The organism is Mycobacterium sp. IS-1742 (assembly GCF_001500125.1).
GTDB lineage: Bacteria > Actinomycetota > Actinomycetes > Mycobacteriales > Mycobacteriaceae > Mycobacterium.
Genome location: NZ_LQIV01000041.1, coordinates 171720 through 227957 on the forward strand (window position 1 = coordinate 171720; position 56238 = coordinate 227957).

Consider the following 56238-nt stretch of genomic DNA (forward strand, 5'->3'; position numbering starts at 1 on the left):
TGGTGTTGCACGCCGAGGCCCACGTGAACTGGATCGCCGACTGCATCGACTATCTGGACCGCCACGGGTACGCCGCCATCGAAGCCACCCCGCAGGCGGTCGACGACTGGGGCGCCGAACTCTCGCGGCGGGCCGAGGCGACGCTGTTCACACAGGCGAACTCGTGGTACATGGGCGCCAACGTGCCCGGCAAACCGCGGGTGTTCATGCTCTTCATCGGAGGTTTCGGCGTCTACCTGGACATCTGCGCCGAGGTGGCCGCCGCCGGCTACAAGGGCTTCGAGCTGCTCAAGGCCGAGTAGCCCGCGCGCACTACCCCCGCGTCAGGAACGACAGCACCGTCGCCTCGAATGCGGCCTTGGCCTCGATCATCGCCCAGTGCCCGCAGTTCGGGAACACGTGCAATTCGGCGTTCGGAATCGTCCGCATCGGAATGAGCGCCATGTCCAGCGGGCTGACCCGGTCGTCGCGGCCCCAGGTGAGCAACGTGGGCGCGGCCACCTTGTGCATCTGCGCCCACGGCTGCGGAATGTCCGCCGTGCGCATGAACGCCATCATCTGTGCGAACGCCTTCTTGCCGTACATGCGGCGCGCGGCCGCGAGCGTCTCCGGATCTGTTGCCAGCTGCCAGCGTTCGGCGATCAGCTCCTCGGTCACCAGTGCCTCGTCGTAGACCATGGACCGCAGCCAGTCGACCAGCCGCGCCCGCGTCGGATCCTCGGTGAACTCCTGCAGCAGCCGAATCCCCTCGCTGGGTCCGGGGCTGAAGACGTTGGTGCCGATACCGCCGATGGTCACCAGCCGCCGGATGCGGTCCGGATGGTGGATGGCGAAGTTGATGCCGACGCCGCCGCCCATCGAGTTGCCGACGATGTCCACCTGCTCGATACCGAGGCCGTCGAGAAACGGCGCGACCGCGCCCTGGGCGTCGATCATCGGATGACCGCCGGCGTCGTCGCTCACCCCGAACCCGGGGAATTCGAGGACGAGGCAGCGAAAGTGAGCGCTGAACGCGGGCAGGATGCCGCGGAAGTTACGCCATCCGGTGACGCCGGGCCCCGAGCCGTGCAGGAACAGCACCGTCGGACCCTCACCGGTGTCGTAATACCGCAGGGTTCCCGACGGCGTGGTCAGGTCCTGGAGCGGCAACTGGTCGGATGGGGCGGTCATGTACGGCTCCTCGTCATCGGTGGCACACGCTGCCGGCGGACAGTCCCCCGCTGCAGGCTAGGGCCGCTGGGCGCGCGGCGACAGCCATTCTCTCGGTAGGTGGGAGCAACCCCTGTCCGGGGGACTGTCGGACGCGAGGATGGGATCTTCCGGCAACTGAGCGAGGGGCCACGCATGGACGACACGTCGAGGCCGGATCCGGCGCTGCTGCGCCGGGTCGCCATCTCGAGCCTGCTCGGCACGGCCATCGAGTACTACGACTTCCTGGTCTACGGAACGATGAGCGCGCTCGTCTTCGGGGTTGTCTTCTTTCCCGAGTCCGACCCCGCCGTCGCCACCATCGCCGCCTTCGGGACGCTCGCCGCGGGATATGTCGCGCGCCCCGTTGGCGGAATCCTGTTCGGCCACTTCGGGGACCGCATCGGCCGCAAGTCGATGCTGGTGCTGACCATGACGCTGATGGGTGTCGCGAGCTTCCTGGTCGGGGTGTTGCCGACGTTCGCCGCGATCGGCGTCGCGGCGCCGATCATGCTGGTGGCGCTGCGCGTGATCCAGGGTGTGGCCATCGGTGGCGAATGGGGCGGGGCCACCCTGATGGTCACCGAACACGCCGAGCCGCACCGCCGCGGCGCCTGGAACGGTGTGATGCAGATGGGTTCGCCGATCGGCTCGCTGTTGTCGGTGGCTGTCGTCACCGCCATCACGCTGATGCCGGACGAGTCGTTCCTGTCCTGGGGCTGGCGGGTGCCGTTCCTGGTCAGCCTGCTGCTTCTCGGAATCGGGATCTACGTGCGGTTGTCCATCACCGAGAGCCCCGTCTTCGAACGGGCGAAACGGACCGGCGGCGGGCCTGCGGGCCCCCCGCTCCTCGAGGTGCTGCGCCGTCCGGAGAACCTGGTCCTGGCCTGCGCGGTCGGGATCGGGCCGTTCGCGCTGACGGCACTGATCAGCACCTACATGATCAGCTACGCCACGGCGATCGGATACCACCGCACCGATGTGATGACCGCGCTGATCTTCACGTCCACCACGGCGCTGATCACCATTCCGCTCTTCTCGGCGCTGTCGGACCGGGTCGGGCGGCGGGCGGTCGTCGTCACCGGCGCGATCGGGATCGTCTGTTACGCGTGGCCGTTCTACACGCTGGTCGACGTGCGTTCGGTGCCTCTACTCATCGTGGCGATGGTGCTCGCGCAGGTGCTGCAGTCGCTGATGTACGCCCCGTTGGGTGCGCTCTTCTCCGAGATGTTCGGCACGCACGTGCGCTACACCGGTGCCTCGATGGGATACCAGTTCGCCGCACTGCTGGGTGCCGGCTTCACACCGCTGATCGCCAGCAGCCTGATGGCGGACGGGATCTCGCGTACCCCGGTGGTGGCGTTGGCCGCGGGGTGCGGTGTGGTGACCATCGTCGCGATCTGGCGGGTGCGCGAGACGCGCGGCACCGAGCTGATCGATACGGGTGCGCAACCGCGGGGTCTGGCCGCCGATCGCTAGTTGCGGAACCGCTTCAGGTAGGACACCAACCCGCGGGCGGGGACGGGCTTCGGCCAGGCGTCGGTGCGGAAGTGCGCGTCGGTGCCGCCGTCGACGAAGATGATGCTGCCGCACAGGAAGTCGGCGGCGTCGGACAGCATGAACCGGATCCAGTCCGCGAGCTGACCGGCGTCGCCGAAACCGCCGACCGGGACCGGGAACCGCTGCACCGCCTTGGACTGCTGCTTCGACGCCAACTGCTCCTCGAGCAGTGGGGTCATGATCGCCCCGGGTGCCAGCGCGTTGAGCCGGATCCCGGCGCCGGCCCATTCCGGCCGGATGGCGTGGCGGCGCACCCAGCGACTCACCGCGATCTTCGAGGCCGCGTAGATCAGCGCCGAGGCCACGGGGCCGAACGGCCGCACCGCGCGGACCGCCTTGTCGACGTCCCCGTCGAGCAGCGCCTTCACCGCACGCTTGGGCACCATCGGCGTGGTGGTCGTCGAGTTACTGGATATCACAACGACTTTCGCGTTGCCGGCGGCCGCCAAAGCGGGTCGCCATCCCTCGAGGAGTTCCACGACTCCGCGATGGTTCACCTCGGCGATCAGCCGCAGCCGGCTCTTACCGCTGCCCGGACCGATACCTGCCGCGAGGACGGCGCCGTCGAGGTGCCCACCCGCGGCGGTGACGACCTGCGCGACGGCCCGCGCCCGACCGTCCGGTGTGGACAGGTCGGCGACGACGTCCGCCTCCTTGACGTCCACGCCGATGACGCGGTGACCGTCGGCGCGCAGTCGATCGGCGGTCTCGCGACCCATACCCGACGCCGAACCTGTGACGGCATAGGTGCCCATGGCAAAGACTGTGGCATACGGGGCGTCCGAACCCTGTCCCGGGGCACCCGTCTCTACACTCGCCGGATGGCGGAACCGCCGATCACCGAGGACGGCCACCACGTCGTGATCAACGGGCGTAAGTGGCGTGCCACCGACCCGTCGATCCCCGAGGAGCGCAGGGCGCAGCTCACCCGCATCCTGATGTCCTGGCGACGGGAGGTCCGCCGCACCAAGGGCACCGAGGGTGAGCGGGCCGCGCGGGCCGGCGTGCACGCCGCGAAGGTCGCGCTGGGCGAGCGCGGGACACCGCCGTGGTGGGAGCAGACCGACGAGCAGCGGCGGGCGCGGTGGCAGGCCGAGGTGCCGCTTCCGGTGGGACGTGACGATGAGGGAGCATCGTGGGGACCACCCTCGGACGGGTGACGGTGAAAGGACCATTCATGTCTGAGCACACCTCTGCCGTGGTCGTCGGCATCGACGGCAGTGACAGCGCCCTGCGGGCCGCCCGCTGGGCCGGCGCGGTGGCCGCCGCGTGCGGTGCGTCGCTGCACATCCTGCACGCCATGCCCAGTCTCGGACGCAACCTGACCGAGACGGCCGCCGCGATCCAGGCGGCGATCATGTCCTATCAGCGCGACTCCGCACTGATCTTCCTGCGGGCCGCCGAGGACGCCGTCCGCGCGGACCGGCCCGACCTCGCCGTCACCACAGAGGCCAGCGAGACGCCCGTCGACGAGGCGCTCATCGACGCCGGCCGGACCGCCCGGCTGATCGTCCTGGGCGGTCAGGACGTCACCGGTGCGGCCGCGCTGATCATGGGGTCGACGACGCTGCGGGTGGCGACCCACGCGGCGTGCCCCGTCGTCGCGTTCCGCGGCGACGAGGTCGCCGTGTCCGACAAGCCGATCGTCGTCGGTGTCGACGGCACCGCCGCGGCCGAGGGGGTGCTGGCGACGGCCTTCGACGTCGCGTCAGCCCTCAGGGTCAAGCTCGTCGTCGTACGGTCCTGGACAACCCGGGCGCCGGCCGGTGACGTCACCATCCCCTTCCTGATCGACTGGGAAGCGCTGGAAGCCGCCGAGTGGAGCGCGCTGACCGAACTCGTGGACGGCTGGCGGCAGCGCCATCCCGACGTCGACGCGGAGAGCGTGGTGGAGACGATGTCGCCGGCCCGCGCGCTGCTGAGCCACGCCGCGGACGCGCAACTGGTGGTGGTGGGTAGCCGCGGCCGAAACGCCCTCGCCGGCTTGGTACTGGGATCGACCAGCATGAACCTGCTGCACCACAGCCAGGTTCCGGTCATGGTGACGCGGGCGCATGCCCCGGAAGGGGATCGGCAGTGACGGTGGAGATCACGCTCGACGGACGGCGGGTCCTCGTCACGGGCGGCGGTCAGGGCGTCGGCCGCGGGCTGGCTCTCGCCTTCGGGGCCGCGGGTGCGCACGTGCTGGTGAACGATCTGCGGGCCGAACGTGCGCAGAGCGTCGTGGCCGAGATCACCGAGCGGGGCGGTGCGGCGGAGGCCACGCCGTTCGACGTCACCGATTACGCTTCTGCGGCAACGGCTGTCGCGGACGCCGCGCCTGTCGACATCCTGGTCAACAACGCAGGTAACGCGGGCTCGGAGGGCTTCGCCCACCGCGGCCGGTTCGCCGAGACCGACCCCGCCGACTGGGAACCGTTCCTGCGTGTGAACCTCTACGGCGTCCTGAACTGCACCAGGGCCGTGTTACCCGCCATGATCGACAACGGGTGGGGCCGCATCCTGACCATCGTGTCCGACGCGGGCCGCACCGGCGACCCGGGCGGTGCGGTCTACGGCGCCGCGAAAGCGGGTGCGGCAGGGCTGATGCGCTCGATCGCGCTGGAGAACGGCCGCTTCGGGATCACCGCCAACAACATCTCGTTGGGGACGATGCGCACGCCGCTCACCGAATCCCTGTGGGCCGAGCACGGCGATTCCCCTCAGGCCAGGGCGATCCTGCAGAGCTATGCGATCCGCCGGCCGGGCGTCCCCGACGACGTCACCCACCTCGCCCTGGTGTTGGCCAGCGACCACGGTTCGTGGATCACCGGTCAGACGATCTGCGCGAACGGCGGGTTCTCGTCGGCGCTGTGACCCGTCAGGGCACCTGCGGTTTGATCTCTTCGACGACCCACTGGGCGTAGTCGAGGTATTCGTCGACGCCGCTGACCGGAGGCAACGGGACGGCGCTGACGGTGACACCCTGTTCGCCGAGCCAGCACAGGCGGTCCACGATCTCGGCGGCGTTCATGCCGGGGCGCCCGTGCGGATCGTCCTGTGCCACATGTCCTTCACCGACCCGCGTCGTGCCGAGGCCGTGGACGACGTCGAACGGCCGACCGTCGTACCCCGGTTGGGAGGTGATGAAGTCGAGGCGTTCGGCGATCTTGTCGGGTGGGGTGAGGAACGACCACCAACCCGACGCGTACTTCGCCGCCCGGCGCAGCGCGGCGTCGGCGTCCCCGCCGATCCACACCGGCAGATGCGGTTTCTGCACCGGCTTCGGCTCGAAGGCGACGTCGTCGAACGACACGTACTTGCCCTGGAAGCTGGGCGAGTCGCTGGTCCACAGCTCGATGATCGCGGCAAGATATTCGTCCGCCATCCGACCGCGTTCGTGAAACGGAACGCCGAGCAGCTCGAATTCCCTTTCCAACCAACCCACACCGAACGTCACCATCATCCTGCCGCCGCTCATCCAGTCCGCGGTGGCCAGCGCCTTGGCGAGAACGATCGGATGCTGCAGCGGCAGCACGGTGATGCAGGAGTTCAGCCGGATGCGTTCGGTCGCCCCCGCGAGGTAGGCCTGCGCCACCGTCGATTGCAGATAGTGCGGTCCCGACAGCTCCACGTGATCGTTGGGGATCACGAAATGCTCGGGGACGGCGATCATGTCGTACCCCCAGGCATCCGCGCATTTGGCCATCCGGGTCTGGTCCGCGCCGGTGACCGACGCCTCCCACGGCTGCATCATTGCCTTGAGCCGCAGCATGTGAGGCAGATTGAAGACGAGTTTCACTCGGTACTCCCGTGGCAGGCGACAAGCGCTACTTGAGCATGCTACCGGCGTCGACGGTCACGGGTAGCCCGGTCACATAACGAGATTCGTCCGATGCCAGGAACAGCACGGCGTTGCTGACGTCGATCGGCTCCACCCAGCCGACGGGCAGCACGTGCATGAACTGCGCCGCCACGGCGAGGTCGTCGACCCCCGGGTTCTCGAGATCGGGACGGAACAGCTTCTTGGTGCCCTCGTTCATGAACAGTGGTGTGTTCACGTTGGTGGGGCACACCGCGTTGACCCGGATCGAATGCTGACCCAGTTCGACCGCGAAGGTCCGCATCAGTCCGATCACCCCGTGCTTGGCCGCGATGTAGTGGCCGGTGTGCGGATACGGTTTGAGTCCGCCGACCGAGCTGGTGAGGATGATCGAACCGCCCCGGCCGCCGGAGAGCAGGTGCGGCACAGCGGCTTTGACGGTCTTCCAGACGCCGGACAGGTTGACGTCGATCATGTCGCGCCAGTCGTCCTCGCTGGTCTTGTCGAGTGTCTGACCGCCGTTGCCGATCCCGGCGTTCGCCACGACGATGTCGAGCCGGCCGAATTGCTCGACACCGCTGCGCACCACGGCATCGAGGGCGTCGAAGTCGCGGACGTCGACCTCGGCGGTGATGACACGGCGGTTCACGCCCTTGACCAGATCCGCCGTCTCGGCGAGGTCGTCCGGGGTGGCGGGCGGGATCTCGGTGTTGCTGCTGATCGGCGCGCACACGTCCACCGCGATGATGTCGGCGCCTTCTTCGGCGAGACGCACCGCGTGGCTGCGGCCCTGACCGCGCGCGGCACCGGTGATGAACGCAACCTTGCCGTCGACCCGACCGCCCATATCGCCAACCTTCCCTCGGGCCGTCGTCACTCGGCGGCGCTGATGCCGATCACTGTTTGATCGACCGATCAGGAGCGTGGCATTGGAGGCCCCTCTTGTCAACCGTCACCGCGCGCCGCCAACCGGTTCAGCTGGCGTTCCATGAACGCGCGGAACTCGTCGTGCCCGAGGGTGACGCCGACCGCACTCTCGTTGCACAGGCTGCGTGCGGTCTGGGCGATGAGCATCGAGACCGCGGCGGGCGGATACTCCTGCAGGTCGACCCCGCGGGCACGCAGTGCGACGGCCACCGCGGCGGTCTCGATGTCGCGGACGCGTTCGGCGTAGGACTTCAGCTCGGCCCGGATCGCCTTGCGATGGTTGGCCAGCGCCATGAACTCGGTGTTCAGCCCGGTCATGCGTAGATCGCTGTTCATCGCCCACAGCGTCTGCAGCGGTTCGTCGGCGGTGAGCGCTTCGCGCATCCGTTCCAGCGAGGCTTCCGCACCGGCCCGCAGCACTTCCACGAACAGGTCGTCCATGGTCGGGAAGTAGTAGTAGACCAGCGCCTGCTTGACGCCCGCCTCGGCGGCCACCCGTCGCGACGTGGCGGCGGCGTACCCCTCCTCGCGCATGATCTTGGCCGTCGCCTCGATGAGCCGTTGCCGAGCCGAACTGTCCACCTTCGTCTTTCGTGGTGCCGACATCAGTGGGTCCCGACGCGTGGATCGCTTGACCGCCCCAGCGGCGGCGTGGTAGGCATGGCGCATTCTATCATCCTGATCGACCGATCAGGATGGAGCGAAGGAACCGATCCTCCATGACCGATCTCGCCTCAGTCGACTTCTTCTCCGACCCGGACGTCTCCCAGGATCCCTACCCGTATTGGGACGCGCTGCGCCAGCAGGGGCCGGTCGTTCGGGAACCCCATCACGGCGTGGTGGCGGTGACCGGGTACCAGGAGGTGCTCGCGGCCTTCCGGGACCACGACCACTTCTCGGCGGTCAACGCGATCGGTGGGCCGTTCCCGCCGCTGCCGTTCGAGCCCCAGGGTGACGACATCACCGAGCAGATCGAGGCGCACCGGCATCTCTTCCCGATCCACGAGCACATGGTCGTGATGGACCCGCCCGCACACGAACGGGCCCGGTCGCTGCTCAGCCGGCTCCTCACGCCACGTCGGCTCAAGGAGAACGAGGACTTCATGTGGCAACTGGTCGATCACCAGATCGACCAGATCGTCGACAACGGTCGGTGCGAGTTCCTCTCGGAGTACGCCAAACCGTTCGCGACGTCGGCCATCATCGACCTGCTCGGTGTGCCCGAACGGGACCGCCCCGAATTCCTCGCCGCTCTCGGCGCGGAGTCGCGGCAGGGCAACCGGGTGGGCGCGCTGGACGGTGAGCCGGTGGGGCTGGATCCGCTGCAGTACCTCGACGACAAGTTCGCCGGGTATCTCGCCGACCGTCGGCGCGATCCCCGCGACGACGTGTTGTCGGGGATGGCGACCGCGACGTACCCGGACGGTTCCACCCCGGAGCTGATGGAGGTGGTCAAACCCGCGACGTTCCTGTTCGCGGCGGGCCAGGAGACGGTGACCAAACTGCTCAGCGCGGCCGTCCAGACGCTCGGTGACCGGCCGGAGTACCAGGAGGTGCTTCGCGGGGACCCCAGCCGGATACCGACGTTCATCGAGGAGTCGCTGCGGATGCACGCACCGACCAAGGTCGACTTCCGGCTGGTCCGCAAGACCACCTCACTCGGGGACGTGCACCTGCCTGCCGGCACCATCGTGATGCTCTGCCTGGGCGCCGCCAATCGGGATCCGCGCAAGTTCGACGATCCGCACGAATTCCGGCTCGACCGCAAGAACGTCCGGGAACACCTCGCCTTCGGCCGCGGCATCCACAGCTGCGCGGGTGCACCGCTCGCGCGTGTGGAAGGCAACGTCACCGTGCGCCGTCTGCTGGACCGCCTGCGCGACATCAGCATCGACGAGAGCGTGCACGGTCCGGCCGGGCGCCGGAACTATGCGTACGAACCCACGTTCCTGCTGCGCGGCCTGACCAGCCTGCACATCGAGTACAGGCCGGCAGGGTAGGGGGTCGAGGCAGACCTACCCGGCTTCGGCCTCCCATTCCTGACTGACCCGCTGCTTCTGTTCGCCGATCGTTTGGGCCAGCTGGGCCGCCTTGGGCCAGCCGTAGTGCGCTGCGAAATGCAGGGCCAGCTCGTCCATCTCGTCGAACGTGAGGTCCCGGCTCCTCAGCGCCGCGTACACGTGGCTCAGGATCGGCAAGGGTGCGTCCTGGAACGCCACGCAGGTGACGGTGATCAGCCGGCGTTCCTTCATTCCGAGGCCGGGTCGCAGCCACATCTCACCGAAGACGAAGTTCAGGATGCCCGCACCCGAGTAAGGGTTGTCGCGGATCGGCGCGAACGCCAGGCAGTTGATGTCCCTGAACGCCTGCTCGCCGACGGCCAGTCGGCCCTCGGGATCGCTGGGGGTGTCGAGCGGCAGCAGCGGCTCCGGCGGGGGGACCTCTTCGCCGCGCTCCCGGTGGATGCGGTCCCACACGTCGTCGACGATCATGTTGAACCGGGAAGCCTTCGGCCAACCCGCGTACACGGCGAAATGCAGGACCGCTTCCCGCATCTCGGTGATCGTCAGGTCCCCGCCGTTGAGGGCGGCGTAGACGTGATCGCGCAGCGGCGCCTCGGCGTCCGCGGCGGCCACGCAGGCCAGTGTGATGAACCGCCGCTCCCGGCGGCTCAGCACCGGGCGCTGCCATACGTCGGCGAACACGAAGTCGAGCAGTCGCGCCATCGCTGTCGACTGCGGTTCGGGCGCAGGCACGGTCATCACGTCGGTGTAGGCGCGCCGCATCCGTTCGTAGGCGTCGACGTGCGTTTCAGCGGAGTGTGACACCGGCGTCCACCTTGAACTCCAGGCCCGTGACGTAACGGGATTCGTCGGATACGAGGAACAGCACGGCGTTGCTGATGTCGACGGCCTCTGCCATGGCGATCGGAAGCGCGTTGAGGAACAGCGGGACCAGATCCGGCCGAGATTCCAGGACGTCGCGCAGCGACTCCGGACGCATCCCGGTCTCGACGCCCGTCGGGTGCACGGTGTTGACCCGGATGCACTGCGCGGCAAGCTCATTGGCGAGCGCTCGGGTCATGCCGACGACACCGTGCTTGGAAGCCGTGTACGGCGTGTGCAGCGGGGTGCCCTTCACTCCGGCCGCCGAACTGATGTTGACGAGGCTGCCGCCGTGCGCGACGAGATGCGGAATCGCTGCCGCGCAGGTGTTCCATGTGCCGATGAGGTTGACGTCGACCACCGTCCGCCACTGCTCCGACGTGGTCGCGTCCCACGTCCCGACGGTGAGCACTCCGGCGTTGGCGACCGCGGCGTCGAGGCCGCCCAGCTGAGCCACTCCGTCGTCCACGGCCGTCGACAGCGCCGCGGCGTCCCGGACGTCGACGACGTGGGTGACCACGCGGGCGCCATGGCCTTCGGCCAGTCGCGCGGTCTCGCCGAGTTCTGCCTCGGTGGCGAGCGGGTATTCGAGCTCCGGCAGGGATCGGCAGATGTCGACGAGGATCAGGTCGGCGCCTTCTTCGGCCAACCGGACGGCGTGGCTGCGGCCCATTCCGCGCGCGGCGCCGGTGATGACCACGCGCTTGCCGGCGACGCGCCCGTTGCGGCCGCTCACAATTTGTTGCAGAAGCCGGCGTCGACGGGGAAGGTGACCCCGGTGACGTGTCTGGCCGCATCGGAGACGAGATAGGCGATGGCGCTGCTGATCTCGTCGGGCTCGAGTAACTGCACCGGCATCGGGTTCTGCAGGTGCGGGCCGCCATCCGGGTAGTTCTCGAGGAACGCGGTCATCGCGGGGTTCACCGCCATCATCGTGTTGACCGCGGTCGGGTGCACGGTGTTGACCCGGATACTATGCGGTGCAAGCGCGTTGGCCAGGGTGCGCATCAAGCCGACGATGCCGTGTTTGGAGGCCGCATAACCCAGGCCCCCGCCCTGCAGCCCACCGAATCCCCGCAGCCCGGCGGTCGAACTGGTGAACACGATGGAGCCGCCGCGCTCGCCGGCGATGAGGTGCGGGATCGCGGCCTTCGCGGTGTGGAACGACCCGACCAGGTTGACGTCGACGACGTCGTTCCACATCTCGAGGTCTTCCTCGATGGTCAGTTCGCGGAACGCCATGGTCGCGACACCGGCGTTGGCGCAGACGATGTCGAGTCGGCCGAAGTGCTCGACCCCGGCGTCCACCGCGGTTTTGAGCGCGTGGAAGTCGCGGACGTCCGCCACCGATCCGAGCATCGTGGCGCCCTGAGCCTCGACCAGCGCGACGGTCTCCTCGAGTTCGTCACGGGTCGCCATCGGGTAGCCGTTGGACTCGATGTCGGCGCAGATGTCCACGCCGATGATGTCGGCGCCGTCGGCCGCCAGGCGCACCGCATGGCTGCGACCCTGCCCGCGGGCGACGCCGGTGATGAATGCGACTTTCCCGTCCAGGGAACCCATCTGCCCTCGCTTCGTTGCGCTGAGTAACCGTGTTACTGACTGGCACGGTAACCTAGTTACTCTCTGCGGGCAAGGAGTTCGGCGATGGATGAAGCCAAGGACCGGATGATCGCCGTCGTCGTCGAGATCCTGGAGACCGACGGCTACGACGCCGTGCAGTTGCGGGAGGTCGCCCGCCGCGCCCGCATCTCGTTGAGCACGATCTACAAGCGCTACGCCACCCGCGACGAACTGATCCTGGCCGCGTTGGAAGCGTGGATGGACGACCACCGCTACGCCGGTGTGAGCCCCCACCCGCGCGAGCCCGACGCATCACTGCACGAGGCGTTGATGGACCTGTTTTGCACCATCTTCGAACCGTGGGAGCAGCATCCCGGCATGCTGACGGCGTACTTCCGGGCGCGGTCCTCGCAGAGTGGGCAGCAGCTCATGCAGCGGGGTCTCGACATCGTGGTTCCCGCCGGCCTGGAGCTGCTGTCCGACGTCGACGACGAGTTCGTCGCCGACTTCAACGACGTCATCTTCAGCATGGTCTACGGGTTGCTGGGCCGGTTCGTCACCGGGGAGATCGCGATCACCGAGATACTCCCGGCGCTCGACCGCGCGGTGTACTGGCTGACGACCGGTTACCAGGCCGCGAAGGGCTCAGGGGTTGCCGTACATGCGCGCGATGTCCGGTGAGTCCAGCCAGCCGGAGTAGGTGGGCCGCTGCGGCCACCCGTCCGGGGAGTCCTGCCATTCCTCCTGGCGGCCCCATGGCAGGAGGTCGATCAGCGCGAAGCTGTGGCTGAGCTGTTCGGTGCCGCGACCGTTGGTGTGCCAGGTGCGGAACACCGTGTCGCCGTCTCGGAGGAAGACGTTGACGCCGAACCCGTCGCCGGGCGGGGCGTCGACGTCGGCGCCGAAGGAACTCTCCGACGACGAATACCACTCCATCTTGTTGCCGACCTTGTCCTTGTAGGCCAGCGCTTCCTCGATCGGGCCGTTCGTCACGATGACGAACCGGGCGTCGTAGTTGTCGAGGAACTCGAGCCTGGTGAACTGCGACGTGAAGCCGGTGCATCCGCCGCACTGCCACTCCTGGCCGTCGGTCCACATGTGGTTGTAGGTGATCAGCTGTGACCGCCCCTTGAACACGTCGGCGAGTCGCACGGGGCCCTCCGCGCCGATCAGCGTGTAGTCGGGCATCCGCACCATGGGCAGGCGCCTGCGCTGCGCCGCGATCGCGTCGAGTTCGCGCGTGGCCGCCTTCTCGCGGCGGCGCAGCTCCTCGAGCGCTGTGCGCCAGGTCTGTTGGTCGACTACGGGCGGCAGCCCGGTGGTTCCAGTGGTCATCACGTCATCCCGTCGTGGTCGTGCGAGTTGGTCACCGGTACTGACTCAGTGTGGCCGCAGAACTCATCGCCGCGTTGCCGTTCGATGTCACGGCAGTGTGCGCACGCTCGCCGCTGCGGCGGGAAATGTGTCGGTGCCTCGAACTAGTGTTCGAGGTATGGATGGGGACTTCAGCGCAGCGGTCGACCGGCTGCGGGCGGCGGTCGCCGACCTGCAGACCGCCCCCCTCGACGACCTGACCGATCCGCAGGTGGTGGCCGAACTCGACCGCATCAAACACGCCGTCTGGGCGGTCCCGGCCGTGGAGCACCGGCTCACCGCACGCCTGATCGACGCCGACCCCCACGCTTTGGGCGCCACCTCGATCCGGGAAGTGTTGGCCAACCACCTGCGCATCACCCCCACCGACGCCCGGAACCGGATCACCGACGCCGCCCAGTTGGGTCCCCGCTACACGATTCACGGGGAACGCGTGCAGACCGAGTTGGCCCATACCGCGGCCGCGGTCGCCCGCGGCGACATCGGGGCCGCGCATGTGCGGGTCATCCAGGACTTCATCAAGAAGCTGCCGGTCTGGGTGTCAGCCGCGCGCCGTGACGACTACGAACGCGACCTCGTCGGCCACGCCGTCGAGTTGCGTCCGGATCAGTTCACGCAGGTCGCCGCCACCCTGCTGGGGTTCATCGACCAGGACGGCACCGAACCCGACCACCAGACCCTGCGACGCCGCCGCCACCTCCGGGTGGGCCGCCAGCAGGCCGACGGGATGAGCCGCATCGAAGGCTGGCTCACCCCCGAAGCCCGCGCCCTGTGGGATGTCATCGCCGCCAAATACGCCGCCCCCGGCCAGAATGTGCCCCATGACGACGCGGTCACCGGCCGCGATGACCGCACCCCCGGCCAACGCCACCACGACGCGCTGACCCGCGCCCTCGGCGACGCGATCGCCTCCGGTGCCCTCGGCCAGATCGCCGGCGTACCCGCCGGCATCGTCGCCACCGCCACCCTCAGCGAGCTCGAACGCGCCGCCGGCTGGGCCCACACCGGCGGCGGCAACCGCCTCCCGGTGCGCGACCTGATCCGCCTGGCCGGCCACTCGCGGCACTACTTGGCGGTGTTCGACGACCACACCGAAGAAATCCTCTACCTCGGCCGCGCCAAACGCTGCGCGTCCACGCGCAGCGGTTGGCGTTGTTCGCCAGGGATCGTGGCTGCACCCACCCCCACTGCACGGTGCCGTTCTACTGGACCGAAGCCCACCACACCGACGACTACTCCCAAGGCGGCCGCACCGATATCGACACCCAAACCCTGGCCTGCCAACCCGCCAACCTGCTCATCGAGAAAACCGGCTGGACCACCATGCGCCCCGGCAACGGCCACACCCACTGGATCCCACCCGAACACCTCGACACCGGCCAACCAAGAATCAACAACCACTTCCACCCCCACCGCTACCTCACCGACCCCGATAACAGAGGCGGGGGCGATGACCCCGAATAACCCTGAGTGAGACCAATTTGCGGTCTACAACGGTGATGCGCCTCGGAGGTGCTCGAAGATCAGCGACGTCTGCGTCCCCGCCACGTCCGCATCGGCGTTGAGGTTCTCCACGACGAACGCCCGCAGGTCCTCGGTGTCCCGCGCCGCGACGTGGAGGATGAAATCGTCGGCGCCGGCGAGGAAGTACACGTCCATCACCTGCGGCTTGCTGCGGATGTGTTGGATGAAGTCGCGGATCCTGCCCCGGGCATTCGACTGCAGGGTCACCGAGATCATCGCCTGGAGCGACAGGCCCAGGGCCGCGGGGTTGATGTCGGTGTAGAACCCCCGGATCACGCCGAGCTCCTGGAGCCGCCGGACGCGGCCATGACAGGTCGACGGCGCGATCCCGATCGACTCGGCCAGCGCGCTGTTGGACATCCGGGCGTCGGCATGCAGCGCGGACAGGATGCGGCGGTCGACCTCGTCGATGTCACCCGGCCGAACATCCTTCGACAGGCGCGCCGCTTTGAATGCTGAGTTCGTCGATCCTTCCGTCACCGGCCCAATATAGCGAATACTCGTCATTACGATTGTGCTCAGATCGAAGTTTCTTCACAATTTCACCATTGCCTACGTGAGGAGCATCATGCGCGTCGGGATCCCGACCGAGATCAAGAACAACGAGTACCGGGTCGCCATCACACCCGCGGGCGTGGCGGAACTGACCAACCGCGGTCACGATGTGCTGATCCAATCCGGCGCCGGTGACGGTTCTGCCATCTCCGACGCCGACTTCAAAGCGGCCGGCGCCCAGCTGGTCACCCACGCCGACGAGGTGTGGGCCGAGGCCGACCTCCTGCTCAAGGTCAAGGAGCCGATCGAGCCCGAATACTCCCGCATGCGCGAGGGCCAGACCCTGTTCACCTACCTGCACCTGGCCGCGTCGAAGCCCTGCACCGACGCCCTGCTCGCCTCGGGCACCACGTCCATCGCCTACGAGACGGTGCAGACCGTCGGTTCGGACGGTTCGACAGCCCTGCCCCTGCTGGCACCGATGAGCGAAGTGGCCGGCCGGCTCTCCGCCCAGGTCGGCGCCTACCACCTGATGCGCACCCAGGGCGGTCGCGGCGTGCTGATGGGCGGCGTCCCCGGCGTCGCCCCGGCCAAGGTCGTGGTGATCGGCGGCGGTATGGCGGGCGACAACGCCGCCGCCGTGGCCTGGGGTATGGGTGCGCACGTCACCGTCTTCGACCTCAACATCAACATCCTCCGCAAGATCGATGCCGAGTACGGCGGCGCCATCGAGACCCGGTACTCCTCGCGCCTCGAGCTGGACGAGGCCGTCAAGCAGGCCGACCTGGTGATCGGCGCGGTGCTGATCCCCGGCGCCAAGGCGCCCAAGCTGGTCACCAATTCGACTGTCGCACAGATGAAGTCGGGTGCCGTGCTGGTCGACATCGCCATCGACCAGGGCGGCTGCTTCGAGGATTCCCGGCCGACCACCCACGACGATCCGACATTCGCGGTGCACGACACGGTCATCTACTGCGTGGCCAACATGCCGGGGGCCGTCCCCCGCACTTCGACGTTCGCGCTGACCAACGCCACCATGCCCTACGTCCTCAAACTCGCCGACAAGGGCTGGCGCGCCGCATGCCAGGGTGATCCCGCGCTGGCCAAGGGTCTGTCCACCCACGCCGGCGCAGTGCTCAACGAGCACGTCGCCGCCGACCTCGCACTGCCCTTCACCGATCCGGCGACCGTTCTGGCCTGACGTCAGTCGACGTCACCGTCCACGTAGAACCACCGCCCGGCCCGAACAGCGAACCGGGACCGCTCGCGAAGGACGCCGCTGCGTTGGCCCCGGCGGTAGTGCGCACGGAACTCCACCTCGCCGGTGACGTCTCCGCGCCCACCGCCGGTCACGTCGACGATCTCCAGGCCGACCCACCGCAGGCCCGGATCGGGCGTCAGCGCGGCCGGGCGGGTGCGTGGATGCCAGGTCCGCCGGACGTGGTCGAGATCGCCGACGGCGTAGGCGCTGTAGCGCGACCGCATCAGTTCCTCGGCGGTGTCGGCCTGACGCTCGCCCGCATGCAGCGGCAGGCAGCAGCGTGCGAACGCTTCGCCGGTGCCGCACGGACACGGGTGGTTGGGCTTCTGGGTCAAAGCGCTACCTGCGCAACAACAACGGGAGCACCGCCGCGGTCACCTCGCCGACCAACGGCCGCATGTTCTCGGCGTCCGGATCGTCGGTGGCGGTCTTCGTCATGACCGCCAGCAGCAGCCGCTGCCCCTGCGGGCCGTACGCGATGCCGACGTCGTTGGTGGTGCCGTAGTCGCCGCTGCCGGTCTTGTCGGCCGTCGTCCATCCCGGTGGCAGTCCCGCCCGCATACTGGACGTCTCGTTGGCCCGCATCCAATCCTCGAGTAGGCGGCGCTGCGGTGGGGCGAGCGCGTCGCCGGTCAGGATGGCCCGGAACCCCCCGGCCAGCGCCTCGGGCGTGCTGGTGTCCCGCGGATCCCCCGGGACCGCCGCATTCAACTCGATCTCATACCGGTCAAGGCGTGAACGCGGATCACCGATGCCGCGGGCGAACGCCGTGACCGCGGGCGGCCCACCCACGTTCCGCAGCAGGATGTTCGCGGCGGCGTTGTCGCTGACCTGCAGGATCGCCTGGCACAGTTCGGCCAACGTCATCTCGCCACCCACCCGTGGTTCGGTGCGCGGCGAGTTGGGTTGGACGTCAGCCGCAGTCACGGGCAACGTCTGGTCGAGCGACCGCTCACCGCGCCCGACGAGCTGGAGGACCTGCGCCGCCAGGTAGGCCTTGAACGTCGAGCACATGGCGAACGACTCCTGTGCCCGGTGGGCCACCGTGCGACCGGTGTCGAGATCGACCGCGAACACCCCGATCACCGCGTTGTTGGCGCGTTCCAGAGCCTCGACGCCCCCCGCGGGCGGTTGGGCGAACGCGGGCCGGCCGGCGTACGTGGCGAACGCCGCCGCACCGCCGAGCACGGCGGTGGCGGACAGAAGTCGTCTACGGGTGAGGGGGTAGGCCATGCCTCGATGTCATCACGGCCCCCGCCTCCGGCGCAACGTGTTACCGGCCGACGGTCTGAAGTGGCTTCGGCAGAGACGATTTGGTGCGGTGCGGACCCAGAATCGCCGCCCCGTAGGAGCGGGTGAGCAGCTGGCGCGCCACCGCGTTGACCTCGTCGAGGGTGACCGCGCTGATCTGCTCGAGCGTGTAGTCGATGCTGCGGTGCTTGCCGTAGTTCAGCTCGCTGCGGCCGATCCGGTGCATTCGCGAACCGGAATCCTCCAGTCCTAGAACCAAACCACCGCGCAACGAGCCCTTCGCGATCCGGCACTCCGATTCGGTGATCCCGTCGCGGGCCACGTCTTCGAGCACGGCCGTCGTCACCCGGACCACCTCGTCGAACCGTTCCGGTTGGCACGCCGCGTAGATCGACAGTGCTCCGCTGTCGGAGAACGTGTCGACCGTGGAGTACACCGAGTACGCCAGGCCTCGGGTCTCCCGGATCTCTTGGAACAACCGGGAACTCAGTCCACCGCCCAGTGCGGTGTTGAGGACGGACAGCGCCCACCGGTGATCCCAGTGCCGGCCGGGGGTGCGCACGCCCATCGACAGATGGGTCTGTTCGGCGTCGCGGTTGATCAGCTGCAGCGTCGGGCGCCCCGGCACCCGCCCGGTGCCCTTGCGCGGCGGCACCGCCGAATGTCCACGAATGAGCCTGGGCCCGAAGTGTTTCCGGGCCAAGGCCACGACGTCGTCGTGTTCGACGTTGCCGGCGACCGCCAGCACCATCCGTTCGGGCACATAGCGCCGGACGTGGAAGGAGTGCAGTTGGTTGCGGGTCATCCCCTCGATCGACTCGATGCTGCCGATCACGGGCCGCCCGACCGGGTGGGAGCCGAACATCGCCGACAGGAAGACGTCGCCGAGCGTGTCCTCGGGATCGTCGTCGCGCATGGCGATCTCCTCGAGCACCACGTCGCGTTCCACCTCGACGTCCTCGACAGCACACCGGCCGCGGAGCACCACGTCGGCGACGAGGTCGACCGCCAGCTCGAGGTCGGTGTCGAGTACGTGCGCGTAGTAGCAGGTGTGCTCACGGGCGGTGAAGGCGTTCAACTCGCCGCCGACCGCGTCCACCGCCTGCGCGATGTCCACGGCGGTGCGGGTCGGCGTCGACTTGAACAGCAGGTGTTCGAGGAAGTGTGCGGCGCCGGCCACCGTCGGGCCCTCGTCGCGGGACCCGACGTTGACCCACACCCCGACCGATGCGGACCGCACCGACGGGATGCGCTCGGTGACCACCCGCAGGCCGCCGGGCAGCGTGGTGCGGCGCACCGTGGTGTCATCCACGGTGGCCGCGTCCACGCTTGCTGTGCTGCGCCGCAGCGATTGCCGACTAATTGCCGGCGGTGGCGGCGTCGGCGGTCGCGGGTGCCTCACCCTTGTCCGAGGCCTTGTCCGAGGTGTCGCCCGCACCGTTGGCGGCGGCCTCCTCCTCGGCGACCAGGACGAGGGAGATCTTGCCGCGATTGTCGATGTCGGCGATCTCCACGCGCAGCTTGTCGCCCACCTTGGCCACGTCCTCGACCTTGGCGATGCGCTTGCCGCGGCCCAGCTTGGAGATGTGCACCAGACCGTCGCGGCCCGGCAGCAGCGAGACGAAGGCGCCGAAGTCGGTCGTCTTCACCACGGTGCCGAGGAACCGCTCGCCGATCTTGGGCAGCTGCGGGTTGGCGATCGCGTTGATCTTGTCGATCGCGGCCTGGGCGGCCTCGCCGTTGGAGGCGCCGACGAACACGGTGCCGTCGTCCTCGATGGAGATCGACGCGCCGGTCTCCTCGGTGATCGAGTTGATCATCTTGCCCTTGGGCCCGATGACCTCGCCGATCTTGTCGACCGGGACCTTGATCGTCGTGATCCGCGGGGCGTACGGGCTCATCTCGTCCGGCGCGTCGATGGCCTCGGCCATCACCTCGAGGATCGTGATCCGGGCGTCCTTGGCCTGCGACAGCGCACCGGCCAGCACCTGCGACGGGATGCCGTCGAGCTTGGTGTCCAACTGCAGAGCGGTGACGAAGTCCTTGGTGCCCGCGCACTTGAAGTCCATGTCGCCGAAGGCATCCTCGGCGCCGAGGATGTCGGTCAACGTCACGAAGCGCCGCTCGGTCTTGCCGTCCACTTCGACGTCGTCGGACACCAGGCCCATCGCGATACCGGCGACCGGCGCCTTCAACGGCACACCGGCGTTCAGCAGCGACAGCGTCGATGCGCACACCGAGCCCATCGACGTCGAACCGTTCGAGCTCAGCGCCTCGGACACCTGGCGGATCGCGTACGGGAACTCCTCGACGCTCGGCAGCACCGGCATCAGGGCCCGCTCGGCGAGCGCACCGTGGCCGATCTCGCGGCGCTTGGGCGAACCGACACGGCCGGTCTCACCGGTCGAATACGGCGGGAAGTTGTAGTGGTGCATGTAGCGCTTGCTGGTTTCGGGCCCCAGCGAGTCGATCTGCTGGGCCATCTTCACCATGTCCAGCGTGGTGACGCCCAGGATCTGCGTCTCGCCGCGCTCGAACAGTGCGCTGCCGTGGGCCCGCGGCACGATCGCGACCTCCGCGGACAGCGCACGGATGTCGGTGACGCCGCGACCGTCGATGCGGAAGTGGTCGGTCAGGATGCGCTGGCGCACCAGCTTCTTGGTCAGCGAACGGAACGCCCCGCCGATCTCCTTCTCGCGGCCGGCGTACTGCTCGGCGAGCCGCCCGAGGACCTCGACCTTGATCTCGTCCGTGCGGTTGTTGCGCTCTTCCTTGCCCGCGATGGTCAGCGCCTCGGACAGGGCGTCGGTCGCAACCGAGGCGACCGCGTAGTAGACGTCCTCGCCGTACTCCGGGAACAGCGGGTAGTCCGCGGTCGGCTTGGCGGCACGCTCGGCGAGCGCCTGCTGGGCGGCGCACAGGGCGGCGATGAACGGCTTGGCCGCCTCGAGACCCTCGGCGACGACGGTCTCGGTGGGCGCCTGGGCACCGCCGGCGACCAGTTCGACGACCTTGTCGGTGGCCTCGGCCTCGACCATCATGATCGCGACTTCGTCGTCTTCATCGCGCGTTCCCGGGACGACCCGCCCGGCGACGACCATGTCGAACACCGCACGCTCGAGCTGCTCGACGGTCGGGAACGCGACCCACTGGCCGTCGATCAGCGCGACCCGCACGCCGCCGACCGGGCCGGAGAACGGCAGGCCGGCGATCTGGGTGGACGCCGAGGCGGCGTTGATGGCCACCACGTCGTACAGATCCTTGGGATCCAGGCTCATCACGGTGACGACGACCTGGATCTCGTTGCGCAGGCCGGAGACGAACGTCGGACGCAGCGGACGGTCGATCAACCGGCAGGTCAGGATGGCGTCGGTGGAGGGACGGCCCTCACGACGGAAGAACGAACCGGGGATGCGACCCGCGGCGTACATCCGCTCCTCGACGTCGATCGTCAGCGGGAAGAAGTCGAAGTGGTCCTTCGGGTTCTTGCTGGCCGAGGTGGCCGACAGCAGCATGGTCTCGTCGTCGAGGTAGGCGACGACGGCGCCGGCCGCCTGCTGGGCCAGCCGGCCGGTCTCGAAACGGATGGTGCGGGTGCCGAAGCTCCCGTTGTCGATGACGGCGGTCGATTCGTACACACCGTCTTCAATTTCAACTACAGACATTGACGTCCGTACAGCCTCTCTGAATTCATTCAGCTGTTTCGCGTCGTCACGCCGGGAACACTCACAGCGGATGAACCACCGGCCTTGATGCGGCTACGGCCGTCGATCGAAGCGGCCGGGGACCCTCGGATCACCGGCAGCCACTACCGAAGACCGCCCGATCAGGCGGCTCCTGGCATGACACACGGGAACGAGACCCGCGGATCTGCGCGTATCGCACCCAACATGCGTTCGAGCATGAGCGTCGAACACATCCATGCTACATGGCGGCCCTGCGCGATCGGACCCTGGACGACCCCGGCGGCGATTCGCCCGGACACACGAACGCGGCCGGGCCCGACGCGTGGACGGGCCCGGCCGCGGCCGAGTGGGGGGACGCGTCAGCGACGCAGACCCAGCCGCTCGATCAGCGAGCGGTAGCGCTCGACGTCGACCTGGGCGACGTACTTCAGCAGCCGGCGGCGACGACCGACCAGCAGCAGCAGTCCGCGCCGCGAGTGGTGGTCGTGCTTGTGCTGCTTGAGATGCTCGGTGAGGTCCGAGATGCGCTTGGTCAGCAGGGCGACCTGCGCCTCGGGTGAGCCGGTGTCCGACTCGTGCAGGCCGTACTGGCCCAGGATCTCTTTTTTCTGCTCGGCGGTAAGCGCCACGAAACTACTCCATCCATCGGTCCGCGGGTGACAAAGAAAGGCGACGTGGCCACCGCGAACTGCAGCACACGTCGTTGCGTCGAGCAGTCTACCGCGAGTCGACGCTCAGACAGAATTGCGCAGGATCGCCCGAGCCCGGTCGGTGTCCGTCCCCATCGTCGCGATCAGGTCGTCGACGGAGTCGAACTTCTCCTGCCCGCGGATGCGGGCCACGAAGTCGACCGCGACGTGCTGTCCGTAGAGGTCGGCGGAGGTGTCGAGGACGAATGCCTCGACGGTGCGGGTGCGCCCCGAGAACGTCGGGTTGGTGCCCACGGACACGGCCGCCTGGTAGCGCTCGCCGGGCACCACCGTGCCCATCACCGGCCCGTGCCCGAGGACGGTGAACCACGCGGCGTAGACGCCGTCGGCCGGGATGGCCGAGTACATCGGCGGCGCCACGTTCGCGGTCGGGAAGCCCAGCCCGCGACCCCGCCCGTCACCACGCACCACGACCCCCTCGACGCGATGCGGACGGCCCAATGCCTCCGCGGCGGCGATGACGTCACCCGCGTCGACGCAGGAGCGGATGTAGGTCGACGAGAACGTGACGGTCTCGTCGCGGTGGTGTTCGGCCACGAGAGACAGGCTGTCGACGGCGAAGCCGAACCGCTCCCCCGCCTTGCGCAGCAGGTCGACGTTGCCGGCCGCTTTCTTGCCGAAGGTGAAGTTCTCCCCGACGACGACCGCGACGAGGTGCAGCCGTTCGACGAGCAGTTCGTGGATGTAGCGCTCCGGGGTCAGCTTCATGAAGTCCGCCGTGAACGGCATCACCAGGAAGACGTCGATGCCCATCTCCTCGACCAGCTCCGCCCGGCGGGTCAGCGTGGTCAGCTGAGCCGGATGGCTACCCGGGAAGACGACCTCCATGGGGTGCGGGTCGAACGTCATCAGCACCGTCGGCACACCGCGGGACCGGCCGGACTTGACCGCGTTGTCGATCAACTCCGCGTGACCACGGTGGACACCGTCGAACACCCCGATGGTGACGACACACCGCCCCCAGTCCGTGGGGATGTCGTCCTGACCCCGCCAGCGCTGCACGACCGCAAGCCTACGGCGCGCCACGCTCGCCGGTTCCGCTAGATCACCGGATCGGGCGGTGAGTGCCTAAACTTTGTCACTGTGAGTCCTGACAGCAACCCCCGCGACCTGACGACGGTCGCGCAGGACTACCTCAAGACCATCTGGACCGCGCAGGAGTGGTCCCACGAGAAGGTCAGCACGAAGTTGCTGGCCGAACGAATCGGTGTGTCGGCGTCCACCGCATCGGAGTCGATCCGCAAACTCGCCGACCAGGGTCTGGTCAACCACGAGAAGTACGGGGCGGTGACGCTGACGGACGAGGGCAGGCACGCCGCCCTCCAGATGGTGCGCCGGCACCGGCTGATGGAGACGTTCCTGGTCAACGAGCTGGGGTACAGCTGGGACGAGGTCCACGACGAGGCCGAGGTGCTCGAGCACGCGGTGTCGGATCTGATGCTGATGCGCATCGACGCCAAACTCGGCCACCCGACCCGCGATCCGCACGGCGACCCGATCCCCGCGGCCGACGGCCGGGTGCCCACCCCGCCCGCGCGCCAGTTGTCCGAGTGCGAGAACGGCGACGCGGGCACCGTGGCGCGGATCTCCGACGCCGACCCCGAGATGCTGCGCTACTTCGACAGCGTGGGCATCAGCCTGGACTCGCGACTGCGGGTGCTGGCACGGCGCGATTTCGCCGGCCTGATCTCGGTGGCCGTCGAGGGCAGCGACGGCGACGACGCCACCGTCGACCTGGGAAGCCCTGCGGCAGAGGCGATCTGGGTCGTCGTCCCGTAACTACAGGGTCGCCGGCCGCAGCACGACCACCGACCTGGTCCGCTGTCCGCCGTCCTCGAGCAGAGCGAGGACGGAGCCGTCCGGCGCGGTGGCCGCGTACACCCCGCTCAGACCCGCCGGTTTCAGGGGCCTTCCGTGCCGGGTGGACTCCGCCTCCTCGGCGGAGAGGTCGCGGCGCGGGAACGCCAGCAGGCACGCCTCGTCGAGCGAATGGCTCAGTCGCGGCTCGTCGGCCAGGGCGTCGAGCGTGTACGCCTCGTCCAGCCCGAACCGCCCGACCTGGGTGCGCCGCAGCGCGGTCAGATGCCCGCCGACCGCGAGGGCCGCGCCGACGTCGCGGGCCAGCGCCCGGATGTAGGTGCCGCTCGAGCAGTCCACCGCGACGTCGACATCGACGATCGCGTCGACCCGGCGGACCGCGAGCACGTCGAAGCGGTCGATGCGCACGCGGCGGGCGGCCAGTTCCACCATCTGTCCCTCCCGCACGAGCTTGTAGGCGCGCTGACCGCCCACCTTGATCGCGCTGACCGCCGACGGCACCTGGTCGATCTCCCCCCGCAGCGCCGCGACGGCCCGACCGATCTGCTCGTCGGTGACCCCGGTGGCCGGGGTGGTCTCGACGACCTCCCCCTCGGCGTCCTCGGTCGTGGTGGTCTGCCCGAGCCGGATGGTCGCCGCGTACGACTTGTCGGTCGCGGTGAGCAGCCCGAGCAGTTTGGTGGCGCGGTCGATGCCCACGACCAGCACACCGGTGGCCATCGGGTCGAGCGTGCCCGCGTGACCGACCTTGCGCGTGCCGAAGATCCGTCGGCACCGGCCGACCACGTCGTGGCTGGTCATGCCGGCGGGTTTGTCGACGACGACGAGGCCGCCGCCGACCCCGGCGCCGGTCACAGGACGATCGCCGTCAGCGCCAGCCCGTCCCGCACCGACCATCTGCCCTCCAGGGTGGTCAGCGGCGGACCGGTCTCGGCGGCAGGATCGATCAGCACCCTGGAGACGAACCGTCCGGTTGACCCCGACCCATCGACGTGGAACGTGATGTGGGCGTCCTCGAAGCCGAGCCACCGATGCGTCAGCGGGAACCAGGCCTTGTACGTTGCCTCCTTGGCGCAGAACAGGATCCGGTCCCAGTGCAGACCTCCGGGCAGGCCCGCCAGGGCACTGCGCTCAGCGGGCAGGCTGATCGCGTCGAGCACCCCGTTGGGCAGCACGCCGTGCGGTTCGGCGTCGATCCCGACGGAGCGGACGTCGCCGCGGCGGGCGACGGCGGCGCCGCGAAAACCCTCGCAGTGCGTGAGGCTGCCCACCACACCGTCGGGCCAGCGCGGTTCACCCTTGTCGCCCTTGAGGATCGGAACCGGCGGCAGGCCGAGCACATCGAGCGCTTCACGCGCGCAGTGGCGGACGGTGACGAACTCGTTGCGGCGCTTTGCGACCGAGCGCGCGATCAACGGTTCCTCTTCGGGCAGCGGGGCGATGTCGGGCGGATCGTCGTAGCGTTCGGCGGAGATCACCCTGTCCCCCAGCACCTCCGGCAGCAGCGTCATGCGCGGGGTCATCCGCGCCTCGCCCTGATCCGCTCCTGCATCTTCGCGGCGTTCTCCCGCATCTCCTGGGTGATCTGGAAATGGCCGCCGAACTCGTTGAGGTAGCCGGGCGGGTACTTCGGTTCGGGCAGGATCTGGCGCAACCACCGATAGGGCTTGCGGCGCCGCCATTCCCGCGGATATCCGACCGACACCTCTTCGAAGCGCACGTCGTCGTACCAGGTGGTGCGCGGAATGTGCAGATGCCCGTACACCGAACACGCCGCGTTGTACCGGGTGTGCCAGTCCGCGGTCGCGGTCGTGCCACACCACAGCGAGAACTCCGGATAGAACATCGCCTCGCAGGGTTCGCGCACCATCGGGAAGTGGTTCACCTGGATCGTCGGCGTCATCCAGTCGAGGTCCTCGAGGCGCTTGCGGGTGTAGGCCACCCGATCGCGGCACCAGGCGTCGCGGGTGGCATAGGGCTCGGCCGACAGCAGGAATTCGTCGGTGCCGACGACGTTGCGCTCGCGAGCGATGGCCAGCCCCTCGGCCTTGGACGCCGCTCCCCGGGGCAGGAAGCTGTAGTCGTACAGCAGGAACATCGGCACGATCGTCGCGGGGCCGCCCTCCTCGGTCCACACCGGGAACGGGTGCTCCGGGGTGACGATGCCCATCTCGTCGCACATCGTGACCAGGTAGTCGTAGCGCGACTTGCCGAAGATCTGCATCGGATCTCTGGTGGTCGTCCACAGTTCGTGGTTGCCCGGCACCCAGATGACCTTCGCGAAACGCTTCCGCAGCACGTCCAGTGCCCAGCGGATCTCGTCGGTGCGCTCGCCGACGTCGCCGGCGACGATCAGCCAGTCGTCCGGCGAGGACGGATAGAGCGACTCGGTGACCGGCTTGTTGCCGGTGTGACCCGTGTGCAGGTCGCTGATCGCCCACAACACCGGTCGCCGGTCGCGGGGGCTCTGGGGTGTCGCCACAACCGACCAGCCTACTGATGCGCCGGCCGGCGTCGTCTCGAGCAACTAGAACGTGTTCTCATTCCGGGTTCTGCGGGGACGTGCCGACGGCTACACTCCCCGAAGGGTCGGACACGACACGCGGCGGACTGAGCCGTTCTGACATCAGGGGGTGACATGGCCGCCAAGCTGAGGGTGCTCTCGGCGTTGTGTGCGCTGTTCGCGGCAGTCATGGTGGTGTTCGCGACCAACCCGACCGGCGGGCCCGCCCTGCGCGGGGTCGACCTGCGCTCGACGTTCCTGCCGCTGACCGGGTCGACGACGATCAAGTACCCGGTGCTCGACACCGTCGATCCGTCACCGTTCGACCCGTGCCGCGACATCCCGCTCGACGTCGTCCAGCGCGCGGGTCTGGCCTTCACGCCACCCGCCCCGGAAGACGCGCTGCGTTGCAAGTACGACGCGGGCAACTACCAGATGACCATCGAGGCGTTCGTCTGGCGGACCTACGAGGAGACGCTGCCGCCCGACGCCGTCCAGCTCGACATCGCCGGGCACCGGGCCGCGCAGTACTGGATCATGAAGCCCACCGACTGGAACAACCGGTGGTGGATCACGTGCGCGGTCGCCTTCGACACGAGCTACGGCGTCATCCAGCAGGTGATGTTCTACTCGCCGATCTACTCGCAGCCCGACGTCGACTGCATGCAGACCAACCTGCAGAAGGCGCACGAACTGGCGCCGCACTACAAGTATTAGCCGCCGCCGCCGCTGGCTACCCTTGGCCGGATGACCTCAACCGGTTCCGCCGTGCTGCGCCGTTCGGTCGGCGACGCCGTCAGCCGCATCCTCGCCGTTCCCCCGCGCACCGGCGGTTTCACCGTCGAGCGCGGCGTGCGGGTGCCGATGCGCGACGGTGTCGACCTGATCGCCGACCACTACATCCCGGACTCCCAGACGGCGGCGGGCACGCTCCTGGTACGCGGCCCCTACGGCCGCGGCTGGCCGTTCTCACTGCTGTTCGCGGTCGTGTACGCGGCGCGGGGCTACCACGTCGTGGTGCAGAGTGTGCGGGGCACGTTCGGCTCGGGCGGCGAGTTCACCCCGATGGTCCACGAGAAGGACGACGGGGCCGACACCGCGGCGTGGCTGCGCGAACAACCCTGGTTCACCGGTTCTTTCGCGACCGTCGGGCTGTCCTATCTCGGGTTCACCCAGTGGGCGTTGCTCACCGACCCGCCACCGGAGCTGAAGGCCGCCGCGATCGCCGTCGGCCCACACGACTTCCGCGCGTCGTCGTGGGGCACCGGGTCGTTCTCGCTGAACGACTTCCTGGGCTGGAGCGACATGGTCAGCCGCCAGGAGGACAACCGCGGTGTGGCGGCGCTGATCCGGCAGGTGCGGGCCCGACGAGCACTCGCGCGCGCCACTGCGGACCTTCCGCTCGGCGAGGCCGGACGGCGGCTCCTCGGCGACGGTGCGAACTGGTTCGAGTCCTGGATCGAACAGGCCGAGGACGCCGCGTTCTGGGACGATCTGCGGGCCAACGAGGCACTCGACCGGGTCGATGTCCCCATCCTGCTGTTCGGCGGCTGGCAGGACCTCTTCCTCGAGCAGACCCTGGCCCAGTACACCCACCTGCGGCGCCGCGGAGTGCCGGCCGCGCTGACGGTCGGGGCGTGGACACACACGCAGCTGATGACGAAAGCCGCCCCCACCGTCGTACGCGAGACGCTGGACTGGCTGGACACCCACCTGGGCGACGTACCGGCATCCGGGCGCTCCCCGGTGCGCATCGAGATCAACAACGATCGGTGGCACGACCTCGCGGACTGGCCGCCGTCGATGCCCGAACTACAGCTGTTTCCACATGTGACAGGCGAATTGTCCACGGCGCCACCGGATCCGACGGCTGCGCCTTCGGTGTTCACCTTCGATCCGACCGACCCCACCCCGACCATCGGCGGCCGCCTGCTCTCCGCGCAGGGCGGCTACCGCGCCGACCGCAGGCTGGCCCACCGAGACGATGTGCTCGCTTTCACCGGTGCTCCGCTGCCCGCGGATCTCTACGTGGTCGGAACGCCCGTGGTCGAGCTCGCGCACTCGTGTGACAACCCGCACCGCGACCTGTTCGTGCGCCTGTCCGAGGTGGACCGGAAAGGGCGCTCCCGCAACGTCACCGATGGATACCGGCGCCTGTCGGGTGAGGACGGCGTCGTGCGCCTCGACCTCGACGCGGTGGCCCACCGCTTCCGCGCGGGGTCCCGGTTGCGCCTGATGATCGCCGGTGGCTCCCATCCGCGGTTCGCCCGCAACCTCGGGACCGGCGAACCACCGATCAGCGGCAGCAGGACCGTCCCGGCCACCCACACGGTGCACCACGGCGCAGGCGGGGTGTCGCGGCTGCTGCTGCCCGCCGGTCCGACGCCCCCGTCAGCCGACTGACCGGCGCACCGTGTCGGCGACCGCGGCGAGTGTGGCGTCGTCGTGCACCGGCGGCCCCCACTCCGGGCGCACCGGCAGGTCGGCCCAGCTCGTGCACCCCCCGTATTGCGGGGCGCGGTCGACGCGGACCGGTTCGGTCAACGGGCTGACCTGGACGACCAGCACGGTCAGCCGGTGTCTCGGCCGGAAGTCCAGCCGGTCGGCCCGCACGGACTCGGCGGTCCAGATGTGCATCGGCTCGAGTGCGCCGACGGCGTCGGGACGACTCACCTCGACCGCGGCGACGACTCGCGCTCCGGCGCGCAGCGTCAGCGCCTCCTCGGTGCTGTCGGCCGCGGCCGGGCCGAGGAGGTCGCGGTGCTCGGGGCGCACCCGTTCGGCGTGGCTGTGGGCGACCGTCGGAAACAGCAGGAACCGCTCGGCGCCGAGGTGGAACCGCTTCTCGCCGATGCCCCCCTTGCGCAGCAGCACGGTCTGCCTGCCGTCGAGCATCGCGTGCACGGCGGCACTCCACTCCTTGAGCGCCGGGGTGCTCACGCCTGTGCGGGCGAGGAGCGATCAACCCCTGCGTTCAGCCGGGCCCGCACCTCGGGCCGGCGCAGCGGCGGCACGCTCTTGGGCGGTTGGCGTCGCGGGGGCAGCGCGGACAGCAGACGGGCCGTCGTCGCGGTGACCTCGGCGACGGCCGTCTCGAACGCGTCGGCGTTGGCCGCGGTGGGACGCGTGACCCCGCTGACTTTGCGGACGTACTGCCGGGCCGCCGCCTCGATCTCCTCAGCCGTGGCCGCCGGCTCCAGACCGCGCAGTTCGGTGATGTTTCGGCACATGACAGCCACGATAGGCGCGGGGGCTAGCGTCTAGCACCATGAGCAACGCTGACACCCCTGACGTTCTGGCGATCGACACCACCGATCGGGTCCGCACCCTGACGCTGAATCGGCCGCAGGCCCGTAATGCGTTGTCCGCGGCGCTTCGTGAGGCGTTCTTCGGTGCGTTGCGCGACGCGGAGGACGACGACGCGGTCGACGTGGTGATCGTGACCGGAGCCGACCCGGTGTTCTGCGCGGGCCTCGACCTCAAGGAGCTCGGCGATCAGACCCGGTTGCCGGACATCTCGCCGAAATGGCCGTCGATGACCAAGCCGGTCATCGGCGCGATCAACGGTGCGGCGGTGACCGGCGGTCTCGAGCTCGCGCTTTACTGCGACATCCTCATCGCCTCCGAACAGGCCCGGTTCGCCGACACCCACGCCCGTGTCGGTCTGCTGCCGACCTGGGGTCTGTCGGTGCGGCTGCCGCAGAAGGTGGGCGTCGGCATGGCGCGGCGGATGAGCCTCACCGGCGACTACCTGTCGGCGACCGACGCGCTGCGGGCCGGCCTGGTCACCGAGGTCGTCCCGCACGCCGAACTGCTCCCCGCCGCGCGCGCGATCGCGGCGTCGATCGTCGGCAACAACCAGCGCGCGGTGCGTTCGCTGCTGGAGTCCTACCACCGCATCGACGAGTCCCAGACCGCCGGCGCACTGTGGCTGGAGGCGGACGCCGCGCGCCGGTGGATGGCGTCGGCGACCGGCGACGACGTCGCCGCGAGCCGCGCCGCGGTGTTCGAGCGGGGCCGCGCCCAGGTGCGGTGAGCGCTCAGCGCGTGCCGGGGACCAGCCAGCGTCCGGACAGCGCCCGCCAGCCGACGAACACCAGGCGCAGCACCATGAACGTCGACAGGCCGGCCCAGATGCCGAGCAGTCCCCACCCGAACGCCAGCGACAGCCAGATCAACGGCAGGAATCCGACCAGTGCGCTGATCAGCGTGGCGTTGCGCATGAATGTCGCGTCACCGGCGCCGAGCAGCACCCCGTCGAGCGCGAACACCACACCGGCGACCGGTAGCTGACCCACCAGGAACCACCACGGCACGCCGATCTCGTCGAGCACCGACCGGTCGTCGGTGAACACGCCCGGCAACACCGACGACCCGACGGCGAACACGAGCGCCAACAGCCCGGCGGCCACCGTCGAGAAGACGGTCACCCGCCACGCGACGGACTTCGCGTGCGGAAGGTGACCGGCCCCCAGTGCCGCGCCGACCAGCGACTGCGCGGCGATGGCAAGCGAATCCAGCACCAGCGCAAGGAAATTCCACAGCTGCAGCACGACCTGGTGGGCGGCCACGGCGGCCGCACCGAACCGCGCGGCCACCGCGCCCGCCGAGACGAAACAGGCTTGGAACGCGACGGTCCGCAGGACCAGGTCCCGGCCCATCACCACCTGCGCACGCAGCACCGACGGCTGCGGACGCAGCGGCGCCCGCTCCACGATCAACGCCCGGCAGAACAGGATCGCGGCCAGCCACTGCCCGACGACGTTGGCCACCGCCGAACCCGCCAGCCCCATCTCGGGCGCGCCCAGCCAGCCGTACACGAGCAGGGGGCACAGCACCGCGGACACCGCGAAACCGACGACGACATAGCGCAGCGGCCGCATCGTGTCCTGCACCCCGCGCATCCATCCGTTGCCCGCCGCGGCGATCAGGATCGCGGGCACCGCCAGGCTGGCGATGCGCACCCACGGCAGTGCGGCGTCGGCGATCTCGCCGCCCCCGGAACCCGCGCCGGCCAGTGCGGAGACCAGCGGCACCGCCGTCGCCTGGACGGCCACCACGATCGTGGTGCCGATGGCCAGGGCCAGCCAGGTGGCCTGCACGCCTTCCCCGACGGCGGCCGTCCGGTCGCCGGCGCCGTAGAACCGGGCCGCACGCGCCGTCGTGCCGTACGAGAGGAACGTCAGTTGCGCGCTGAGCACACCCATGACGAGCGCACCGATGGCGAGCCCGGCCAGGCTGAGCGCGCCCAACCGCCCGACGACGGCGAGATCGAACAACAGATAGAGCGGTTCGGCGGCGAGCACACCCAGGGCGGGGAAGGCCAGCGCTGCGATGCGCCGGCTGGTCGCCGGCTCGACGGGCGGTACGCCGTCGAGCTCAGCCAAGTGCCGCTCGCAGCGCCGCGACCACGTCGTCGGCGGGGCCGCTGGCCGAATAGCCCGCCGCGAGCCGGTGGCCGCCGCCGCCGAACGCACTGGCCACCGACGTCAGGTCTATCGACTTCGCGCGCATCGACACCGACCAGTGCTGCGGGCGGAGTTCCTTGAACACCGCGGCCACCTCGGCCTGCTGCGTGGTGCGCACGATGTCGACGATGCTCTCGACTTCCTCGGGCCGCGCGTCGGCGAGCTCCTCGTGGGTCACCACCGCGTACACCAGGCCGCGGCCGTCCACCGCGTCGGGCAGCAGCCGGGCCGACGCCAGCACGCGCGAGAGCATCGGCAGCCACGCGAACGGGTGGGTGTCCAGCAGGGTCCGGCTGATCGCGGCGTTGTCCACGCCGATCTCGACCAGCCGCGCGGCCAGCCGGTGCGCGCGGGCGCTCGCCCAGCGGAACGAGCCGGTGTCGGTGGTGAGGCCGGCGTAGAGACAGTGCGCAACGCCGAGGTCGATCGGCTTGTGCCAGGCGTCGAGGAGTTCGGCGACCAGCATCGTGGTGGAGTCCGCCGAGGGGTCGACGTAGTTCGCCGTCCCGAACAGCTGATTGGACGCGTGGTGGTCGATCACCAGCACGCGCCGTCCCGGCGCCGCCAGCTCCCCCAACTCGCCCAGCCGGTTGACGCTCGGGATGTCCACGGTGACCACCAGGTCGGCGTCGCGGCGCATCGCCCCGGGCGCTACCAGCAGGTGACCGCCCGGCAGCGACTGCAACGACTCGGGCAGGTCGGCGGGTGCGGCGAAACTGACCTCGACGCCCTTACCGGCGTGGTCGAGGACCAGCGCCAACGCCAGCCCGGCGCCGATGGTGTCGGCGTCCGGGTAGACGTGACAGACCACACTGACGGTCGAAGCCGCGGCCAGTATGTCGGCCGCCCGGTATGCGTCTATGCGCGCGCCGGCTGGTACGTCAGTCGTCTTGTCGATTGCGGTCACCGGTGTCCTCAGCGTCGAGCTCGTGGTCCGATTCCCCCGGAGTCTCCTCCGCCCCACTCACACGGTACGGGTCCGCATCGCCCGCGTGCTTGGCGCCCTCACGAACTCTCGCCAAATCCTCATCTGCGGCGCGGGCGCGGGCCAGCAACTCCTCCATGCGGTGCGCGGCGTCGGGCACCGTGTCGCGGACGAACGCCAGGGTCGGGGTGAACCGCACCCCGGTCCCGGCGCCCACCTTGGTCCGCAACACACCCTTGGCCTTGTCCAGTGCGGCCGCCGCCCCGACGTAATCCGGCTCCTCGTCGAGGCTGCTGCCCAGCACCGTGTAGTACAGCGTCGCGTCGTGGAGATCGTTGGTCACCTTGGCGTCGGTGATCGTCACACCGGCCAGCCGTGGATCCTTGATCTCGTACTCGATCGCCGAGGCGACGATGGTGGAGATGCGCTTGGCCAACCGCTTCGCTCGTGCCGGGTCAGCCATACCCTAGGTCCTCGCCTTCTCCACCAGTTCGTACGTCTCGATGACGTCGCCCTCTTTGATATCCGAGTAGGTCAGCGTCAAACCACATTCGTAGCCGTCGCGCACCTCGGTGACGTCGTCCTTCTCCCGCCGCAGCGACGAGACGGTGAGGTTCTCGGCCACCACGACGTTGTCGCGCAGCAGGCGGGCCTTCGCGTTGCGCCGCATGATGCCCGACTGGACGAGGCAACCGGCGATGTTGCCGACCTTCGACGACCGGAAGATCGCGCGGATCTCGGCGCGGCCGAGTTCCTTCTCCTCGTAGATCGGCTTGAGCATGCCCTTGAGCGCGCTCTCGATCTCGTCGATGGCCTGGTAGATCACCGAGTAGTAGCGGATCTCCACACCTTCGCGGTTGGCCAGTTCGGTGGCCTTGCCCTCGGCGCGGACGTTGAACCCGATGATGATCGCGTCCGAGGCCGACGCCAGGTTGACGTTGGTCTCGGTGACGCCACCGACACCGCGGTCGATGACGCGCAGTTCCACCTCGTCGTCGACCTGGATGCCCAGCAGGGCCTCCTCGAGCGCCTCGACCGTACCGGCGTTGTCACCCTTGAGGATCAGGTTCAGCTGGCTGGTTTCCTTCAGCGCCGAATCCAGGTCCTCGAGGCTGATGCGCTTGCGGCTGCGGGCGGCCATCGCGTTGCGCTTGCGCGCGCTGCGCCGGTCGGCGATCTGGCGGGCGATGCGGTCCTCGTCGACGACGAGGAAGTTGTCGCCGGCACCTGGCACCGACGTGAAGCCGATGACCTGCACCGGACGCGACGGCAGCGCCGCCTCGACGTCCTCGCCGTGTTCGTCGACCATGCGTCGCACGCGACCGTAGGCGTCGCCTGCCACCACCGAGTCGCCGACCCGCAGCGTTCCGCGCTGGATCAGCACGGTCGCCACCGGGCCGCGGCCACGGTCGAGGTGCGCCTCGATCGCCACGCCCTGGGCCTCCATGTCGGGGTTGGCCCGCAGGTCCAGCGACGCGTCGGCGGTCAGGATGACCGCTTCGAGCAGCGCCTCGATGTTGGTGCCGGCCTTGGCCGAGATGTCGACGAACATGGTGTCGCCGCCGTACTCCTCGGGCACCAGGCCGTACTCGGTGAGCTGACCGCGGATCTTCGCCGGGTCGGCGCCCTCCTTGTCGATCTTGTTGACCGCCACCACGATCGGCACGTCGGCGGCCTGGGCGTGGTTGACCGCCTCCACCGTCTGCGGCATCACGCCGTCGTCGGCGGCGACCACCAGGATCGCGATGTCGGTGGCCTTCGCACCGCGGGCACGCATGGCGGTGAACGCCTCGTGGCCCGGGGTGTCGATGAAGGTGATCGGCCGCTCGGAACCGTCGAGGTCGACGGTCACCTGGTAGGCGCCGATGTGCTGGGTGATGCCGCCGGCCTCACCCTCGCGCACGGTGGCGTTACGGATGGTGTCGAGCAGTCGGGTCTTGCCGTGGTCGACGTGGCCCATGACGGTCACCACCGGCGGACGGACCTCGAGGTCGTCCTCGCCGCCCTCGTCCTCGCCGTAGGTGAGGTCGAACGACTCGAGCAGTTCGCGGTCCTCGTCCTCGGGCGAGACGACCTGTACGACGTAGTTCATCTCGCTGCCGAGCAGCTCGAGGGTCTCGTCGTTCACCGACTGCGTCGCGGTGACCATCTCACCGAGGTTGAACAGCGCCTGCACCAGCGAGGCCGGGTTGGCGTTGATCTTCTCGGCGAAGTCGGACAGCGATGCGCCGCGGGCCAACCGGATGGTCTCGCCGTTGCCGTGCGGCAACCGCACGCCACCGACGACCGGGGCCTGCATGTTCTCGTATTCGGCCCTTTTCGCGCGCTTCGACTTGCGTCCACGCTTCGGGGCTCCGCCGGGACGGCCGAACGCACCGGCCGCGCCTCCGCGCTGGCCGGGACGACCGCCGCCACCGGGACGGCCTCTGAAACCACCGGCAGCCGCACCACCTGCGCCGCCACCACCGCCGGCGCCGCCGCCGCGGTAGTTGCCGCCGCCACCGCCGTGGGGACCACCGGGGCGGCCACCGCCGCCACCGGGTCCACGACCACCGGGGCCGGGGCGCGGGCCGCCGGGACGTCCCGCGGGAGCGCCCGGACGGGGACCGGCGGGACGCGGCGGCATGTTGTTGGGCGACATACCGGGACGCGGCGTGCCGGGCCGCGGGGCTCCGGGACGCGGCTGCGGCCGGGGAATCGGCCGCTCGACCGGCTGCTGCGTGGAGAACGGGTTGTTGCCGACACGCGGGGTGCGCGGTGCGGGCTTGGGCGCCGGGCCGGGGCGGGGACCGGGTGTCGGTCCGGGCCGCGACGGGGCGGGTGCGGGGGCCGGCGCGGACGCCGCCGGTGCCGCGGGCGCCGCCGACGCAGCCGGGGCCACCGGTTGCGCCGGTGCGGCAGGCTGCGGTGCGGCGGGCTTGGGAGCCGCCGGTTTCGCGGGAGCCGGCGGGGCCGGGGTCGGAGCCGGCGCGGCCGCTGCGGCGGCCGTGGCGGGTGTCGCGGACGTGGCCGGTGAAGCCGGTGCCGCCGGCGCTCCGTTACCTGCGCTCTTGGCGGGGGCGGGCGCGGATTTACTGCCGAACTTCTCGCGCAACCGGCGCGCTACGGGAGCCTCGACTGTCGACGAGGCTGACTTGACGAACTCGCCCTGCTCTTTGAGCGTTGCGAGCAATTCTTTGCTGGTGACACCGAGTTCCTTTGCCAACTCGTGCACGCGAGCCTTACCTGCCACTACATCTCCATCTCTAGAGGCGACAGCGGTGGTAGGCGCCGCGCCTCGGGTTAGCTATGACGCATGGTCATCGGGACTTCACGGTGTGCTCATGTTCTTCGCTACCTGTTCTCTTGCCGGGTGAGGCGAACCCGCCGAAACATTCTCGACGTGCTCGATCACCGCGGATAGGTCCGGTGAACCGGTGATTCGCAGCGCTCGGACGAACGCTCGCCGCCGGATCGCCGCGTGTAGACACTGCGCGTCGGGATGCAACCAGGCACCCCGCCCGGGCAGATTACCCGCTGTGTCAACGGTCGCGGTGCAGTCACCGTTCCCGTCCACCACAGCGGCCACTCGAAGCAGTTCGGCGGCCAACTCTCGCCTCCGGCATCCCACACACGTCCGCACGGGCCCCGAGGGGGCTGACGCACTTCGATGCGGCGACACCGGAATCTCGCGCTGGCTCACGGTTGAGTCTAGCCCCACGGTCCCCGCGAACCGAAACGGCCGTGCGGTTACGGTCCTGCGCTACCCGTCGCGCACCGCCGATTGCGGGGCGTCCGAACCGGGCCGGTGCTGATCGGGCGGTGCCGCGTCGCTGCGGATGTCGATCCGCCACCCGGTCAGCCGGGCCGCGAGCCGGGCGTTCTGCCCTTCCTTGCCGATCGCCAGCGACAACTGGAAGTCGGGCACGACCACCCGCGCGGCCCGGGTTTGTTCGTCGATGACGCTGACCGATACGACCTTGGCCGGCGAGAGTGCGTTGGCGACGAACCGCGCCGGGTCCTCGTCGTAGTCGATGATGTCGATCTTCTCCCCGGACAGTTCGCTCATCACGTTGCGGACCCGCTGGCCCATGGGCCCGATGCAGGCACCCTTGGCGTTGAGCCCGGGGACACGCGAGGCCACCGCGATCTTCGACCGGTGCCCGGCCTCGCGCGCGACCGCGACGATGTCGACCGAACCTTCGTTGATCTCGGGGACCTCGAGACTGAACAGCTTGCGCACCAGGTTCGGGTGGGTGCGCGACAGGGTGATCAGCGGTTCCCGCGCGCCGCGGGTGACGCCGACGACGTAGCAGCGCAGCCGGTCGCCGTGCTCGTAGCGTTCGCCGGGCACCTGCTCGGCGGACGGGATGACACCCTCGTTGCCCTTGGTCTCGCTGCCCATCCGCACCACGACCAGGCCGCGGGCGTTCGCGCGGGCATCCCGCTGGATGACCCCGGCGACGATGTCGCCCTCCCGGGCGGAGAACTCGCCGTAGTTCTTCTCGTTCTCCGCGTCGCGCAGGCGCTGCAGGATGACCTGGCGCGCCGTGGTGGCGGCGATCCGGCCGAACCCCTCGGGGGTGTCGTCCCACTCCTGGATGAGGTTGCCGTCGGCGTCGGTCTCGCGCGCCATCACCTTGACCGCACCGCTCTTGCGGTCGATGTCGATGCGCGCGTCCGACTGATGACCTTCGGTGTGGCGGTATGCGGTCAGCAGCGCCGACTTGATCGTGTCCACGACGACGTCGACCGAGATGCCCTTGTCCGCCTCGATGGCGTGCAGGGCCGCCATGTCGATGTTCACGCTCCGGCCTCCTCTCCCGGTCGGCCGGTCAACTCCAGCTCACGCTGGTTCGGTGGCGAGAACTCCACCTGGACAACGGCTTTGACAATTCCCTCCAGCGGCAGCTCGCGCACCGAGTAGTCGGCGCGCGCACCTTCGCGGACCACCAGCGACACGGCTTGGCCGCCGTCGGTGAGCGCGCCCAGCCGGCCGGTCAGCTGCGAACCGTCGGACAGGGTCAGCTCCACCTTGCGGCCGCGCGCCCGCCGGTAGTGCTTCTCGGTGGTCAGCGGTCTGTCCACCCCCGGGGAGGTGACCTCCAGGACATAGGTGGCCGCCCCGACCGACTGGTCGACCTGGTCGAGGTGTTCGGATGCCGAGCGCGACAGGCTCGCAATGGTGTCGAGGTCCAGCGGGCGGTCACCGTCGACGACGACGGTGATGCGCGGCGGGCGGGCCCCGCCGTCGATGACGACGTTCTCGATCTCGTATCCGGCGCGGGCGAACTCGCCGTCGAGTAGCTCCATCACCTGCTCCTGCGACGGCAACCCCGCCGGCCGCAACTTCGGCTCCGGTGCCACGACGAGCTCCTCATCTTGAATTGTTCTGAACGCGTGCCGGCGGCCGGCCTCGGTGGCCGCCGTAATCGACTATTCACGATACGCCAGGCTCGCCGGGGCAGACAGCGAACGTGCACCGCCCGACGGCCGGCACGGCAATGGCAGGATGTTGCTCGTGCCGAGCGCCCCCGACATCCTCAGCAGGCGCCGTCTGCTGGCCGGCGCCGCGGCGCTGGCGGTGCTGAGCGTGTCCGCGGCCGCGTGCGGCTCCGCACCGCCGCCGCCGGAGGTCGACGAGCTGGCCGCCCAGCTCGAGCGGGCCCGCGCCGACAGCCGGCTGGCCACCGACGCCGCCGCCGGTGCGCGCCCGCCCCTGAAGAAGACACTGACCGCGGTGGCCGCCGAACGCGACGCACACGGGCGGGCACTGGCCGACGAGCTCGTCAGGCTGGTCGGCACCGAGGCGCCGACCGCCACCCCGTCGACGAGTACCGCCGCACCGGCCCGGCCACCGACGGTCCGCGACGTGATCGGCGCGCTGCGCCAGTCCGCCGAGAGCGCCACCGGCCTCGCGGCCCAGATGTCCGGCTACCGCGCCGGCCTGCTGGGTTCGATCGCGGCCGCCTGTACCGCGGCGTGGCAGGTCGCCCTGGCGCCACCACCGAAGGACACCCCGTGACCTCGGTCGAGCCGACCCCGGATCCCGACCTGCCGTCGCGCCCCGCCGACGGCGCGGACGGGGCGCTCTACGACGCGATCGCCACCGAACACGCCACCATCTACGGATACGGCCTGGTGTCGGCACATTCCACGCCCGAGGCGAACTGGCTGGTGTCGGCGTCGATCTCCGAGCACCGCGAACGCCGGGAGGCCGCGATCGCGCTGCTCGAGCAGCGGCAGGTGTCCCCGCCCTTACCGGCGGCCGGCTACCGGGTGCCGATGCCGGTCGACGATCCGCGTGAGGCCGCCAAGCTGGCGGTCCGCATGGAGGAGGACGGCGCCGCGGCGTGGCGGGCGGTCGTCGAACAGGCGACCGGCACCGAGGACCGGACGTTCGGGCTGACGGCCCTGACGGAGTCGGCGGTCGCGGCGGCGCGCTGGACGCAGATCGTGGGCACCGATCCGGTCACCGTCGCCTTCCCCGGCGGCAACGAGTAGCGCTACCGCACGGCCGCGAGGATCTCCGTCGCCGCGGCCTCGACACCGATCTCACGCTTCTCGCCGGTGAACCGGTCACGCAGCTCGACCACCCCGTCGCCCCAGCCGCGGCCGACCACGACGATCCACGGCACGCCGAGCAGTTCGGCGTCCTTGAACTTCACCCCCGGGGAGGACTTGCGATCGTCGAGCAGCACCTCGAGTCCCAGCCGGTCGAGTTCGCCGGCCAGTTCGGTGGCGCCGCTGCGGGCGCCCTCGTCCTTGTTGGCGATCACGACGTGGACGTCGAACGGGGAGACCGCGGCCGGCCACCGCAGGCCCAGCTCGTCGTGCTGCTGTTCGGCGATCACGGCCACCAGCCGGGAGACGCCGATGCCGTAGGAGCCCATGGTCAACCGCACCGGCTTGCCGTCCTCGCCGAGGACGTCGGCGTTGAACGCCTCGGTGTACTTGCGGCCCAGCTGGAAGATGTGGCCGATCTCGATGCCGCGGGCGCTGACCAGCGGCCCGGCCCCGTCCGGTGAGGGATCGCCGTCGCGCACCTCGGCGGCCTCGATGGTCCCGTCGGCCGAGAAGTCGCGGCCCGCGACCAGCCCGACGACGTGCTTGTTGGGTGCGTCGGCTCCCGTGATCCACGCCGTCCCATCGACGATCCGCGGGTCGACCAAATAGCGAACTCCGTTGTCCAGCAACGCTTTCGGGCCGACGTAACCCTTGACCAGGAACGGGTGCCTGGCGAAGTCCGCGTCGTCGAGCAGTGCGTACTCGGCCGGTTCCAGCGCCGCCCCGAGCCGTTTGTCGTCAACCTCGCGGTCCCCCGGCACCCCGACGGCCAGCAGTTCCCACTCGCCGCCCGGTTCGCGGACCTTGAGCAGGACGTTCTTCAGCGTGTCGGCGGCGGTGACCGGGCGGCCGGCGAAGTCCGGCAGGTCTGCGCTGTTGGCCCAGTCGACAAGCGTCGCGATCGTCGGGGCGTCCGGGGTGTCGTGGACCACGGCCTCCGGTCGGCCCTCGATGGGCAGCGGGTCGGGCACGCGGGTCAGCACCGCCTCGACATTGGCGGCGTAGCCGGACTCCAGACAACGGACGAAGGTGTCCTCGCCGACCTCGCTCTCGGCCAGGAACTCCTCGGATGCGCTGCCGCCCATGGCTCCCGACACCGCGGAGACGATCACGTACCGCACCCCGAGGCGGGCGAAGATCCGCTGGTACGCCTCACGGTGCAGGTGGTAGGCGGACTTGAGTCCGTCGTCGTCGACGTCGAACGAGTACGAGTCCTTCATCACGAACTCGCGCCCGCGCAGGATGCCTGCGCGGGGCCGGGCCTCGTCGCGGTACTTGGTCTGGATCTGGAACAGGATCAGCGGGAAGTCCTTGTAGGAGCTGTACTCCCCCTTCACCGTGAGCGTGAAGAGTTCCTCGTGGGTGGGCCCGAGCAGGTAGTCGTTGTCCCGGCGGTCCTTGAGCCGGAACAGCGTGTCGCCGTACTCCGTCCAGCGGTTGGTGGTCTCGTACGGCGCGCGCGGAAGCAGTGCGGGGAACAGGATCTCCTGGCCGCCGATCGCGGTCATCTCGTCGCGGACGATCTGCTCGACCTTGCGGAACACGCGCAGCCCGAGCGGCAGCCAGGTGTAGAGGCCGGGGCCGACGGGGCGGACGTAGCCGGCCCGGATGAGTAGCTTGTGGCTGGGCACCTCCGCGTCGGCGGGATCGTCACGCAGAGTGCGCAGGAACAGCTCGGACATGCGGGTGATCACAGCGGACCACCTTAGCCGCCGGGCAGGTCACCGACGGCGGTCGGTCAGCTCAGAGCTCGCCGGCGTCCAGCGCGTCCTTGACCTCCTGGGCGTGCGCGACCTGCTGGGAGGTGTAGCCGATCAGCAGAGCCGCGATCCCGACGAGGACGGCCACGGCCGCCACCCAGAGCAACCCGTAGGTGTAGCCGGCGTCGAGGGCGGCGATCTGCGTGCCGTCCATGTTCTTGACCGGACCGGTGGTGCCGCCCAGATACAGCGTGCGCGAGGTGATCACGGCCTGGATCACGGCCAGCACGACCGGGCCGCCGAGGTTCTGCAGCATCAGCGCGATGGCCGACACCGGACCGATGCGGTCGAACCCGACGCCGGCGATCGCCGACAGGGTCAGCGGGACGACGATCATGCCGATCCCGATGCCGCCGACCGTGATCGGGACGACGAGGTTCGGGAAGTACGGGATGCCCCGGTTGAGGGTGGAACCGTAGATCATCGCGCCGAGCACCAGCACGCCGCCGGCGATGACCAGCACGCGCGGCGGCAGCAGGGACACCAGCTGCGACGAGAGCGCCAGCCCGATGCCCATCGCGATGACGAACGGGATGAAGCCGACCCCGGCGCGCAGGGCGCTGTAGCCGAGGATGTCCTGGACGTAGAGGCCGATCAGCACGGTCAGCGTGAACAGCACACCGCCGGCCAGGAAGATCGCGGCGAAGGTCGCCAGCCGGTTGCGGTCCTTGAACAGATCGAACGGCACGACGGGGTTCTCCGCGCTGCGCTCGACGATGATGAACATCAACAGGAACACCAGGGCGGCACAGACGGACCCGATGGTGATCGGCGACAACCAGCCCTTCTCCGGGCCCATCGAGAAGCCGAACACCGCGGCCGTACACCCCAGGGTCGCGAGGATGGCGCCGGTGGCGTCGAGCTTCATCCGCTCCTTGCTGGTCTCGCGCAGCGTCGTGCGGGCCAGGTAGATCATCACCAGGCCGATGGGCACGTTGACCAGGAACGCCCAGCGCCAGGAGACCTCGGTCAGGGCCCCGCCCACGACCAGGCCCATCACCGAGCCGACCGCGGTCATCGCGCCGAACACCGCGGTGGCGGCGTTGCGGGCCGGACCCTTGGGGAAGGTGGTGGCCACCAGCGCGAGGCCGGTCGGCGAGGCGATCGCGGCGCCGATGCCCTGCAGCAGGCGGGCGATGACCAGAGTCGCCTCGTTCCAGGCGATCCCGCACAGGATGCTGGCGATGGTGAACAGCGCGACGCCGGCGATGAAGGCCCGTTTGCGGCCGATGGTGTCGCCGAGGCGGCCACCGAGCAGCATCAGGCCGCCGAAGGTCAGCACGTAGGCGGTGATGACCCAGCTGCGGCCGGCGTCGGAGAGCGACAGCTCGTCCTGAATCTTGGGCAGTGCGACGATCGCGATCGTGCTGTCCATGGTGGCGAGCAGCTGCATCCCGGCGATCGCGATCACCGCGGCGAAGAAGCGCCGCGACGGTAACCAGGTCGGTGTCTTCGCCCGCCCTGCGGGCGACTGTTCTGCGCTCATCGGCTGCGCACGCTTTGACCGCCCTTCGGCATCGCGGATCATGGCTGCGCGCTCTGCGTCGTTGAGAGCCGTCATAACGGGTTACCTTACAGTACTCTTAGAATCTTTTTATCCACCGAAGGCCGCGACCGGGCCGATCACGATGATCGCGGGAGGTCGGATGCCCTCGGCGCTCATCCGTTCCGGCGCGTCGGCGAGCGTCGCCCGCAAAGTGCGTTGCGCGGTCGTGGTGCCGTGCTGGACGACGAGTACCGGCGTCTCCGCAGGTCGGCCGCCTGCGATCAGCACCCTGGTGAACAACTCGATGCGTTCGACGGCCATCAGCAAAACGATGGTGCCGGTGAGCGCGGCCAGTGCATCCCAATTCACTAACGATTCGGGGTGGTCCGGCGCAACATGGCCGCTGACCACCACGAACTCGTGCGTCACATGCCGGTGGGTGACGGGCACGCCGGCGAGCGCGGGAACACCTATGGCGCTGGTCACACCCGGTACGACGGTGACCGGGATGCCCGCGTCGGCGCAGGCGAGCACCTCTTCGTAACCGCGCGCGAACACGAAGGGATCGCCGCCCTTGAGGCGCACCACGAACTTGCCCGCCGAGGCCCGGTCGATCAGCACCTGATTGATCGCATCCTGGGCCATCGCGCGGCCGTACGGGATCTTGGCGGCGTCGATGACCTCGACGTGCGGCGGCAGCTCCGCGAGCAGTTCCTGAGGGGCCAGCCTGTCGGCGACCACGACATCGGCCTGGGCGAGCAGCCGGCGTCCCCGCACCGTGATGAGTTCCGGGTCGCCGGGCCCACCGCCGACCAGCGCGACGCCCGTGGCCACCGTGTCCTGGGCGTCCCCGGAGATCACTCCGCTGGCGAGCGCCTCGTGGATGGCCGACCGGATGGCCGCCGAACGGCGGTGCTCTCCGCCGGCGAGCACGCCGACCGACAGACCCTCGTATTCGAACGACGCGGGCGTTACGGCGGTGCCCTCGCGCGCGATGTCGGCGCGCACGCAGAAGATGCGGCGGCGTTCGGCTTCGGCGACGACGGCCGCATTGACGTCGGGATCGTCGGTCGCGGCGATGACATACCAGGCGCCGTCGAGGTCGCCGACGCGGAAGTCGCGCAGTGTCAGTGTGATTCCGGTCATAGCCTCGACGGCGGGCCGGGCGGCGCGGGCGATGACGTGCACGTCGGCGCCGTTGGCGATCAACAGCGGCAGCCGGCGCTGCGCGACCGTGCCGCCACCGACGATGACGACCTTCCTGCCTGCGAGTCGCAGGCCGACGAGGTACGCGTTATCGGTCACCCGGCGAGCTTAGAGCGTGCGGCCGATGCGACGAAGCGGGCGACCGCACGGGGGTGTGCGGCCGGGTGGGTGTGGAGGTAGCCCGCGTGCACGCCGGAGCGCACCGCGCCGTCGGTGACGGTGCCCGTCGGTCCGCCCGCGAAGTGCCAGGCCGCCTCGTACCGGTCGGTGAATGTGACGGCGGTGCGGTGGAACTCGTGGCCGGTGACCCGCTCCCCCGCGCGGTGCAGCGACGAGTCGGTGACGGCGATGGCCTGCCGGTAGCCCAGCGTGAGGCGTTCGGTGAACCGCGCCGAACCCGACAGCACCCCGCACATGGGCAGGCCGTCGAGGTCGTCGACGAGGTAGGTCAGCCCCGCACACTCGGCGTGGATCGGGGACCCGAGCGAGGCGAGCCGAGCGATCTGTTGCCGCACAGGCACATTCGCAGACAGGTCGGCGGCATGCTGTTCGGGGAATCCGCCGGGGATCACCAGCGCCGCCGCGTCCGGGGGCAGATCGTCGGTCAGCGGGTCGAACTCGGCCACCTGCGCACCGGCGGCACGCAACAGTTCTCCGTGTTCGGGATAGCCGAAGGTGAACGCCTTCCCGGCGGCCAGTGCGACGGTCACCGAGTACGCCGATTCACCTGCGGCGCCCGGGTCCCACGGCGCGGCGGTGACGGCGGCGTGCGCGGCGCCGACGACGGCGTCGACGTCGACGTGGCGGGAGACCAGGTCGGCCATCGCGGCGATCGCGTCGCGCGCCGCGCGTCCGTGTTCCACCGCGGTGACCAGGCCGAGGTGGCGGGACGGGACGGCCAGCGCCTCGGTGCGCGGGATCGACCCGAACACGGACAGCCCGGCGTGTTCACAGGCCTGCCGCAGCACCTCCTCATGGCGTGGGGAGCCGACCCGGTTGAGGACGACCCCGGCGATGCGGGTGTGCGGATCGAACGTCGAGAAGCCGTGCAGCAGTGCGGCGATGCTGTGGCTCTGCCCTCGGGCGTCGACGACGAGGACCACCGGTGCGCCGAGCAGACCCGCCACGTGTGCGGTCGAACCCGTTGCCGGACCGGACATCCGATCGTCGATGCGCCCGTCGAACAGTCCCATGACACCTTCGACGACGGCGATGTCCGCGCCCGCGGCGCCGTGCGCGTACAGCGGGCCGATCAGGTGTTCGCCGACCAGCACCGGGTCGAGGTTGCGGCCGGGGCGTCCGGCGGCCAGCGCGTGGTAACCGGGGTCGATGAAGTCCGGGCCGATCTTGAACGGCGCGACCGCATGTCCGGCGCGGCGCAGCGCACCCATCAAACCCGTTGCGACCGTGGTCTTTCCGCTCCCCGACGAGGGTGCGGCGATCACCACGGCGGGGACGCTCACGTGCTCACCACTCGATGCCCTTCTGGCCCTTCCGGCCCACATCCATCGGATGTTTGACCTTGGTCATCTCGGTCACCAGATCGGCGGCGTCGATCAGCGACTGCGGTGCGTCACGGCCGGTGATCACGACGTGCTGCCTTCCCGGACGCGAGCGCAGCACCTCGACCACCTCCGCGGTGTCGACCCAGCCCCACTTGAGCGGATAGGTGAACTCGTCGAGCACGTAGAAGTCGTGGCGCTCCTCGGCGAGCCGGCGAACGATCTCGGCCCACCCGTCGGCCGCCGCGGCGGCGTGGTCGTCGTCGCTGCCGGCTTTGCGCGACCACGACCAGCCCGACCCCATCTTGTGCCATTCGACGGCGCCGCCCGCGCCGTTCTCGTCGTGCAGGCGGCCGAGCTCGCGGAACACCGACTCCTCGCCGACCTTCCACTTCGCGCTCTTGACGAACTGGAACACCGCGATGTCGAAGCCCTGGTTCCATGCGCGCAGCGCCATGCCGAACGCGGCGGTCGATTTTCCCTTGCCCGGGCCGGTGTGCACGGCCAGCAGCGGTGCGTTGCGCCGGGCGCGGGTGGTCAGCCCGTCGTCGGGGACGGTCGCGGGACGGCCCTGCGGCATGGCTTCCTCCGTTAGGCGGCGGTGCGGTCGGTCTGGGTGACCAGGCGGGTGAGATCGTCGGCGCGCAGGTGCGCCAGCCGGACGGCGGGCGCACGCAGCGCCACGGCGAGTTCCTCGGCCAGGCCCAGCCGCACGAACGACGTCTCGCAGTCGACGACCACGGCGGCGGCACCCTCGGCCACCAGGCGGGCGGCGGCCTCACGCGTGCGGCCCAGCGGATCCGGCCCCCCGGTGGCGCGGCCGTCGGTCAGCACGACGACCAGACAGCGGCGGGCGCGGTCGCGGGCCTTCTCCCGGACGACGACGTCGCGGGCGGCGAGCAGACCCTCCGCGAGCGGCGTCTTGCCGCCGGTGTCGAACCGCGACAGCCGGCGGCTGGCGATGTACACCGACGTCGTGGGCGGCAGCAGCAGCGTGGCCTGCCGTTGCCGGAAGGTGACCACCGCGACCTTGTCGCGACGCTGGTAGGCGTCGCGCAGCAGGGACAGCGTGGCGCCGCCGACCGCGGCCATCCGGTCGCGGGCCGCCATCGACCCCGAGGCGTCGACGACGAAGACCACCAGGTTGCCCTCGTGCCCCTCGCGTACGGCCCGGCGCACGTCCTGCGCACCGGGCCGGGGCCGGCCGGGTACGCGCTGGTTCTCCGCGGCGGCCAGCAGCGTCCCGAAGACGTGCAGACCGTGTCCGGTCTCGGCGTCGGCGGTGGACGCCACGACCGTGCCGGTGCGGTTGCGGGCCCGGGACCGCCGGCCGGGCGCACCCTCCCCGACGCCGGGCACCACCAGGGTCCTGGTCTTGAAGACCGCGGACGGGGCGCCGCTGCTGCGTGTCCGGTCCGACGACGAACCGCCCTGCGGGCGCGTCGGTTCCGGTAATTCGCCGGGCGCGCCCCCGCCGGGCGGATCCGGCGGGGGTTCGGGGTCGGGGTCCGGGTCGGCCGCGTCGGCGGAGGCACCGGCCTGCTCCATCGCCTCGTCGAGGCGCTCGGGGTCCAGGCCGGGGTCGTCGAACGGGTCGCGCCTGCGCCGGTGCGGCAGCGCGAGTTCGGCGGCCACCCGGATGTCCTCTTCGCCGACGGTCCGCACGCCCCGCCAGGCGGCGTGCGCGACCGCGGTGCGCGCGACCACCAGATCGGCTCGCATCCCGTCGACGTCGAACGCCGCGCACAGGGCGGCGATCCGCCGTAACTCGCTGTCCGGCAACGACACCGACGGTACGAGAGCACGCGCTTCGGCGACCCGCCGCGCCAGGTCGGCGTCCTGGCCCGCATGGCGCTCGGCGAAGCCGGACGGGTCCGCCTCGAACGCCATCCGTGCGCGGATCACCTCGACGCGGACGTCGACGTCACGGCTCGCCGCGACGTCCACGGTGAGCCCGAACCGGTCGAGCAGCTGCGGACGCAGTTCGCCCTCTTCGGGATTCATCGTGCCGATCAGCACGAACCGCGCCTCGTGGGTGTGGGAGATCCCGTCGCGTTCGATGTGCACCCGGCCCATCGCGGCCGCGTCGAGCAGCACGTCGACCAGGTGGTCGTGCAGCAGGTTGACCTCGTCGACGTAGAGCACGCCGCCGTGGGCCCGCGCGAGCAGGCCCGGCGAGAAGGCGTGTTCGCCGTCGCGCAGCACCTTCTGCAGATCCAGCGATCCGACGACACGGTCCTCGGTCGCCCCGATCGGCAGCTCGACCAGTGCACCGCCGTCGACCCGGGACAGGATGTGCGCCAACCCGCGTACGGCGGTCGATTTCGCGGTGCCCTTCTCCCCGCGGATCAGCACGCCGCCGATCTCGGGGCGCACCGCGCACAGCAGCAGGGCCAGCAGCAGCCGGTCGTGGCCGACGATCGCGCTGAACGGATACGTGGGCGTCGCGGCCGCGGTCACGGGTGTGCCGTCCCGGACGCCGGGCGCAGCATCGGCACGTGCGGGATGCCGTCCTCGACGAATTCGTCACCGGCGCGGACGAATCCGTGCCGGGCGTACATCTCCACCAGATATGTCTGGGCGTCGATGCGGCACGGGTGGTCACCGACGTCGGCGAGCGCGGCCTGCATCAACCGGGCGGTGTGGCCGTGGCCGCGCGCATCCCTGCGGGTGCAGACCCGGCCGATGCGGAAACCCTTGTGCCCGCCGGGATGTTCCTCCATCAACCGCAGCGTGGAGACGACCTCACCGTCGGGGCCCTCCAGCCAGAAGTGACGGGTCTCGGCGAGCAGATCGCGGCCGTCGAGTTCCGGGTACGGGCAGGCCTGCTCGACGACGAAGACCTCGACCCGCAGCTTGAGCAGTTCGTAGAGCGTCGCCGCGTCCAGGTCCTTGGCCCAGCTGCGGCGCAGCGCGACCGTCATCGTCGCACCACGTCAGGCGGTCACCGCGGTCGCGCGCGACGCATCGGACTCGTGCTCGGTGTCCGGGCCGGCGATCGGCAGACCCGAGGCCGGGCGGTCCAGTTTCAGGACCCTGGTCCCGTGCGCCCACACCTCGTCGAACAGCTTCGGCTCGTCGGAGAGCTTGACGCCCAGCGACGGCACGATCTCCTTGAGTTTCGGCAGCCAGGTGCCGTAGCGCTCGCCGAAGCAGCGCTCCATCACGTCGAGCATCGCGGGCACCGCGGTGGACGCCCCGGGTGACGCCCCGAGCAGACCCGCGATGCTGCCGTCCTTGGCGGCCAGGACCGTGGTGCCGAACTCCAGCACCCCGCCCCTGCCCTTGCGACGGATCACCTGCACCCGCTGGCCGGCGATGTCGAGCTCCCAGTCGGAGTCCCGGGCGCTGGGGGCGAAGTTGCGCAGCGTCTCCACCCGGTCGGCCTCGCTGAGCAGCAGCTGGCCGATGAGGTACTTGAGGAGGCCCATCTCGGTGAGGCCGACGCCCAGCATCGATGCCAGGTTGTTCGGCTTCACCGAGAACGGCAGGTCGGTGACCTTGCCCTGCTTGAGGAACTTCGGCGACCAGCCCGCGAACGGTCCGAACAACAGGTAGGACTTCTGGTTGATCACACGGGTGTCGAGGTGCGGCACCGACATCGGCGGCGCACCCAGGGGCGGCATCCCGTAGACCTTGGCCTGGTGCCGCGCCGTCAGCTCGGGATTGCCGCTGCGCAACCACTGCCCGCCCACGGGGAAGCCGCCGAAGCCCTTGGCCTCCTCGATGCCGGCCTTCTGCAGCAGCGGCAGTGCGCCGCCACCCGCGCCGACGAAGACGAACTTCGCGTTGAGCTTGCGCTTGGCGCCGGTGCGGCGGTTGACCACCTTGACCGACCAGCTTCCGTCGGACTGCTTGTCCAGGTCGCGGACCTCGTGGCCGAACAGCGTGGTCATGCCCCGCTGGGCCGAGTAGCCGATCAGCTGACGCGACAGCGAGCCGAAGTCGATGTCGGTGCCGTCCTGGGTCCAGTTCAGCGCGACCGGTTCGCGGAAGTCGCGTTTGTCGGCCATGAACGGCAACCGGCGGGCGAACTCGTCGTTGTCCTCGATGTACTCCATCGTCGCGAACAACGGGTTGGTGACCAGCGCGTCGTACCGGGCGCGCAGGTACTGCACGTTGCGCGCACCGCTGACGAAGCTGACGTGCGGGATGGGGTTGATGAAGTTGCGCACGTCGGGCAGCACACCGTTCTCCACGGCGTAGCTCCAGAACTGCCGCGAGACCTGGAATTGTTCGTTGACGTGCACCGCTTTGGTGATGTCGATGGACCCGCCGGGTCCTTCCGGCGTGTAGTTCAGCTCGCACAGCGCGGAGTGGCCGGTGCCCGCGTTGTTCCACGCATCGCTGCTCTCGGCGGCCGCGCCGTCAAGCCGCTCGATGAGCGTGATGGTCCAGTTGGGCTCGAGCAGTCTGAGCAGCACGCTCAGCGTGGCGCTCATGATGCCGGCACCGACCAGCACGACGTCGGTCTTGGCTACCTGTGCATCGGACACGGAATCAGACAACTCAACGGTCCTTTTCGTCGCGGCTGTGGGACGGCTTACCTGGTCAAGGTTATCCCGCTGACGGGTGCGGCAACCGTGCGGCCACTGTGCCATCGCTCACCGCTGTGGCCTGCACCGTCGCCGGGCGGCCTAAGGTGACATCCGTGAGCGCCCGGGGGCTGAGCTGGGAAGCGGACGTGCTGCCCGACTACCAGCGGCACACCCTCGAGCTGGGCCGTGATCCCGACGGGGAGGGTGACCTCGCCGCGACGGTCGTGCGACGGGGCCGGCCGAACCCGCAGGCACGTCATGCCGTGTTGCTGGTGCACGGATTCACCGACTACTTCTTCCACACCGAACTCGCCGATCACCTGGGTGACCGCGGGTTTGCCTTCTACGCGCTGGACCTGCACAAATGCGGTCGGTCACGGCGGGACGGGCAGACACCGCACTTCACGACGGACCTGGCGCGCTACGACCGTGAGCTCGAAGAGGGGCTGCGGATCATCGGGCAGGAGACCGACGGCGCCGCCGTGCTGGTGATCGGCCACTCCGCGGGCGGGCTGATCGTGTCGCTGTGGCTGGACCGGCTGAGGCGGCGAGGGTCGACCGCGCGACTCGGTGTGACCGGCCTGGTGCTCAACAGCCCGTGGTTCGACCTGCAGGGGCCTGCGGTGCTGCGTTCGGCGGCCACGTCGGCCGCGCTCGGGGCGGTGTCGCGTCTCGGGAAGCGCCGTGTCGTGCGGGCGCCGAACCGGGGTGGCGGCTACGGCGCCACCTTGCACCGGGACTTCGCGGGTGAGTTCGACTACAACCTCGAGTGGAAACCGGTCGGCGGGTTCCCGGTGACGGCGGGCTGGATCCGCGCCGTGCGCCGTGGCCATGCGCGCCTGCACCGGGGTCTGGACGTCGGTGTGCCCAACCTGATCCTGCGGTCGGACCACAGCGTGCGCGAGGCGCCCGATCCGGACACGATCCAGCGCGGCGACGCGGTGCTCGACGTCGCGCACATCGCCCGCTGGGCGGGCTGTGTCGGCAATCGGAGCACGATCGTGCCGATCGCCGACGCCAAACACGACGTGTTCCTCTCACTCGCCGAGCCTCGGCGGACGGCCTACGGTGAACTCGATCGCTGGCTCGAGTGGTATCTGGCCGAGCAGGCGGCCGGCACGCGACGACCCGAACGGGGGGATTGAGATGGGGCGAGCGAAGCGGCGGGGGATTTGAGATGGGGCGAGCGAAGCGACGGGGGATTTGAGATGGCGCACTTCGATATCGCGATCATCGGAACGGGCTCGGGCAACACCATTCTCGACGAGCGCTACGTCGACAAGCGGGTGGCCGTGTGCGAGGCGGGTCTCTTCGGCGGCACCTGCCTCAACGTGGGATGCATTCCGACGAAGATGTTCGTCTATTCGGCCGGTATCGCCCAAAACGTGAGGGACGCAGCGCGTTTCGGCATCGACTCACATGTCGACGGGGTCCGCTGGAGCGACATCGTCTCGCGCGTCTTCGGGCGGATCGACCCCCTGGCCACCGGCGGTGAGCACTACCGGCGGTCCACACCCAACGTCGAGGTGTTCACCAGCCACACGCGGTTCGCCGACACGCTGCCCGACGGCCGGTATCGACTGCGCACCGACGACGGTGACGAGTTCACCGCAGACCAGGTGGTGATCGCCGCGGGGTCGCGTGCGACGGTGCCACCGGCGATCGCCGACTGCGGCGTGGAGTACCACACCAGCGACACCATCATGCGGCTGGCGGAGTTGCCCGAGCACATCATCATCGCCGGCGGCGGTTACGTCGCCGCCGAGTTCGCGCACATCTTCTCCTCGCTGGGATCCCGGGTCACGATCGTCATCCGCGGCACGGCCATGCTCGCCCACGCCGACGACACGATCTGCGAGCGCTTCACCGACATCGCGGGCAAGAAGTGGGAGATCCGCAGCCGCCGCAACATCATCGGCGGCTCCACCGACGAATCCAGAGTCACGCTCAACCTCGACGACGGGTCCGCGCTGCGCGGCGACGTGCTGCTGGTCGCGACCGGCCGGGTGCCCAACGGCGACCGACTCGACGCGCACGTGGCGGGCGTGGCGGTCGAGGACGGTCTGGTGAGCGTCGACGAGTACCAGCGGACCACCGCGCGCAACGTCTTCGCGCTCGGCGACGTCTGCTCGCGCTACCAGCTCAAGCATGTGGCCAATCACGAGGCGCGAGTGGTGCGGAACAACCTGCTCGTCGACTGGGACGACACCGATGCGCTGATGCCGGCCAACCACCGCAACGTGCCGTCGGCGGTCTTCACCGAACCGCAGATCGCCTCGGTCGGCCTCACCGAGAACGAGGCGCGCGCAAAGGGTTTCCGGATCAGGACCAAGGTCCAGGACTACAGCGACGTGGCGTACGGATGGGCGATGGAGGACACCGAGGCCTTCGCCAAACTCATCGTCGACGACGACACCGGGCTGCTGCTCGGTGCGCACATCATGGGCCACCAGGCGTCGTCGATCATCCAGCCGCTCGTGCAGGCGATGGCGTTCGGGCTGCCCGCTCAGGACATGGCGCGCGGGCAGTACTGGATCCATCCCGCGCTGCCGGAGGTGGTGGAGAACGCACTGCTCGCCCTGTGCGGTGAGCCGCCGTGGCCACCGGCCCGGCAGCACTGAACGTCACGGCCGCGGCACGACGAAACCCCACGGCAGCTCGAGCCGGTGCGCCGCGAGCAGTTCGGGGTCGGTGAGCAGGTCCGCGATCGGGCCGTCCGCCACCACCGCACCGGCGTCGACGATGACGGCGCGCTCACACAGTTGCGCGGCGTAGGGCAGGTCGTGGGTGACGATCACCGTCGTGGCGCTGATGGTCTGCAGGGTCTCGGCGAGTTCGCGGCGCGCGACGGGGTCGAGGTTGGCCGACGGCTCGTCGAGCACCAGAACCTCCGGTTCACACGCCAGCACCGTGGCCAGCGCCGCGCGCCTGCGCTGACCGGCCGACAGGTGGGTGGGACTGCGGTCGGCCTCGCCGGTGAGTGACACGGTGGCCAGCGCGCGGTGTACCCGCGCGGCCAGTTCGTCGCCGCGCACACCGAAATTCGCGGGTCCGAACGCCACGTCCTGGGCGACTGTCGGCATGAACAGCTGGTCGTCGGGGTCCTGGAACACCAGGCCGACCCGCCTGCGGATCTCGGGCAGTGTCTTGCGCCCGACCGGGATTCCGCCGATGTCCACGCTGCCCGCGGTGGCCTCGAGGACCCCGTTGAGATGCAGCATGAGCGTCGTCTTGCCCGCCCCGTTGGGCCCGAGCACCGCGATCCGCTCGCCTTCGCCGATGCTCAGGTCCACGCCGGCGAGTGCGACGTGACCGTCGGGATAGACGTGACGCAGGCGCTCGATGCGCACGGCGGGTGTGGTCATGCGGACACCAGGACCACCCACGCGGCGGCGGCCACCACGGCGGCGACCGCCGCGGGCGAAAGGGCCACGGCCCACTGGCCCGGGCGCGCCCGCGGCGCGGCGCCGACTGCGGCCAGATCCAGTGCGCGGCCGTCGAATCCCCTCGAGAGCATGGCCAGATGCACGCGCTCGCCGCGCTCGTAGGACCGCAGGAACAGCGCGCCGACGCCGCTGGCGACGGCGCCCGCCTGGTGCAGCGCCCGCGGCGAGTCGCCGCGCGAGAGGCGGGCGATCCGCATGCGGCCTGCCTCGGCCGCCAGCAGGTCGACGTAGCGGATCATCAGCACGAGCACCGAGGTCATGACGGCAGGTACCCGAAGCCGGCTCAGGGCGGCGGGCAGTGCGGCCGCCGGGGTGGTCGCGGCGACGGTCAGCGCGGCGGCGACGCCGAGCGTGCCCTTGGCGACGATGCCCCAGGCGGCGTAGAGGCCGGTGACCGAGAGCGACATTCCCGCAACGTCGGTCCGCTGGCCGCCGTCGGCGAACGGCAGCAGCACCGCGAGCACGATGAACGGCGCCTCGATCAGCATGCGGGGCAGCGCCCAGCGCGGTGGGATACGCGCGGCCCGCCACACCGCCGCGACGATCACCGCGAAGATCACGTAGGGCCACACCAGTTCCCGCGGGGTGGCCACGACCGCGAGGACGAACGCCACCAGGCAGACGATCTTCGTCTCGGCCGGCATCCGATGCACCGCCGAGTCGCCCGGAAGGTAGAGCAGATGCGCGCCGGCACCCACGACTATCTCCTGCTGCGGCGTGTGCGGGCGATGAACCAGAACAACGCCGTACCGGCGGCGGCGGTCACGATCACACCGATCACACCGGCCGGGCCGTTGGTTCCGGGGACGCCGCCCAGCGCGTAGTCGGCCAGCGGTGAGCCGGCCAGCGCGTGCTCGTCGGCGTGCTGGGCGATGCAGGTCCCGCTCAGCGACTCCCCGTCCGCGGTCTCGACGACCTCACAACCGCGCAGGGTTGTGGCGTCCAGTCCGTCCGGGCTGGCGCTGGCGACATAGGACAGGCCCCCGGCCACGACGACGGCGACCGCGGCGAAGACGATCCAGAAGAGCCTGCTCACACCGCCACCTCGGCCCGCGTTCCGCGCATGAGGTACACCAGGTCGGGGCGTACGCGTGCGACGGCCACCACGGTCAGTGCGGTGATGACGCCCTCCCCCACCCCGATCAGCGCGTGGGTGCCGCCCATGTAGGCCAGCACCGCGCCCATCGATGCGGGTGCCGCCCCGCCGATCGCGTACTCGACCACGAAACCCATTGCCGCGCACAGCGTTCCGACCAACGCGGCGACGAACGCGACGACGCCGACCGCCGCCACCGGCACCTGGCTCCTGCGCCGCAGCAGCGCGTACAGCAGCACCGCGGTGCCGTATCCGGCGGCCACGCCGATCACCGCCATGTTGGTGATGTTGGCGCCCAGCGCGGTGACACCGCCGTCGGCGAACAGCAGCGCCTGCACGGTGAGCACCAGCGCGATGCACAGGGCGCCGGTGAAGGGGCCGACGAGGATCGCCGCGAGCGCTCCGCCGAGGAGATGCCCGCTGACACCGGGCAGGATCGGGAAGTTGACCATCTGCACCGCGAACACGAACGCCGCGACCAGGCCGGCCAGCGGCACCGCGCGCTCGTCGAGTTCGTTCCTCGCGCGTACGACGCAGAACCCCAGCGCCGCAACGGCTGTCGCACCGAACAGCAGCGACGTCGGGGCGTTGACGATACCGTCGCTCATGTGCATGGCGACGTGGTCGACGGTCACCCTCCGAGCGTAGGACCGCCGCGCACATCTGTCCAGGTGAACAGATGTGCAGGCATACTCAGCCGTGCCGGGCGCCGATCCAGTGCAGCAGGTCGTGCACGATCTCGTCGTCGAGGCGGTAGCTGACCGCGCGGCCCACGCGCGTCGAACTCACCCAGCCCTGCTGCCGCAGCACCCGCAGCGCCTGGGACACCGCGTTCTCCGAGCGGCCGAGCGCGGCCGCGAGGTCGCCGACGCAGATGCCCGGCGCCCGGTGCAGGCTCAGCAGGATCTCCAGTCGGTGCGGATCGGACAGCAGATCGAAACGCTGCGTCCAGCCACCGGTGTCGACGTCGGCCAGTGCCGAGGTCGCCCGCTCGACCTGTCTGTGATCACCGGGTTGCTCCACTACCGACAATCTAATCCAGGAAGCCGTGCAGCAGCGCCGCGGATCCCGCGACGTGCGCCCGCATCGTCCGATCCGCCGCATCGACGTCGCCGGCGAGGATCGCGATGACGATCTCGTGGTGTTGCTCGTCGGAGTGGGCGATGTTGCGGGTCAGCAGCGGGATCTGGTCGAGCATCGCGTTGAGCCGCATCCGGTTCTCGGCCACCAGCGGGACCAGCGACGGCGACCCCGCGGCCTCGGCGATCGCGAGGTGCAGCCGGGAATCGAGCCTGCGGTAGTCCTCGGGCGCCGCGGCGCGGACGTCGGCCAGCCGGGTCCACAGATCCTCGCGCTGCCCCGAGCTCAGCGTGCGCCCGGCCGCCATGCCGGCGGCGCCGACCTCGAGGATCTCCCGCAGACGCAGGGCGTCGTCGATCTCCTCGCGCGTCAGCCCGCGTTCGGCGCGGGTGTGCCGCGGCAGTTCCTCGGCCAGGAACGTGCCGCCGTAGCGGCCGCGGCGCGACACCAGGTAGCCGGCCTCGGCCAGCGATTTGATGGCCTCCCGGACGGTGTCCCGGCTGACCCCGAGGCGCGCGGCGAGTTCGCGTTCGGGCGGCAGCGACTCGCCGGGCGCGAGCACACCGAGCCGGATGGTCTCCAGCAACCGGCCGACGGTGTCCTCGAACGCGTTCCCGAGCCGGACCGGCCGCAGCAGG

At 69.8% G+C, this 56238-nt stretch carries 59 protein-coding genes (2 of these 59 running past the window's edge); 17 read left to right on the forward strand and 42 right to left on the reverse strand.

Annotated features, from left to right (window positions below):
• Window positions 1-302: the final stretch of a flavin-containing monooxygenase gene (locus tag AU196_RS20030; RefSeq protein WP_059096804.1), read on the forward strand. 1321 nt of this gene lie to the left of the window's left edge; only the last 302 of its 1623 coding nucleotides appear in the window; its start codon lies beyond the left edge, outside the window; it ends in the stop codon at window positions 300-302.
• Window positions 303-312: 10 nt separating this feature from the next.
• Here the strand turns inward: AU196_RS20030 and AU196_RS20035 are convergent, their stop codons facing one another.
• Window positions 313-1170, reverse strand: coding sequence for an alpha/beta fold hydrolase (locus AU196_RS20035; RefSeq protein WP_059096805.1), 858 nt, complete (start codon window positions 1168-1170; stop codon window positions 313-315).
• A 174-nt stretch (window positions 1171-1344) separates the two neighbouring features.
• On the opposite strand from AU196_RS20035, the gene AU196_RS20040 reads away from it, so the two are divergent.
• Window positions 1345-2667, forward strand: coding sequence for an MFS transporter (locus AU196_RS20040; RefSeq protein ID WP_059096806.1), 1323 nt, complete (start codon window positions 1345-1347; stop codon window positions 2665-2667).
• On the opposite strand, the gene AU196_RS20045 is transcribed toward AU196_RS20040, so the two are convergent.
• Complete coding sequence (locus tag AU196_RS20045) at window positions 2664-3503, reverse strand: SDR family oxidoreductase (RefSeq protein WP_059096807.1); 840 nt, start codon at window positions 3501-3503, stop codon at window positions 2664-2666. The genes AU196_RS20040 and AU196_RS20045 overlap by 4 nt on opposite strands.
• Window positions 3504-3569: 66 nt before the next feature.
• Here AU196_RS20045 and AU196_RS20050 point away from each other — a divergent pair, with 66 nt between their 5' ends.
• Genes AU196_RS20050 through AU196_RS20060 form a run of 3 tightly spaced genes read left to right on the forward strand, consistent with a single transcriptional unit; the run spans window position 3570 to window position 5604 of the window.
• Window positions 3570-3908, forward strand: coding sequence for a hypothetical protein (locus tag AU196_RS20050; RefSeq protein WP_059096808.1), 339 nt, complete (start codon window positions 3570-3572; stop codon window positions 3906-3908).
• A gap of 17 nt (window positions 3909-3925) precedes the next feature.
• Entirely contained in the window at window positions 3926-4828 is a 903-nt protein-coding gene (locus AU196_RS20055; RefSeq protein WP_059096920.1) for a universal stress protein, read from the forward strand.
• A complete protein-coding gene (locus AU196_RS20060) occupies window positions 4825-5604 on the forward strand; it encodes an SDR family NAD(P)-dependent oxidoreductase (protein WP_059096809.1) in 780 nt (259 codons plus the stop codon). Before AU196_RS20055 ends, AU196_RS20060 begins: the two co-directional genes overlap by 4 nt.
• 4 nt (window positions 5605-5608) lie before the next feature.
• Here the strand turns inward: AU196_RS20060 and AU196_RS20065 are convergent, their stop codons facing one another.
• The 3 genes from AU196_RS20065 to AU196_RS20075 form a co-directional block, all read right to left on the reverse strand.
• Entirely contained in the window at window positions 5609-6529 is a 921-nt protein-coding gene (locus tag AU196_RS20065) for a TIGR03619 family F420-dependent LLM class oxidoreductase (protein ID WP_059096810.1), read from the reverse strand.
• Between the two features lie 28 nt (window positions 6530-6557).
• Complete coding sequence (locus AU196_RS20070; RefSeq protein WP_059096811.1) at window positions 6558-7397, reverse strand: mycofactocin-coupled SDR family oxidoreductase; 840 nt, start codon at window positions 7395-7397, stop codon at window positions 6558-6560.
• A gap of 98 nt (window positions 7398-7495) precedes the next feature.
• Window positions 7496-8083, reverse strand: coding sequence for a TetR/AcrR family transcriptional regulator (locus AU196_RS20075; RefSeq protein WP_059096812.1), 588 nt, complete (start codon window positions 8081-8083; stop codon window positions 7496-7498).
• Between the two features lie 113 nt (window positions 8084-8196).
• Between AU196_RS20075 and AU196_RS20080 the strand changes: the two genes are divergently transcribed.
• Window positions 8197-9477 carry a cytochrome P450 gene (locus AU196_RS20080; RefSeq protein WP_059096813.1) on the forward strand — a complete coding sequence of 427 codons (1281 nt, stop codon included), beginning with the start codon at window positions 8197-8199 and terminating at the stop codon, window positions 9475-9477.
• Window positions 9478-9492: 15 nt separating this feature from the next.
• Here AU196_RS20080 and AU196_RS20085 read toward each other — a convergent pair whose 3' ends face one another.
• Genes AU196_RS20085 through AU196_RS20095 form a run of 3 tightly spaced genes read right to left on the reverse strand, consistent with a single transcriptional unit; the run spans window position 9493 to window position 11925 of the window.
• The gene (locus AU196_RS20085; protein WP_157546554.1) at window positions 9493-10263 is read right to left on the reverse strand and encodes a carboxymuconolactone decarboxylase family protein; all 771 of its coding nucleotides are present in this window, start codon (window positions 10261-10263) and stop codon (window positions 9493-9495) included.
• A 25-nt stretch (window positions 10264-10288) separates the two neighbouring features.
• Complete coding sequence (locus AU196_RS20090; protein WP_082695803.1) at window positions 10289-11098, reverse strand: mycofactocin-coupled SDR family oxidoreductase; 810 nt, start codon at window positions 11096-11098, stop codon at window positions 10289-10291.
• Window positions 11095-11925 (reverse strand): mycofactocin-coupled SDR family oxidoreductase, encoded by an 831-nt coding sequence (locus tag AU196_RS20095; RefSeq protein WP_059096815.1) that lies wholly within the window; start codon window positions 11923-11925, stop codon window positions 11095-11097. Before AU196_RS20095 ends, AU196_RS20090 begins: the two co-directional genes overlap by 4 nt.
• 84 nt (window positions 11926-12009) lie before the next feature.
• On the opposite strand from AU196_RS20095, the gene AU196_RS20100 reads away from it, so the two are divergent.
• Window positions 12010-12606, forward strand: coding sequence for a TetR/AcrR family transcriptional regulator (locus tag AU196_RS20100; protein WP_059096816.1), 597 nt, complete (start codon window positions 12010-12012; stop codon window positions 12604-12606).
• Here AU196_RS20100 and AU196_RS20105 read toward each other — a convergent pair.
• Window positions 12571-13260, reverse strand: coding sequence for a DUF899 domain-containing protein (locus tag AU196_RS20105; protein WP_059096817.1), 690 nt, complete (start codon window positions 13258-13260; stop codon window positions 12571-12573). The genes AU196_RS20100 and AU196_RS20105 overlap by 36 nt on opposite strands.
• Window positions 13261-13417: 157 nt before the next feature.
• Here AU196_RS20105 and AU196_RS20110 point away from each other — a divergent pair, with 157 nt between their 5' ends.
• Complete coding sequence (locus AU196_RS20110) at window positions 13418-14773, forward strand: DUF222 domain-containing protein (RefSeq protein ID WP_231737655.1); 1356 nt, start codon at window positions 13418-13420, stop codon at window positions 14771-14773.
• A 14-nt stretch (window positions 14774-14787) separates the two neighbouring features.
• Here the strand turns inward: AU196_RS20110 and aldR are convergent, their stop codons facing one another.
• The gene (gene aldR, locus AU196_RS20115) at window positions 14788-15303 is read right to left on the reverse strand and encodes an HTH-type transcriptional regulator AldR (protein ID WP_059096818.1); all 516 of its coding nucleotides are present in this window, start codon (window positions 15301-15303) and stop codon (window positions 14788-14790) included.
• A gap of 88 nt (window positions 15304-15391) precedes the next feature.
• Between aldR and ald the strand changes: the two genes are divergently transcribed.
• The gene (ald, locus tag AU196_RS20120; RefSeq protein ID WP_059096922.1) at window positions 15392-16519 is read left to right on the forward strand and encodes an alanine dehydrogenase; all 1128 of its coding nucleotides are present in this window, start codon (window positions 15392-15394) and stop codon (window positions 16517-16519) included.
• A 2-nt stretch (window positions 16520-16521) separates the two neighbouring features.
• On the opposite strand, the gene AU196_RS20125 is transcribed toward ald, so the two are convergent.
• The 6 genes from AU196_RS20125 to AU196_RS20150 all read right to left on the reverse strand — a co-directional run bounded on the left by AU196_RS20125 (window position 16522) and on the right by AU196_RS20150 (window position 23228).
• Window positions 16522-16914, reverse strand: coding sequence for a YchJ family protein (locus AU196_RS20125; protein WP_059096819.1), 393 nt, complete (start codon window positions 16912-16914; stop codon window positions 16522-16524).
• Between the two features lie 4 nt (window positions 16915-16918).
• The gene (gene bla / locus AU196_RS20130) at window positions 16919-17812 is read right to left on the reverse strand and encodes a class A beta-lactamase (protein ID WP_059096820.1); all 894 of its coding nucleotides are present in this window, start codon (window positions 17810-17812) and stop codon (window positions 16919-16921) included.
• Between the two features lie 40 nt (window positions 17813-17852).
• Window positions 17853-19178, reverse strand: a complete 1326-nt coding sequence (locus tag AU196_RS20135) for a M16 family metallopeptidase (RefSeq protein WP_502687274.1) — start codon at window positions 19176-19178, stop codon at window positions 17853-17855.
• Between the two features lie 10 nt (window positions 19179-19188).
• Window positions 19189-21495 carry a polyribonucleotide nucleotidyltransferase gene (locus AU196_RS20140; protein WP_059096821.1) on the reverse strand — a complete coding sequence of 769 codons (2307 nt, stop codon included), beginning with the start codon at window positions 21493-21495 and terminating at the stop codon, window positions 19189-19191.
• Between the two features lie 380 nt (window positions 21496-21875).
• On the reverse strand, window positions 21876-22145 hold the full coding sequence (gene rpsO, locus AU196_RS20145) for a 30S ribosomal protein S15 (RefSeq protein ID WP_011559497.1): 270 nt from the start codon (window positions 22143-22145) through the stop codon (window positions 21876-21878).
• A 105-nt stretch (window positions 22146-22250) separates the two neighbouring features.
• Window positions 22251-23228 carry a bifunctional riboflavin kinase/FAD synthetase gene (locus AU196_RS20150; protein WP_157546527.1) on the reverse strand — a complete coding sequence of 326 codons (978 nt, stop codon included), beginning with the start codon at window positions 23226-23228 and terminating at the stop codon, window positions 22251-22253.
• 81 nt (window positions 23229-23309) lie between these two features.
• Here AU196_RS20150 and mntR point away from each other — a divergent pair, with 81 nt between their 5' ends.
• Window positions 23310-24005, forward strand: a complete 696-nt coding sequence (mntR, locus tag AU196_RS20155) for a manganese-binding transcriptional regulator MntR (protein ID WP_059096823.1) — start codon at window positions 23310-23312, stop codon at window positions 24003-24005.
• Here the strand turns inward: mntR and truB are convergent, their stop codons facing one another.
• From truB to pptH, 3 genes are read right to left on the reverse strand one after another with little or no spacing between them, the layout of a single operon-like run.
• Window positions 24006-24899 carry a tRNA pseudouridine(55) synthase TruB gene (gene truB, locus AU196_RS20160; RefSeq protein ID WP_197415850.1) on the reverse strand — a complete coding sequence of 298 codons (894 nt, stop codon included), beginning with the start codon at window positions 24897-24899 and terminating at the stop codon, window positions 24006-24008.
• Window positions 24896-25567, reverse strand: a complete 672-nt coding sequence (pptT, locus tag AU196_RS20165) for a 4'-phosphopantetheinyl transferase PptT (protein WP_059096825.1) — start codon at window positions 25565-25567, stop codon at window positions 24896-24898. The genes truB and pptT overlap by 4 nt, the downstream gene beginning before the upstream one ends.
• Window positions 25564-26526 (reverse strand): ACP phosphodiesterase PptH, encoded by a 963-nt coding sequence (gene pptH, locus AU196_RS20170; RefSeq protein WP_059096826.1) that lies wholly within the window; start codon window positions 26524-26526, stop codon window positions 25564-25566. The genes pptT and pptH overlap by 4 nt, the downstream gene beginning before the upstream one ends.
• Window positions 26527-26682: 156 nt before the next feature.
• Here pptH and AU196_RS20175 point away from each other — a divergent pair, with 156 nt between their 5' ends.
• Together AU196_RS20175 and AU196_RS20180 are read left to right on the forward strand one after the other, a co-directional pair.
• A complete protein-coding gene (locus tag AU196_RS20175; protein WP_059096827.1) occupies window positions 26683-27264 on the forward strand; it encodes a DUF3558 domain-containing protein in 582 nt (193 codons plus the stop codon).
• Between the two features lie 30 nt (window positions 27265-27294).
• On the forward strand, window positions 27295-28950 hold the full coding sequence (locus tag AU196_RS20180; protein ID WP_059096828.1) for a CocE/NonD family hydrolase: 1656 nt from the start codon (window positions 27295-27297) through the stop codon (window positions 28948-28950).
• On the opposite strand, the gene AU196_RS20185 is transcribed toward AU196_RS20180, so the two are convergent.
• Both AU196_RS20185 and AU196_RS20190 read right to left on the reverse strand, forming a co-directional pair.
• A complete protein-coding gene (locus AU196_RS20185) occupies window positions 28939-29487 on the reverse strand; it encodes a DUF1802 family protein (protein WP_059096829.1) in 549 nt (182 codons plus the stop codon). The genes AU196_RS20180 and AU196_RS20185 overlap by 12 nt on opposite strands.
• Entirely contained in the window at window positions 29484-29777 is a 294-nt protein-coding gene (locus AU196_RS20190) for a DUF2277 domain-containing protein (protein WP_059096830.1), read from the reverse strand. The genes AU196_RS20185 and AU196_RS20190 overlap by 4 nt, the downstream gene beginning before the upstream one ends.
• A gap of 38 nt (window positions 29778-29815) precedes the next feature.
• On the opposite strand from AU196_RS20190, the gene AU196_RS20195 reads away from it, so the two are divergent.
• Window positions 29816-30583: an enoyl-CoA hydratase gene (locus AU196_RS20195; RefSeq protein ID WP_059096831.1), complete on the forward strand. Its 768-nt coding sequence runs from the start codon at window positions 29816-29818 to the stop codon at window positions 30581-30583.
• A gap of 4 nt (window positions 30584-30587) precedes the next feature.
• Here AU196_RS20195 and AU196_RS20200 read toward each other — a convergent pair whose 3' ends face one another.
• The 7 genes from AU196_RS20200 to rimP form a co-directional block, all read right to left on the reverse strand.
• Window positions 30588-31934, reverse strand: a complete 1347-nt coding sequence (locus tag AU196_RS20200) for an MATE family efflux transporter (RefSeq protein WP_059096832.1) — start codon at window positions 31932-31934, stop codon at window positions 30588-30590.
• Complete coding sequence (locus AU196_RS20205) at window positions 31927-32922, reverse strand: DHH family phosphoesterase (protein WP_059096833.1); 996 nt, start codon at window positions 32920-32922, stop codon at window positions 31927-31929. The genes AU196_RS20200 and AU196_RS20205 overlap by 8 nt, the downstream gene beginning before the upstream one ends.
• Window positions 32897-33403: a 30S ribosome-binding factor RbfA gene (gene rbfA / locus AU196_RS20210; RefSeq protein WP_059096834.1), complete on the reverse strand. Its 507-nt coding sequence runs from the start codon at window positions 33401-33403 to the stop codon at window positions 32897-32899. Before rbfA ends, AU196_RS20205 begins: the two co-directional genes overlap by 26 nt.
• Before the next feature lie 3 nt (window positions 33404-33406).
• Window positions 33407-36172, reverse strand: a complete 2766-nt coding sequence (infB, locus tag AU196_RS20215) for a translation initiation factor IF-2 (RefSeq protein ID WP_082695805.1) — start codon at window positions 36170-36172, stop codon at window positions 33407-33409.
• Window positions 36173-36250: 78 nt separating this feature from the next.
• Window positions 36251-36640 (reverse strand): YlxR family protein, encoded by a 390-nt coding sequence (locus AU196_RS26400; RefSeq protein WP_353647255.1) that lies wholly within the window; start codon window positions 36638-36640, stop codon window positions 36251-36253.
• Between the two features lie 42 nt (window positions 36641-36682).
• A complete protein-coding gene (gene nusA / locus AU196_RS20220; protein ID WP_059096836.1) occupies window positions 36683-37726 on the reverse strand; it encodes a transcription termination factor NusA in 1044 nt (347 codons plus the stop codon).
• Window positions 37723-38286: a ribosome maturation factor RimP gene (gene rimP / locus AU196_RS20225; RefSeq protein ID WP_059096837.1), complete on the reverse strand. Its 564-nt coding sequence runs from the start codon at window positions 38284-38286 to the stop codon at window positions 37723-37725. The genes nusA and rimP overlap by 4 nt, the downstream gene beginning before the upstream one ends.
• Window positions 38287-38431: 145 nt before the next feature.
• On the opposite strand from rimP, the gene AU196_RS20230 reads away from it, so the two are divergent.
• Together AU196_RS20230 and AU196_RS20235 are read left to right on the forward strand one after the other, a co-directional pair.
• Window positions 38432-38944 carry a hypothetical protein gene (locus AU196_RS20230; protein ID WP_197415851.1) on the forward strand — a complete coding sequence of 171 codons (513 nt, stop codon included), beginning with the start codon at window positions 38432-38434 and terminating at the stop codon, window positions 38942-38944.
• Window positions 38941-39423 carry a ferritin-like domain-containing protein gene (locus AU196_RS20235; RefSeq protein ID WP_059096838.1) on the forward strand — a complete coding sequence of 161 codons (483 nt, stop codon included), beginning with the start codon at window positions 38941-38943 and terminating at the stop codon, window positions 39421-39423. The genes AU196_RS20230 and AU196_RS20235 overlap by 4 nt, the downstream gene beginning before the upstream one ends.
• A 2-nt stretch (window positions 39424-39425) precedes the next feature.
• Here the strand turns inward: AU196_RS20235 and AU196_RS20240 are convergent, their stop codons facing one another.
• From AU196_RS20240 to mqo, 8 genes are read right to left on the reverse strand one after another with little or no spacing between them, the layout of a single operon-like run.
• Entirely contained in the window at window positions 39426-41180 is a 1755-nt protein-coding gene (locus tag AU196_RS20240; RefSeq protein WP_059096839.1) for a proline--tRNA ligase, read from the reverse strand.
• A gap of 49 nt (window positions 41181-41229) precedes the next feature.
• Window positions 41230-42807 carry an MFS transporter gene (locus AU196_RS20245; protein ID WP_059096840.1) on the reverse strand — a complete coding sequence of 526 codons (1578 nt, stop codon included), beginning with the start codon at window positions 42805-42807 and terminating at the stop codon, window positions 41230-41232.
• A gap of 33 nt (window positions 42808-42840) precedes the next feature.
• Window positions 42841-44037, reverse strand: a complete 1197-nt coding sequence (gene cobA / locus AU196_RS20250; protein ID WP_059096841.1) for a uroporphyrinogen-III C-methyltransferase — start codon at window positions 44035-44037, stop codon at window positions 42841-42843.
• The gene (locus AU196_RS20255; protein WP_059096842.1) at window positions 44034-45401 is read right to left on the reverse strand and encodes a cobyrinic acid a,c-diamide synthase CobB; all 1368 of its coding nucleotides are present in this window, start codon (window positions 45399-45401) and stop codon (window positions 44034-44036) included. Before AU196_RS20255 ends, cobA begins: the two co-directional genes overlap by 4 nt.
• A 4-nt stretch (window positions 45402-45405) precedes the next feature.
• Window positions 45406-46020 (reverse strand): cob(I)yrinic acid a,c-diamide adenosyltransferase, encoded by a 615-nt coding sequence (gene cobO, locus AU196_RS20260; protein WP_059096843.1) that lies wholly within the window; start codon window positions 46018-46020, stop codon window positions 45406-45408.
• A gap of 11 nt (window positions 46021-46031) precedes the next feature.
• Window positions 46032-47900 (reverse strand): magnesium chelatase subunit D family protein, encoded by a 1869-nt coding sequence (locus AU196_RS20265; protein ID WP_059096844.1) that lies wholly within the window; start codon window positions 47898-47900, stop codon window positions 46032-46034.
• Window positions 47897-48364 (reverse strand): GNAT family N-acetyltransferase, encoded by a 468-nt coding sequence (locus tag AU196_RS20270; protein ID WP_059096845.1) that lies wholly within the window; start codon window positions 48362-48364, stop codon window positions 47897-47899. The genes AU196_RS20265 and AU196_RS20270 overlap by 4 nt, the downstream gene beginning before the upstream one ends.
• 12 nt (window positions 48365-48376) lie before the next feature.
• Window positions 48377-49936 carry a malate dehydrogenase (quinone) gene (mqo, locus tag AU196_RS20275; RefSeq protein WP_059096846.1) on the reverse strand — a complete coding sequence of 520 codons (1560 nt, stop codon included), beginning with the start codon at window positions 49934-49936 and terminating at the stop codon, window positions 48377-48379.
• Window positions 49937-50091: 155 nt separating this feature from the next.
• Here mqo and AU196_RS20280 point away from each other — a divergent pair, with 155 nt between their 5' ends.
• On the forward strand, window positions 50092-51123 hold the full coding sequence (locus tag AU196_RS20280) for an alpha/beta hydrolase (RefSeq protein ID WP_059096847.1): 1032 nt from the start codon (window positions 50092-50094) through the stop codon (window positions 51121-51123).
• 63 nt (window positions 51124-51186) lie between these two features.
• Window positions 51187-52599, forward strand: a complete 1413-nt coding sequence (gene mtr / locus AU196_RS20285; RefSeq protein ID WP_059096848.1) for a mycothione reductase — start codon at window positions 51187-51189, stop codon at window positions 52597-52599.
• Window positions 52600-52602: 3 nt separating this feature from the next.
• Here mtr and AU196_RS20290 read toward each other — a convergent pair whose 3' ends face one another.
• The 6 genes in view from AU196_RS20290 to AU196_RS20315 are tightly spaced (at most 58 nt apart) and all read right to left on the reverse strand, a layout consistent with a single transcriptional unit that may run on beyond the window.
• The gene (locus AU196_RS20290; protein ID WP_059096849.1) at window positions 52603-53343 is read right to left on the reverse strand and encodes an energy-coupling factor ABC transporter ATP-binding protein; all 741 of its coding nucleotides are present in this window, start codon (window positions 53341-53343) and stop codon (window positions 52603-52605) included.
• The gene (gene cbiQ, locus AU196_RS20295; protein WP_059096850.1) at window positions 53340-54122 is read right to left on the reverse strand and encodes a cobalt ECF transporter T component CbiQ; all 783 of its coding nucleotides are present in this window, start codon (window positions 54120-54122) and stop codon (window positions 53340-53342) included. Before cbiQ ends, AU196_RS20290 begins: the two co-directional genes overlap by 4 nt.
• 2 nt (window positions 54123-54124) lie before the next feature.
• A complete protein-coding gene (locus AU196_RS20300) occupies window positions 54125-54460 on the reverse strand; it encodes a PDGLE domain-containing protein (RefSeq protein ID WP_059096851.1) in 336 nt (111 codons plus the stop codon).
• A complete protein-coding gene (locus tag AU196_RS20305) occupies window positions 54457-55155 on the reverse strand; it encodes an energy-coupling factor ABC transporter permease (RefSeq protein WP_059096852.1) in 699 nt (232 codons plus the stop codon). Before AU196_RS20305 ends, AU196_RS20300 begins: the two co-directional genes overlap by 4 nt.
• Before the next feature lie 58 nt (window positions 55156-55213).
• Complete coding sequence (locus tag AU196_RS20310; RefSeq protein WP_172800621.1) at window positions 55214-55543, reverse strand: ArsR/SmtB family transcription factor; 330 nt, start codon at window positions 55541-55543, stop codon at window positions 55214-55216.
• A gap of 10 nt (window positions 55544-55553) precedes the next feature.
• Window positions 55554-56238, reverse strand: the 3' portion of a protein-coding gene (locus tag AU196_RS20315; protein ID WP_059096854.1) for a FadR/GntR family transcriptional regulator. It continues 38 nt past the right edge of the window; only the last 685 of its 723 coding nucleotides appear in the window; its start codon lies beyond the right edge, outside the window — the gene reads right to left on this strand; its stop codon occupies window positions 55554-55556.

What these genes read in the sequence shown, in the direction of transcription:
- AU196_RS20140 (WP_059096821.1), bottom strand. Translation starts at nt 21,495, where the DNA reads ATGTCTGTAGTTGAAATTGAAGACGGTGTGTACGAATCGACCGCCGTC.
- cobO (WP_059096843.1), bottom strand. Translation starts at nt 46,020, where the DNA reads ATGCCGCAGGGCCGTCCCGCGACCGTCCCCGACGACGGGCTGACCACC.
- pptT (WP_059096825.1), bottom strand. Translation starts at nt 25,567, where the DNA reads ATGACCCCGCGCATGACGCTGCTGCCGGAGGTGCTGGGGGACAGGGTG.
- AU196_RS20190 (WP_059096830.1), bottom strand. Translation starts at nt 29,777, where the DNA reads ATGTGCCGAAACATCACCGAACTGCGCGGTCTGGAGCCGGCGGCCACG.
- AU196_RS20290 (WP_059096849.1), bottom strand. Translation starts at nt 53,343, where the DNA reads ATGACCACACCCGCCGTGCGCATCGAGCGCCTGCGTCACGTCTATCCC.
- AU196_RS20180 (WP_059096828.1), top strand. Translation starts at nt 27,295, where the DNA reads ATGACCTCAACCGGTTCCGCCGTGCTGCGCCGTTCGGTCGGCGACGCC.
- AU196_RS20230 (WP_197415851.1), top strand. Translation starts at nt 38,432, where the DNA reads ATGTTGCTCGTGCCGAGCGCCCCCGACATCCTCAGCAGGCGCCGTCTG.
- mtr (WP_059096848.1), top strand. Translation starts at nt 51,187, where the DNA reads ATGGCGCACTTCGATATCGCGATCATCGGAACGGGCTCGGGCAACACC.
- AU196_RS20040 (WP_059096806.1), top strand. Translation starts at nt 1,345, where the DNA reads ATGGACGACACGTCGAGGCCGGATCCGGCGCTGCTGCGCCGGGTCGCC.
- AU196_RS20175 (WP_059096827.1), top strand. Translation starts at nt 26,683, where the DNA reads ATGGCCGCCAAGCTGAGGGTGCTCTCGGCGTTGTGTGCGCTGTTCGCG.
- rbfA (WP_059096834.1), bottom strand. Translation starts at nt 33,403, where the DNA reads ATGGCTGACCCGGCACGAGCGAAGCGGTTGGCCAAGCGCATCTCCACC.
- AU196_RS20075 (WP_059096812.1), bottom strand. Translation starts at nt 8,083, where the DNA reads ATGTCGGCACCACGAAAGACGAAGGTGGACAGTTCGGCTCGGCAACGG.
- AU196_RS20035 (WP_059096805.1), bottom strand. Translation starts at nt 1,170, where the DNA reads ATGACCGCCCCATCCGACCAGTTGCCGCTCCAGGACCTGACCACGCCG.
- AU196_RS20045 (WP_059096807.1), bottom strand. Translation starts at nt 3,503, where the DNA reads ATGGGCACCTATGCCGTCACAGGTTCGGCGTCGGGTATGGGTCGCGAG.
- bla (WP_059096820.1), bottom strand. Translation starts at nt 17,812, where the DNA reads ATGGCCTACCCCCTCACCCGTAGACGACTTCTGTCCGCCACCGCCGTG.
- AU196_RS20095 (WP_059096815.1), bottom strand. Translation starts at nt 11,925, where the DNA reads ATGGGTTCCCTGGACGGGAAAGTCGCATTCATCACCGGCGTCGCCCGC.
- AU196_RS20110 (WP_231737655.1), top strand. Translation starts at nt 13,418, where the DNA reads ATGGATGGGGACTTCAGCGCAGCGGTCGACCGGCTGCGGGCGGCGGTC.
- AU196_RS20070 (WP_059096811.1), bottom strand. Translation starts at nt 7,397, where the DNA reads ATGGGCGGTCGGGTCGACGGCAAGGTTGCGTTCATCACCGGTGCCGCG.
- ald (WP_059096922.1), top strand. Translation starts at nt 15,392, where the DNA reads ATGCGCGTCGGGATCCCGACCGAGATCAAGAACAACGAGTACCGGGTC.
- AU196_RS20055 (WP_059096920.1), top strand. Translation starts at nt 3,926, where the DNA reads ATGTCTGAGCACACCTCTGCCGTGGTCGTCGGCATCGACGGCAGTGAC.
- AU196_RS20245 (WP_059096840.1), bottom strand. Translation starts at nt 42,807, where the DNA reads ATGACGGCTCTCAACGACGCAGAGCGCGCAGCCATGATCCGCGATGCC.
- AU196_RS20270 (WP_059096845.1), bottom strand. Translation starts at nt 48,364, where the DNA reads ATGACGGTCGCGCTGCGCCGCAGCTGGGCCAAGGACCTGGACGCGGCG.
- AU196_RS20105 (WP_059096817.1), bottom strand. Translation starts at nt 13,260, where the DNA reads ATGACCACTGGAACCACCGGGCTGCCGCCCGTAGTCGACCAACAGACC.
- AU196_RS20100 (WP_059096816.1), top strand. Translation starts at nt 12,010, where the DNA reads ATGGATGAAGCCAAGGACCGGATGATCGCCGTCGTCGTCGAGATCCTG.
- AU196_RS20080 (WP_059096813.1), top strand. Translation starts at nt 8,197, where the DNA reads ATGACCGATCTCGCCTCAGTCGACTTCTTCTCCGACCCGGACGTCTCC.
- AU196_RS20050 (WP_059096808.1), top strand. Translation starts at nt 3,570, where the DNA reads ATGGCGGAACCGCCGATCACCGAGGACGGCCACCACGTCGTGATCAAC.
- AU196_RS20195 (WP_059096831.1), top strand. Translation starts at nt 29,816, where the DNA reads ATGAGCAACGCTGACACCCCTGACGTTCTGGCGATCGACACCACCGAT.
- AU196_RS20085 (WP_157546554.1), bottom strand. Translation starts at nt 10,263, where the DNA reads ATGCGGCGCGCCTACACCGACGTGATGACCGTGCCTGCGCCCGAACCG.